Source organism: Labedella gwakjiensis (genome assembly GCF_003014675.1).
GTDB classification, from domain to species: domain Bacteria; phylum Actinomycetota; class Actinomycetes; order Actinomycetales; family Microbacteriaceae; genus Labedella; species Labedella gwakjiensis.
The window spans coordinates 3,692,117-3,749,787 of record NZ_PYAU01000001.1 but is presented as its reverse complement, the minus strand read 5'-3'; the positions used below and the strand labels follow the sequence as shown (position 1 = coordinate 3,749,787).

General features: G+C 68.4%; 51 protein-coding genes and 2 tRNA genes (2 of these 53 running past the window's edge). 35 read left to right on the top strand and 18 right to left on the bottom strand.

The window, feature by feature from the left end; genetic code table 11:
• On the bottom strand, positions 1–581 hold the start of the coding sequence (locus CLV49_RS17685) for a magnesium transporter MgtE N-terminal domain-containing protein (protein WP_106564713.1). Its footprint begins 703 nt before the window's first position; 581 of the gene's 1,284 nt are visible here — the first part of the coding sequence; it begins with the start codon at positions 579–581; its stop codon lies off the left edge, out of view.
• Positions 582–659: 78 nt separating this feature from the next.
• On the opposite strand from CLV49_RS17685, the gene CLV49_RS17680 reads away from it, so the two are divergent.
• The gene (locus tag CLV49_RS17680) at positions 660–1,178 is read left to right on the top strand and encodes a general stress protein (RefSeq protein ID WP_243696506.1); all 519 of its coding nucleotides are present in this window, start codon (positions 660–662) and stop codon (positions 1,176–1,178) included.
• A 50-nt stretch (positions 1,179–1,228) separates the two neighbouring features.
• On the opposite strand, the gene CLV49_RS17675 is transcribed toward CLV49_RS17680, so the two are convergent.
• Together CLV49_RS17675 and CLV49_RS17670 are read right to left on the bottom strand one after the other, a co-directional pair.
• Positions 1,229–2,713, bottom strand: a complete 1,485-nt coding sequence (locus tag CLV49_RS17675) for an aminopeptidase P family protein (RefSeq protein WP_106564712.1) — start codon at positions 2,711–2,713, stop codon at positions 1,229–1,231.
• Between the two features lie 47 nt (positions 2,714–2,760).
• The gene (locus CLV49_RS17670) at positions 2,761–3,801 is read right to left on the bottom strand and encodes an endonuclease/exonuclease/phosphatase family protein (RefSeq protein WP_106564711.1); all 1,041 of its coding nucleotides are present in this window, start codon (positions 3,799–3,801) and stop codon (positions 2,761–2,763) included.
• 74 nt (positions 3,802–3,875) lie between these two features.
• Between CLV49_RS17670 and CLV49_RS17665 the strand changes: the two genes are divergently transcribed.
• Positions 3,876–4,757 carry a PHP domain-containing protein gene (locus CLV49_RS17665; protein WP_106564710.1) on the top strand — a complete coding sequence of 294 codons (882 nt, stop codon included), beginning with the start codon at positions 3,876–3,878 and terminating at the stop codon, positions 4,755–4,757.
• Positions 4,758–4,853: 96 nt separating this feature from the next.
• On the opposite strand, the gene CLV49_RS17660 is transcribed toward CLV49_RS17665, so the two are convergent.
• Positions 4,854–6,278 carry a DEAD/DEAH box helicase gene (locus tag CLV49_RS17660; protein WP_208019826.1) on the bottom strand — a complete coding sequence of 475 codons (1,425 nt, stop codon included), beginning with the start codon at positions 6,276–6,278 and terminating at the stop codon, positions 4,854–4,856.
• Positions 6,279–6,588: 310 nt separating this feature from the next.
• Here CLV49_RS17660 and CLV49_RS17655 point away from each other — a divergent pair, with 310 nt between their 5' ends.
• Positions 6,589–7,224, top strand: coding sequence for a ferritin-like fold-containing protein (locus tag CLV49_RS17655; RefSeq protein ID WP_243696507.1), 636 nt, complete (start codon positions 6,589–6,591; stop codon positions 7,222–7,224).
• Positions 7,225–7,267: 43 nt separating this feature from the next.
• Here the strand turns inward: CLV49_RS17655 and CLV49_RS17650 are convergent, their stop codons facing one another.
• A complete protein-coding gene (locus CLV49_RS17650; RefSeq protein ID WP_106564707.1) occupies positions 7,268–7,555 on the bottom strand; it encodes a hypothetical protein in 288 nt (95 codons plus the stop codon).
• Between the two features lie 3 nt (positions 7,556–7,558).
• The gene (locus tag CLV49_RS17645) at positions 7,559–7,783 is read right to left on the bottom strand and encodes a DUF3107 domain-containing protein (RefSeq protein WP_106564706.1); all 225 of its coding nucleotides are present in this window, start codon (positions 7,781–7,783) and stop codon (positions 7,559–7,561) included.
• Between the two features lie 201 nt (positions 7,784–7,984).
• Between CLV49_RS17645 and CLV49_RS17640 the strand changes: the two genes are divergently transcribed.
• Both CLV49_RS17640 and CLV49_RS17635 read left to right on the top strand, forming a co-directional pair.
• A complete protein-coding gene (locus CLV49_RS17640) occupies positions 7,985–11,137 on the top strand; it encodes an ATP-dependent DNA helicase (RefSeq protein WP_158262002.1) in 3,153 nt (1,050 codons plus the stop codon).
• Positions 11,134–14,400: an ATP-dependent helicase gene (locus CLV49_RS17635; RefSeq protein WP_244906357.1), complete on the top strand. Its 3,267-nt coding sequence runs from the start codon at positions 11,134–11,136 to the stop codon at positions 14,398–14,400. The genes CLV49_RS17640 and CLV49_RS17635 overlap by 4 nt, the downstream gene beginning before the upstream one ends.
• Here the strand turns inward: CLV49_RS17635 and CLV49_RS17630 are convergent.
• Entirely contained in the window at positions 14,346–15,764 is a 1,419-nt protein-coding gene (locus CLV49_RS17630) for a phosphotransferase (RefSeq protein WP_106564703.1), read from the bottom strand. The two genes, CLV49_RS17635 and CLV49_RS17630, sit on opposite strands and share 55 nt — an antisense overlap.
• Before the next feature lie 212 nt (positions 15,765–15,976).
• On the opposite strand from CLV49_RS17630, the gene nudC reads away from it, so the two are divergent.
• Together nudC and CLV49_RS17620 are read left to right on the top strand one after the other, a co-directional pair.
• Entirely contained in the window at positions 15,977–16,768 is a 792-nt protein-coding gene (gene nudC, locus CLV49_RS17625) for an NAD(+) diphosphatase (RefSeq protein ID WP_243696675.1), read from the top strand.
• On the top strand, positions 16,765–18,507 hold the full coding sequence (locus tag CLV49_RS17620) for an ATP-dependent helicase (RefSeq protein ID WP_106564701.1): 1,743 nt from the start codon (positions 16,765–16,767) through the stop codon (positions 18,505–18,507). The genes nudC and CLV49_RS17620 overlap by 4 nt, the downstream gene beginning before the upstream one ends.
• A gap of 783 nt (positions 18,508–19,290) precedes the next feature.
• On the opposite strand, the gene CLV49_RS17615 is transcribed toward CLV49_RS17620, so the two are convergent.
• Positions 19,291–20,718: a zinc-dependent metalloprotease gene (locus tag CLV49_RS17615; RefSeq protein ID WP_106565205.1), complete on the bottom strand. Its 1,428-nt coding sequence runs from the start codon at positions 20,716–20,718 to the stop codon at positions 19,291–19,293.
• 124 nt (positions 20,719–20,842) lie between these two features.
• On the opposite strand from CLV49_RS17615, the gene CLV49_RS17610 reads away from it, so the two are divergent.
• From CLV49_RS17610 to CLV49_RS17595, 4 genes are all read left to right on the top strand, one after another.
• On the top strand, positions 20,843–21,994 hold the full coding sequence (locus tag CLV49_RS17610; RefSeq protein WP_106564700.1) for a YlbL family protein: 1,152 nt from the start codon (positions 20,843–20,845) through the stop codon (positions 21,992–21,994).
• 60 nt (positions 21,995–22,054) lie between these two features.
• Positions 22,055–24,973 (top strand): UPF0182 family membrane protein, encoded by a 2,919-nt coding sequence (locus CLV49_RS17605; protein ID WP_166426841.1) that lies wholly within the window; start codon positions 22,055–22,057, stop codon positions 24,971–24,973.
• Positions 24,974–25,053: 80 nt separating this feature from the next.
• Positions 25,054–25,127, top strand: a tRNA-Met gene (locus CLV49_RS17600).
• A 197-nt stretch (positions 25,128–25,324) separates the two neighbouring features.
• The gene (locus CLV49_RS17595) at positions 25,325–26,317 is read left to right on the top strand and encodes a DNA topoisomerase IB (protein WP_106564699.1); all 993 of its coding nucleotides are present in this window, start codon (positions 25,325–25,327) and stop codon (positions 26,315–26,317) included.
• Positions 26,318–26,327: 10 nt separating this feature from the next.
• On the opposite strand, the gene CLV49_RS17590 is transcribed toward CLV49_RS17595, so the two are convergent.
• Positions 26,328–27,527 carry an aminotransferase class I/II-fold pyridoxal phosphate-dependent enzyme gene (locus tag CLV49_RS17590; protein ID WP_106564698.1) on the bottom strand — a complete coding sequence of 400 codons (1,200 nt, stop codon included), beginning with the start codon at positions 27,525–27,527 and terminating at the stop codon, positions 26,328–26,330.
• A gap of 127 nt (positions 27,528–27,654) precedes the next feature.
• Here CLV49_RS17590 and CLV49_RS17585 point away from each other — a divergent pair, with 127 nt between their 5' ends.
• From CLV49_RS17585 to CLV49_RS17565, 5 genes are all read left to right on the top strand, one after another.
• Entirely contained in the window at positions 27,655–29,373 is a 1,719-nt protein-coding gene (locus tag CLV49_RS17585; RefSeq protein WP_106564697.1) for a S1C family serine protease, read from the top strand.
• A 121-nt stretch (positions 29,374–29,494) separates the two neighbouring features.
• Positions 29,495–30,589, top strand: a complete 1,095-nt coding sequence (locus CLV49_RS17580; protein ID WP_106564696.1) for a glycosyltransferase family 2 protein — start codon at positions 29,495–29,497, stop codon at positions 30,587–30,589.
• The gene (locus CLV49_RS17575) at positions 30,573–31,385 is read left to right on the top strand and encodes a CDP-alcohol phosphatidyltransferase family protein (protein WP_106564695.1); all 813 of its coding nucleotides are present in this window, start codon (positions 30,573–30,575) and stop codon (positions 31,383–31,385) included. Before CLV49_RS17580 ends, CLV49_RS17575 begins: the two co-directional genes overlap by 17 nt.
• Positions 31,378–32,262, top strand: coding sequence for a glycosyltransferase family 2 protein (locus CLV49_RS17570; RefSeq protein ID WP_106564694.1), 885 nt, complete (start codon positions 31,378–31,380; stop codon positions 32,260–32,262). The genes CLV49_RS17575 and CLV49_RS17570 overlap by 8 nt, the downstream gene beginning before the upstream one ends.
• Positions 32,263–32,293: 31 nt before the next feature.
• Positions 32,294–33,601 carry a hypothetical protein gene (locus CLV49_RS17565; RefSeq protein ID WP_106564693.1) on the top strand — a complete coding sequence of 436 codons (1,308 nt, stop codon included), beginning with the start codon at positions 32,294–32,296 and terminating at the stop codon, positions 33,599–33,601.
• A gap of 39 nt (positions 33,602–33,640) precedes the next feature.
• Here CLV49_RS17565 and CLV49_RS17560 read toward each other — a convergent pair whose 3' ends face one another.
• The 5 genes from CLV49_RS17560 to CLV49_RS17540 all read right to left on the bottom strand — a co-directional run bounded on the left by CLV49_RS17560 (position 33,641) and on the right by CLV49_RS17540 (position 37,425).
• A complete protein-coding gene (locus CLV49_RS17560) occupies positions 33,641–34,558 on the bottom strand; it encodes a hypothetical protein (protein WP_106564692.1) in 918 nt (305 codons plus the stop codon).
• A 76-nt stretch (positions 34,559–34,634) separates the two neighbouring features.
• Complete coding sequence (locus CLV49_RS17555) at positions 34,635–35,393, bottom strand: ABC transporter ATP-binding protein (RefSeq protein ID WP_106564691.1); 759 nt, start codon at positions 35,391–35,393, stop codon at positions 34,635–34,637.
• Complete coding sequence (locus CLV49_RS17550; RefSeq protein WP_243696509.1) at positions 35,393–36,199, bottom strand: ABC transporter permease; 807 nt, start codon at positions 36,197–36,199, stop codon at positions 35,393–35,395. The genes CLV49_RS17555 and CLV49_RS17550 overlap by 1 nt, the downstream gene beginning before the upstream one ends.
• Positions 36,200–36,267: 68 nt before the next feature.
• Positions 36,268–36,960, bottom strand: a complete 693-nt coding sequence (locus tag CLV49_RS17545) for a phosphocholine cytidylyltransferase family protein (protein ID WP_106564690.1) — start codon at positions 36,958–36,960, stop codon at positions 36,268–36,270.
• Positions 36,961–37,236: 276 nt separating this feature from the next.
• Positions 37,237–37,425, bottom strand: coding sequence for a hypothetical protein (locus CLV49_RS17540; RefSeq protein ID WP_146145364.1), 189 nt, complete (start codon positions 37,423–37,425; stop codon positions 37,237–37,239).
• Positions 37,426–37,831: 406 nt separating this feature from the next.
• On the opposite strand from CLV49_RS17540, the gene CLV49_RS17535 reads away from it, so the two are divergent.
• The 3 genes from CLV49_RS17535 to CLV49_RS17525 all read left to right on the top strand — a co-directional run bounded on the left by CLV49_RS17535 (position 37,832) and on the right by CLV49_RS17525 (position 41,254).
• A complete protein-coding gene (locus tag CLV49_RS17535; RefSeq protein ID WP_106565202.1) occupies positions 37,832–39,346 on the top strand; it encodes an ATP-binding cassette domain-containing protein in 1,515 nt (504 codons plus the stop codon).
• Positions 39,322–40,893 carry a hypothetical protein gene (locus CLV49_RS17530; RefSeq protein WP_127054213.1) on the top strand — a complete coding sequence of 524 codons (1,572 nt, stop codon included), beginning with the start codon at positions 39,322–39,324 and terminating at the stop codon, positions 40,891–40,893. The genes CLV49_RS17535 and CLV49_RS17530 overlap by 25 nt, the downstream gene beginning before the upstream one ends.
• A gap of 70 nt (positions 40,894–40,963) precedes the next feature.
• Positions 40,964–41,254, top strand: a complete 291-nt coding sequence (locus CLV49_RS17525; protein WP_424978031.1) for a DUF3039 domain-containing protein — start codon at positions 40,964–40,966, stop codon at positions 41,252–41,254.
• Between the two features lie 39 nt (positions 41,255–41,293).
• On the opposite strand, the gene CLV49_RS17520 is transcribed toward CLV49_RS17525, so the two are convergent.
• The gene (locus CLV49_RS17520; RefSeq protein ID WP_106564687.1) at positions 41,294–42,595 is read right to left on the bottom strand and encodes a nicotinate phosphoribosyltransferase; all 1,302 of its coding nucleotides are present in this window, start codon (positions 42,593–42,595) and stop codon (positions 41,294–41,296) included.
• Between the two features lie 52 nt (positions 42,596–42,647).
• Here CLV49_RS17520 and murI point away from each other — a divergent pair, with 52 nt between their 5' ends.
• From murI to CLV49_RS17500, 4 genes are all read left to right on the top strand, one after another.
• Complete coding sequence (gene murI / locus CLV49_RS17515; RefSeq protein ID WP_106565200.1) at positions 42,648–43,493, top strand: glutamate racemase; 846 nt, start codon at positions 42,648–42,650, stop codon at positions 43,491–43,493.
• Positions 43,490–44,236 carry a ribonuclease PH gene (gene rph / locus CLV49_RS17510; RefSeq protein ID WP_106564686.1) on the top strand — a complete coding sequence of 249 codons (747 nt, stop codon included), beginning with the start codon at positions 43,490–43,492 and terminating at the stop codon, positions 44,234–44,236. Before murI ends, rph begins: the two co-directional genes overlap by 4 nt.
• Positions 44,233–44,850 (top strand): RdgB/HAM1 family non-canonical purine NTP pyrophosphatase, encoded by a 618-nt coding sequence (gene rdgB, locus CLV49_RS17505; protein ID WP_106564685.1) that lies wholly within the window; start codon positions 44,233–44,235, stop codon positions 44,848–44,850. The genes rph and rdgB overlap by 4 nt, the downstream gene beginning before the upstream one ends.
• Positions 44,851–44,951: 101 nt before the next feature.
• On the top strand, positions 44,952–45,860 hold the full coding sequence (locus CLV49_RS17500) for a cation diffusion facilitator family transporter (protein ID WP_106564684.1): 909 nt from the start codon (positions 44,952–44,954) through the stop codon (positions 45,858–45,860).
• Positions 45,861–45,878: 18 nt separating this feature from the next.
• Here the strand turns inward: CLV49_RS17500 and CLV49_RS17495 are convergent, their stop codons facing one another.
• Complete coding sequence (locus tag CLV49_RS17495; protein WP_208019828.1) at positions 45,879–46,595, bottom strand: DedA family protein; 717 nt, start codon at positions 46,593–46,595, stop codon at positions 45,879–45,881.
• 202 nt (positions 46,596–46,797) lie between these two features.
• Positions 46,798–46,879 (bottom strand) — tRNA-Leu (locus CLV49_RS17490).
• Between the two features lie 89 nt (positions 46,880–46,968).
• Here CLV49_RS17490 and CLV49_RS17485 point away from each other — a divergent pair.
• The 7 genes from CLV49_RS17485 to CLV49_RS17455 all read left to right on the top strand — a co-directional run bounded on the left by CLV49_RS17485 (position 46,969) and on the right by CLV49_RS17455 (position 51,479).
• Positions 46,969–48,159 (top strand): TadA family conjugal transfer-associated ATPase, encoded by a 1,191-nt coding sequence (locus CLV49_RS17485; protein WP_106564682.1) that lies wholly within the window; start codon positions 46,969–46,971, stop codon positions 48,157–48,159.
• Positions 48,156–49,016 (top strand): type II secretion system F family protein, encoded by an 861-nt coding sequence (locus CLV49_RS17480; RefSeq protein WP_106564681.1) that lies wholly within the window; start codon positions 48,156–48,158, stop codon positions 49,014–49,016. Before CLV49_RS17485 ends, CLV49_RS17480 begins: the two co-directional genes overlap by 4 nt.
• Positions 49,013–49,951, top strand: a complete 939-nt coding sequence (locus CLV49_RS17475; RefSeq protein WP_106565199.1) for a type II secretion system F family protein — start codon at positions 49,013–49,015, stop codon at positions 49,949–49,951. Before CLV49_RS17480 ends, CLV49_RS17475 begins: the two co-directional genes overlap by 4 nt.
• A gap of 47 nt (positions 49,952–49,998) precedes the next feature.
• Complete coding sequence (locus CLV49_RS17470) at positions 49,999–50,184, top strand: hypothetical protein (protein ID WP_243696510.1); 186 nt, start codon at positions 49,999–50,001, stop codon at positions 50,182–50,184.
• Between the two features lie 65 nt (positions 50,185–50,249).
• Positions 50,250–50,609: a TadE/TadG family type IV pilus assembly protein gene (locus CLV49_RS17465; protein ID WP_243696511.1), complete on the top strand. Its 360-nt coding sequence runs from the start codon at positions 50,250–50,252 to the stop codon at positions 50,607–50,609.
• Complete coding sequence (locus CLV49_RS17460; protein ID WP_106564680.1) at positions 50,566–51,036, top strand: hypothetical protein; 471 nt, start codon at positions 50,566–50,568, stop codon at positions 51,034–51,036. Before CLV49_RS17465 ends, CLV49_RS17460 begins: the two co-directional genes overlap by 44 nt.
• Entirely contained in the window at positions 51,036–51,479 is a 444-nt protein-coding gene (locus CLV49_RS17455) for a pilus assembly protein TadG-related protein (protein WP_106564679.1), read from the top strand. The genes CLV49_RS17460 and CLV49_RS17455 overlap by 1 nt, the downstream gene beginning before the upstream one ends.
• A 28-nt stretch (positions 51,480–51,507) precedes the next feature.
• On the opposite strand, the gene CLV49_RS17450 is transcribed toward CLV49_RS17455, so the two are convergent.
• A complete protein-coding gene (locus CLV49_RS17450) occupies positions 51,508–52,773 on the bottom strand; it encodes an MFS transporter (RefSeq protein ID WP_341810388.1) in 1,266 nt (421 codons plus the stop codon).
• Between the two features lie 36 nt (positions 52,774–52,809).
• Between CLV49_RS17450 and prfB the strand changes: the two genes are divergently transcribed.
• The 5 genes from prfB to CLV49_RS17425 form a co-directional block, all read left to right on the top strand.
• Positions 52,810–53,922 carry a peptide chain release factor 2 gene (gene prfB / locus CLV49_RS17445; protein ID WP_106564677.1) on the top strand — a complete coding sequence of 371 codons (1,113 nt, stop codon included), beginning with the start codon at positions 52,810–52,812 and terminating at the stop codon, positions 53,920–53,922.
• A gap of 89 nt (positions 53,923–54,011) precedes the next feature.
• The gene (gene ftsE, locus CLV49_RS17440; RefSeq protein WP_106564676.1) at positions 54,012–55,220 is read left to right on the top strand and encodes a cell division ATP-binding protein FtsE; all 1,209 of its coding nucleotides are present in this window, start codon (positions 54,012–54,014) and stop codon (positions 55,218–55,220) included.
• A complete protein-coding gene (gene ftsX / locus CLV49_RS17435; protein ID WP_106564675.1) occupies positions 55,217–56,131 on the top strand; it encodes a permease-like cell division protein FtsX in 915 nt (304 codons plus the stop codon). Before ftsE ends, ftsX begins: the two co-directional genes overlap by 4 nt.
• Positions 56,132–56,365: 234 nt before the next feature.
• Positions 56,366–57,571: an efflux RND transporter periplasmic adaptor subunit gene (locus CLV49_RS17430; protein WP_106564674.1), complete on the top strand. Its 1,206-nt coding sequence runs from the start codon at positions 56,366–56,368 to the stop codon at positions 57,569–57,571.
• On the top strand, positions 57,564–57,671 hold the beginning of the coding sequence (locus CLV49_RS17425) for an ABC transporter ATP-binding protein (protein ID WP_106564673.1). 642 nt of this gene lie beyond the right edge of the window; 108 of the gene's 750 nt are visible here — the first part of the coding sequence; its start codon is at positions 57,564–57,566; the stop codon falls past the right edge of the window. The genes CLV49_RS17430 and CLV49_RS17425 overlap by 8 nt, the downstream gene beginning before the upstream one ends.

Sequence of the window (57,671 nt, the reverse complement as noted above, 5' to 3'; positions counted from 1 at the left end):
TCGAGCATGCGCTCCTCCGGCAGATCGAGGAGGGTGCTCGCGAGGTCGGCCGGCTTGAGGTCCGAGTAGGTGGCGATGAGCTGCTCGGCTGACTGGGCTTCCGTGCCTCCGGTCTTCTCGGCGACGTCGCGCCACGAGACGAACGAGGTGTGGCCCTTCGCGAACAGGGACGAGTTCGTCTTCGGCCGCCGGACGAAGTACTGGCTCACGGCCCACGTCCCGCCCGACTTCTGCTCGATAGCGACGTCTTCGATCGTGGCTTCGCCCGAGCCGTCGGCGAAGAGCACCTTGCGACCGAGGATCTCGGCGATGACGCGTTCCTCGCCGGCCCGCTGCTCGAACCGGCGCACGTTGATGAGGCCGGTCGTGATGATCTGGCCCGAGGCGATGCTCGTCACCCGGTTGATGGACACGAACACTCGCCTCTTGCCGGGGATCTCCACGAGGAGGCCGACGACGCGCGGGGGATCGGTGGGTCTCGAGACCACGAGGACGTCGCGCACCTTGCCGACCCGGTCACCCGCCGGATCGAACACCATGCACCCGGCCAACCGGGCGACGAAGACTCTTGTGGCACTCACCCTCCTAACTTAGACCGCCGCGCGAAGACGGGCGGTCTCGTCACGGGATGTTCAGCCGGCGGGTGGGACAATGGTGGGGTGAGCATTCCCCAGAACGGACAACGACGCGGACCCGTCATCGGCATCCCCTCGGGTGAGACGGTGGCCTCCTTCGACGATTACGCCGGCGCGCAGGCGGCCGTCGACAAGCTCGCGGCGGCGGATTTCCCCGTGCGCCGTGCGTCGATCGTGGGATCCGACCTCAAGAGCGTCGAGCGCATCACCGGGCGGATGAGCTACGGACGAGCCGCCGCGGCCGGCGCCTTGAGCGGCGCCTGGCTCGGACTCTTCTTCGGCCTGCTCCTCGTGATCGTCTCGCCGGAATCGGGTTTCGTGTTCGTCGGTGCCGCTGCCCTCATCGGTGCCGCGTTCGGCATGCTGTTCAACGTCGTGACCTACACGGCCAGACGTCGCCGGCGGGACTTCAGCTCGATCGCGCAGATCGTGGCCTCGTCCTACTCCGTCATCGTCGAGGTCGAGCTCGCGAACAAGGCGCGGAACATCCTCGGAGTGTCCGCCACATCGAGCGGCGAACAGGGTCCGAGCATGTACCTCTAGTCGCAGAGACCTCCGTGCTCCACGCTCCCGACAGCGGGAGTCGGCCGATGTCAGCGGCCGCTCAGCCAGGCCTCGACCTCGTCGGCCGTGCGGGGGATTCCGGCTGAGAGGTTCTCGGCCCCGTCCGCGGTCACGAGGATGTCGTCCTCGATCCGAACGCCGATGCCGCGGAACTCTTCAGGGACGGTGAGGTCGTCCGGCTGGAAGTACAGTCCGGGCTCGATCGTGAAGACCATGCCCTCCTCGACGGTCCCGTCGTGGTACATCTCACGCCGTGCCTGCGCGCAGTCGTGCACGTCGAGGCCGAGGTGATGGCTGGTCCCGTGCACCATGTAGCGGCGGTGGTACTGCGCGTCCGGTTCGAGCGACTCCTCGGCGCTGACCGGGAGGATGCCCCATTCGGCCGTGTACCGCGCGATGACCTTCATGGCCTCGGCATGGACGTCGCGGAAGACGATCCCGGGGCGGACGATCGCGAGGGCGGCGTCGGCCGCCTCGCGGACTGCCTCGTAGACGCGGCGCTGCACGGGGGAGAACGTGCCGTTCACGGGGAGGGTCCTGGTGATGTCGGCCGTGTAGAGGCTGTCGACCTCCACCCCGGCATCGACGAGGATCATGTCTCCCGTCGACACCGAACCGTCGTTCCGGGTCCAGTGCAGGATGCAGGCGTGCGGTCCCGATGCGGCGATCGTGTCGTAGCCCACGGCGTTCCCGTCGAGTCGTGCGCGGGTGTAGAACACGCCCTCGACGATGCGCTCTCCGCGGGTCTGGTCGGCGATCCGTGGGAGTTCCGCGACGATGTCGTCGAAACCACGCCGCGTCGCGTCGACCGCGGAACGGAGCTCGGCCACCTCGTAGGCGTCCTTCACGAGCCGGAGCTCGGAGACGAAACGGTCGAGCTCCTCATCGGAGCCGACCGTCCTGTCGCTCTCCGAGGCGACGAATTCGTCGATGTGGGCTGTGGCGACGCCGAGGTCCGCCGCGACCTGCGCGAGCGACGGCCGTGCGCCGATCCAGAACTCGCCGATCGCGGGGTTCGCGTAGAACTCGTTCGAGTCGCGACCAGCCCTCTCGCGGAAGTAGAGGGTCGCCGAGTGTCCTCCGTCGACGGGGTCGAGTGCGAGGACGGCGCCGGGCTCGCTGTCGCTCGCCCACCCGGTGAGGTGGGCGAACGCGGAATGCGGACGGAACGGGTAGTCCGTGTCGTTCGATCGCTGCTTGAGGTCGCCTGCCGGGACGACGACGCGCTGTCCTGCGAAGGCCTGCGACACGAGACGGCGGCGCTCGGCTGCGAAGCCCGAGGCCTCGCGCGCCGGCGGGAGTACGGCGGGCTGCTCCACCCACCCTGTCGAGATGTAGTCCTGGAACCGCGTGCTGTCCGGAGTCGTCGACCGGTTCGTGTTGCCGCCGGCGGGCGCTGACACGGGCGTCTCCGTCTCCGGTGCGACGTCGTCGAGCGCCGCCTCGCCCGTCGGAGCGTCGTCGATGCCGGATGCGTGGTCGGTCGTGGAGGTCGCGTCACTCGAGGTAGCCATGTCCTCCATTCTGGCACCGACGCCCGACGGCGGCCGCGCGGGACGGGTCAGTCCGTGCGGCGGAGCTGGACGAGGATGGGGCGGTGGTCGCTCGCGTCGAGGGAGTCGTCGTCGATGACCCGCATCCCGGTGGCCGACCAGTTGGACGTGGACATGACGTGGTCGATCGGCGTGCCCAGCAGAGGGGGTACGGCTGACGACCACGTGCCGACGGCGGCATTGCCCGTCCGGGCCCCCGCATCGATGCATCGGCCGAGGGTCGCTCCCGTCTCGGTCCCGAGGTCCGCCATGTGATCGATGGTGGCGTTGAAGTCCCCTGCCATGATCACGTTGTCCTCCGTGCACTGGGTCGCCAGCCACTCGAGGTCCGAGCGCCAGTTGTCCATCTGTCCGGGCACGGGTGCGACGGCATGCACGGCGACGATCGTGGGTCCCGACCCACCCGTCGGCTTGAGGACCACGGTGGGGAGCACGGAGGTGTTGCCCACCCGAGCGGCTTCCTCGGCCCGATCGCGGTTGGAGTCGTAGACGCTCTCGTAGTCGCCGAGGCGAGGACTCACGAGGATCGTGGTGGATCGGGCCTTCGCGATCTTGTCGAACCAGACCGTGTGGACCCACATCGGGTTGCCGCCCTCTTTCATGAGGAGGGCGACCTCGACGCCCGTCTCCTTCGTCGTCTCGGGGAGGCTCACGATGTCGGCGCCGCTCTCGAGCGCGACCCGTGCGATCGTCTCGGCTCCCGGGGCGTCGCCGAGAGTGTTCCAGCTCAGGACCTTGACGGAGTCGTCCGTCCAGTCCTCGAACGCGGTGTCCCCGAGACCGCGGGCACCCATGACGGCGGCGTTGCCGACGGCGGTCACGACGAAGACGATGGCGATCGTCGCGGCGAACGCGCGAAGCGGTCGAGCGAGCGACAGGAGGGCGAAGACGACGGCGGCGGCGAGGCAGCCCACCACCAGGGCGCCGCGGAGCGCGACGATCTGGGCGACGATCCAGAGGTTCTGAGCCCCGAACAGCTGTGGCCACGTGGCGACGAGGCACGCAAGCGCGATCGCGATCGTGATGAGGGCACCGAGGAGTCTGAGCATGGCGTTGTCACCCTACCGACGACGTGCTGGGAAGGGGCCGAGTCGCGCATGCACCGCGGCATAGGATGGGGGACATGGCGGGCGATCGGCGGTTCAGCGGCCCGAGCGACCTGCATACCCACTCCAGCGTGTCGGACGGCACGGAGACACCCGGTCGGCTCGTGCTCTCCGCCGCGGCCGCCGGACTCGGCACCGTGGCGATCACCGACCACGACTCCACCGCCGGCTGGTCCCAGGCGGCCGACGCCGCAATCGATGCGCGGATCACGCTCATCCCCGGCATGGAGTTCAGCACCCGGCTCGGCTACCGGAGCATCCACCTGCTGGCCTACCTGTTCGATCCTCATGACGCCGATCTCGTCGCGGAGATGACGCGCATCCGCGATGCCCGTCTCATCCGGGCCGAGCGCATCGTCCAGAACCTCTCGCGGGACTACGCCCTCACCTGGGCCGACGTCGTGGCGCAGACGAGCGACGGTGCGACGATCGGTCGCCCCCACATCGCCGATGCCCTCGTGGCCCGTGGTCACGTCCCGACGCGCAGCGAGGCCTTCGCAAGCATCCTGCATCCCTCACGCGGGTACTTCCTCCCGCACTACGCACCCGAACCGGCGGACGCCGTGCGCCTCGTCGTGGCGGCGGGCGGGGTGCCGGTGATCGCCCATCCGGCCACGCGCGGTCGCGGGCTGGTCGTCTCGGACGAGGACGTCGCGGAGCTCGTGCGTGTCGGTCTCGCGGGACTCGAGATCGACCACCGCGAGAACACGACGGCCGGCAAGGAGTCCATCGCCCGGCTCGCTCGTCGGCACGACCTCATCCTCACGGGATCGAGTGACTACCACGGCACGGGAAAGCCCAATCGGCTCGGCGAGAACACGACGTCCGATGCCGCGGTCGACGCCATCATCGAGCGCGGGACGGGATCGCAGCCCGTCTACGGTGCGTCGGGAGCCTGACGCACCGCGGGCCGGAGCAGACGCTGCCGATGCGGACGGCCCCGATCCTCGAGAGAGGATCGGGGCCGTCCGCATCGGTCTATGAACGTCGTGGTGTCAGACCGCCGGTGGCGTGCTGCGGCGGCGGGTGCGGCTCCGTCGACGGGGAGCGCTGTTCCCGTCGTGGTGCTGTCGTCCTCCACCGTCGTGCGTGCCGGCCGACTCGGAGGAGTCGCGGACGGCGTCCTTCGATCGGTTGTCATCCTGCCGCGGGGCGTTGTCTGCACCGGAGCCGTCACGCGTGCGGCGGCGGCGGGTGCCGTCGCGCGGCGGACGATCGCCGGATTCACCGCTTGTGCGGTTGCGCGGCGGAGCGGACGCTGCCGGGGGAGCACTCGCGAGGCGCCCCTTCGTCCCGGCCGGGATGTCGAGGTCGGTGAAGAGGTGCGGGGACGACGAATAGGTCTCGGTGGGCTCCGGCTGACCGAAGTCGAGGGCGCGGTTGATGAGCGCCCACTTGTGGAGGTCGTCCCAGTCCACGAAGGTGACGGCGATCCCGGTCTTCCCCGCGCGCCCGGTGCGACCGACACGGTGGAGGTACGTCTTCTCGTCCTCGGGGATCGTGTGGTTGATGACGTGGGTCACGTCGTCGACGTCGATCCCGCGGGCCGCGACGTCCGTGGCGATGAGCACGTCCTTCTTGCCGGCCTTGAACGCCGCCATCGCTCGTTCGCGCTGCTCCTGGCCGAGGTCGCCATGGACGGCCGCCGCGTTGAAGCCACGATCGTTCAGCTCTTCCACGAGCTTCGCCGCCGCTCGCTTCGTCCGCGTGAAGATGACGGTCTTGCCGCGACCCTCGGCCTGGAGGATCCGCGCGATGACCTCGTCCTTGTCGAGCGAGTGCGCACGGTAGATGAGGTGCTTGATGTTCGCCTGCGTCAGACCCTCGTCCGGGTCGGACGCCCGGATGTGGATCGGCTTGTTCATGAAGCGGCGCGCGAGCGCGACGATCGGCCCGGGCATCGTCGCCGAGAACAGCATCGTGTGGCGCTCCGGCGGCGTCTTGGAGAAGAGCTTCTCGATGTCCGAGAGGAATCCGAGGTCGAGCATCTTGTCGGCCTCGTCGAGCACCATCTCCTGGACCTTCGAGAAGTCGAGGAGGCGCTGGTTGTTGAGGTCGATGAGACGGCCGGGGGTGCCCACGACGAGCTGCGCGCCGGCCTTGATCTGCTCGATCTGCCCCTCGTACGCCTTGCCGCCGTAGATCGAGACGATCTTGGTTCCGCGATTGGCCGCGGCGACCTCGAGGTCCTCCGTCACCTGGACGCAGAGTTCACGCGTGGGCACGACGACGAGCGCCTTGACACCCGGCTCGGGGTTCGCCCCGAGCCGCTGCAGGATCGGCAGGCCGAACCCGAAGGTCTTGCCCGTACCCGTCTTCGCCTGGCCGATGATGTCCTGGCCGGCGAGACCGAGGGGGATCGTCTGCTCCTGAATGGGGAAGGGCGAGAGGATGTTCTTGGCTGCGAGGGCGTCGACCATGTCCTGGTCGACCCCGAGATCACGGAAGTCCACGTATGTATGTGCCTGTTCGGTGCGAATTTCGGTCTACGCCGATATCGTCACGTCCGCGGCGTAGGTCCCCGATCCGGTGCCGGGAATCTCCTCAGACTACCGGACGACGTCGAACGACGACGGGACGTCTCGTCTAGCGGGGTGGCGGGACGGTCATCCCGCGATCACGGAACGCCCCGCGTCTTCAGCTAAAGTGGCGCACGTGGCATCCTGGTTCGGCCGACGCGGTCCTCGAATGGAGATCCCGCGTCTGCGTGCGCGTGGGTCGGCGCGTTCGGTGACCCGAGTCGAGTTCACCGACCTGCATCCCGACCCGGAGAGCTACCTCGGTCGGGCCGCTCGGATCCAGCTCGGCCATGTCGAGACGCTCGGCTCTCTCATCGGCGACTTCGACCGCTTCGACGACAAGGAGCGACTCTCGGTCGCTGCCGGCTTCGCCCTCGCGAAGCATCAGGGTCTGGTGGCGGAGATCGAACGGCGCGACGGCGACGCCGCGCGCTCGATGGCCGAGGCATCGGCCCCGATCGATCACTTCCGTCGGATCACCAGAGGCGAGACGCCTCTCGAATCGCTCCTGTCGTTCCACGTGACGTCTGGACTCCTCGACGATCTCCTCATCGGCCTGACGGCGAGCCTGCCGTCCGATCTCGGGCCTCGTGTCGGAAGCCTTCTGGGGGCCGACGCGGGTACCTCCGGAATCGTAGACATCCTCGAGCGGGAGATCTCCGTGGACCGTCGGACGGGGTCATTCCTCGCGATGTGGGGTCGGCGGCTCGTCGGCGACACTCTCCTGCTCGCGCGCGATGTCGTCGACGTCCACGACGCGCGCGGAGGAGATGCGGTCGAGCCGGTCTTCACCGAGCTCATAGCCGCTCACACGCGGCGGATGGACGCGCTCGGCCTCACCGCCTGATCGCGACGCGACCGGCTGGCGACTCGACGAGCCACCGGAGCGGTCAGCCGCCGAGACTCACGAGTCGGCGCTCGTCGGAAGCCGCTCGGGCACGACCGATGGTGAGCGCCGCCATGACGGACAGTGCCGTCGCCGCGACGAGCGTGACCGCCCAGATCCACCCGCCGTCCCACGGCCACCCGAGCACGGTGAGACCGAGCCACACGATCGACGCGACGATCACTCCGACGGCGGGGACGAGGAGGACTCCGCGCTCACCCCGCCAGGGGAGCGCGTAGTGGGCTGCGAGCCCGACGATCGCTCCGCCGATGGCGATGAAGAGGAGCTCCATGGCTCAGGCGACGAAACCGACGCGACGCTGGTCCTCCGAACCGACCTCGACGTAAGCGAGACCGGCCGTGGGGATGATGAACAGGCTGCCCTTCGAATCCGTCAGGCTGAAGTACGAGCTCTTGTCGTCGAGAGCTGCCTGGATCGTCTTCTTGACGTCCGCGATGGACTCGGACGATTCGAAGCTCACTTCGCGGGGACTGTTCGCGATTCCGATGCGGATTTCCACGGGGGTGCCTTTCGATTGCCTGGATTACGACTCTACGACACGCCGCACCGGCCGACGCCCAGCGGAACCTCGCCGTGAGCGAACAGTGCTCGGCGACGAGCCGTCGCCACGACGGGCGATGTCGGAGGCCCGGGTTACCGTGAGACCGTGAATCCCGAACGCCACCCGAACCCAGCACGACCGCCGTCCGACGGATCCGTCGTGGGCACCATCGTGGGTACACGGCTCGTGCTCGACGGCGACCAGGAACGCGTCCTCTCGGTGCCCGACGGCAGCAACCTCGCGGTTCTCGGGGCGCCGGGAACGGGAAAGACCACCGTGCTCGTCGAGCTCATCGCCGACCGCGTCACGCACCGCGGGTACGAGACGGACGAGGTGCTCGTCATCGCCGCCGACCGTCGAGCGGCCACTCGACTCCGCGACGTTCTCGCCGCTCGGGTGGCCGTCCCCACGTCGGGTCCGCTGGCGCGAGCGCTCACCTCGTTCGCCTTCAGCATCGTCGTGTCGGGGAACGCGGCTGCGGGGCTCCCGGCGCCGCGACTCCTGACCGGAGGCGAGCAGGATGTGATCATCGCAGACCTCCTCTCGGGAGACGACGAGGACGGTCGCAGCGGCGATTGGCCGGCGCACCTCGACGCAGACGTTCGACGCCTTCCGGGGTTCCGCGGTGAGCTCAGGGAGCTCATGGCTCGCGCCGTCGAGTCTCACGTGTCACCGCAACTGCTCTCGGAGCTCGGCGATCGACGGATGCGACCGGCGTGGCGGGCGGCCGGCCGGTTCATCGAGGAGTACCACGAGGTGGTCGACAGCTTCCGCGACCAGTTCTACGACTCCACGGAGCTCATCCATCGGGCCACCGAGATCGTCGAGTCGGCGGGCGTCGACGGTACGGGGCTCGGGGCGTTCTCACGCTTGCGCCTGCTCGCGGTCGACGACGCCGAGGAACTCAGCGCTGCCGGGGCCGAGCTGTTGCGGGCGTTCTCGCGCCGCGGCGTCGCGATCGTCGTAGCGGGGGATCCGGATGTGGCCAGCGGTGGTTTCCGTGGAGCGAGTCCCGACGTCGTCGGGCGGCTGCCCCAGATCCTCGACGCTCCCGCCGGTTCGGTCGTCCTCGGAACCGGCTATCGGGGCACCCGGGAGCTGGCAGCCGTGTACGAGCGCATCGTGTCGAAGGTCGGCACGGCGGCGGCCGGTGCGCAGCGGCGGGTGGATCGTCCCGATCGGTCCGACGACGCGTCGGTGCTCGTCTCGACGCCGTCGTCGGTCGCAGAGCAGGTGTCGATCGTCGCCAGGGAGCTGCGGGAACGGCATGTCTTCGGGCGTGTCCCGTGGCACGACATGGCTGTGGTCGTGAGGAGCCGTTCGCAGATCGCCGCGATCGAGCGAGGACTCGCCGGGCTCGAGGTTCCCACGCGCGTGCTCGCCGGCGGCACGGCTCTGCGGGACGACCCGTCGGTGCGTGCCTTCGTCCTCGCGGGCAGGATCGCGTTGGGGGAGTGCGCACTCGACGCCACAGCCGCCGTCGATCTGCTCACGAGTGTTCTCGGCGGGTTCGATCGAGTCGAACTGAGGCGTCTGAGAGCCGCTCTGCGACAGCGGGAGGCCGATCTCGAGGGGAATCGCTCGGCCGACGAGCTCCTCGTCGACGCGATGCAGGTCCCGGGGTCGCTCACCGATCTCGACACACGCACAGGTCGCAAGGCGCAGTCGCTCGCAGACAATCTGCGTGCCGCCGCCGCGAGCGCAGTCGGAAGCGCCTCGGTCGAGGAGCTCCTCTGGGGCCTCTGGGAACGAAGCCGTCTGGAGCGGCCCCTCGTCGACGCATCGAAGGGGTCGGGACTCGCCGCCGAGGAAGCGGACCGCGTCCTCGATGCCATCGTCGCGCTCTTCGCGGCGGCCCGACGCGCTGTGGAGCGGTCTCCTGGCGATGCGCCCGCACGATTCCTGGACCACCTCATGGAGTCGGACCTCCCGGAGGACACCCTGGCGCCGCGGGCGGCCGCATCGGCCGTCGTCATCACGACACCCGCCGGCACCGTCGATCGTGACTTCGACACCGTGGTCGTGTGCGGGCTCCAGGAGAACGGGTGGCCGAACATGAGGCAGCGAGGGACGCTTCTTTCGAGCGGCGCTCTCGCTGACGCGGCCGCCGGCATCGACCCGACACCGGCGGACGCCCGTACCATCGTCCTCCACGACGAACTGCGACTTCTCGCCCGAACCGTGTCCCGAGCGCGCAACAAGCTCGTGGTGAGCGCCGTCTCGGGCGAGGACGCGTCGCCGAGTCCGTTCCTCCCGCTCTTCCCCCCGCCCACCGATGGCCTCGTCGAGCGGCACCCTCTGTCGTTGCGAGGACTCACCGCCCGGCTGCGTCGCGACCTGATCGTCGCCCTCGAGCGGAGCGAGCATGCCGCGGCGGAGCGCGCCGCCGTGTCGCTCGCTCGTCTGGTCCACGCCGGTGTCGACGGAGCGTCGCCCGACGACTGGTCCGGGCTGCTCGCGCCATCGACGGACGCCCCGCTCGTCGATGCCGACGAGATCGTCCGGGTCTCACCGTCGCGTGTGCAGGCCTTCAGAACGTGCGGCCTCCACTGGCTCATCGACGAGCTCGGTGGGTCGACCTCGACTGTCGCCTCGGGGCTCGGCACGCTGCTCCACGAGGTCGCCGAGACGACGGAGAGCTCCGACGCAGCAGACATCTGGGCCGCCATGGCGACACGATGGAAGGAACTGCCGTTCGAGGCCGACTGGCAGGCAGGAGTCGAGGAGCTGAAAGGGAAGGACCTCGCCAGGCGTCTGGCGGCCTACGTCACCGCCTTCGAAGCGCGCGGTGGCCGGGTCGTCGGCAAGGAAGTGGCCTTCGAGGTGCCGATCGCGTTGGACGAGGCGTCCGCGCAGACGGTGGCGGACGCGCGGGCTGACGCGAGGCCCGCGCTCGCGGTCCTGAGGGGATCGATCGATCGTGTGGAGATCCTGTCCGACGGCACCGTCGACATCGTCGACCTCAAGACGGGCAAGCACGAGGCGACCAGCGATGCCGGTGTCGTCGACAACCCGCAGCTCGGGGCGTACCAGCTCGCGTTCCATGACGGCGCCGTGCCCGACGTCGACGGTCGTGACGGTGCCGGCGCAAAGCTCGTCGTCCTGTCGGGGACAGCGAAGACGAAGCCGTTCTACGAGCCGCGTCAGGCGGCGTTCACCTCGGAGGAGGCCGACGCCTTCCGTCTCTCGATCGCGCGGACGGCCATCGAGATGTCCGGCGCCGAGTTCCTCGCCCACGTGTCGACCCACTGCCTCGACCCGTTCTCGTTCGGGCGCTGCCGCATCCATGTCATCCCGGAGGTGACGTCGTGACAGGGAGAGGGACGATGCGGTCGGCGGGTGAGATCGCTGCAGCCATCGGCCTGCCCGGGCCCACGGGCGAGCAGACGGCCGTCATCGAGTCCGGGCTCTCGCCGTCACTCGTCGTCGCGGGCGCGGGGAGCGGCAAGACCGAGACGATGGCGAACCGCGCGGTCTGGCTCGTGGCGAACGAGGCGGCAGCGCCCTCGCAGATCCTCGGGCTCACCTTCACACGCAAGGCCGCCGGCGAGCTCTCGGAGCGGGTCCAGCGCCGCCTCCGGGACGGCGCAGCCGCCGGAGCGCTCGACCTCGACGCCGACGACGTGTTCGAGCGACCCACGATCGCCACCTACAACTCGTTCGCCGACGGCCTCTTCCGCGAGAACGCCCTCCTCGTCGGGAGAGACCCCGAGTCCGCTCTCATCGGCGACGCGGCGGCGTGGCGACTGGCGCGCCGTATCGTCGTCGAGCACGGCGACGAGAGACTCATCGGCATCGGGAAGTCCATCGACCAGGTCACCGAGGCCGTCGTGCGACTGTCCCATGCTCTCGCCGACAACATCGCGTCGGCCGGCGATGTCAGGCGCCTGGTGGAGCAGTTCCTCCGACTACCCGATCTGCCATACGGGGGGTCGAAGCGCACGCCGTACGTCCGGGTGACGCAAGCCGTCGAAACGGTCTCGGCGCTCGCTCCGCTCACCGATCTCGCCGAGCGGTTCGCCGAGGAGAAACGGCGCAGGGGGCTCGTCGAGTTCTCCGATCAGGTGGCTCTCGCCCTCGCGGCGTGCCGTCGCGACCCATCGATCGTCGAGTCCTACCGGGAGCGATATCGGGTCGTCATCCTCGACGAGTACCAGGACACCTCGGTCGTGCAGACGCGCCTCCTTGCCCTCCTGTTCGCCGACCACCCGGTCATGGCCGTCGGCGATCCGCACCAATCGATCTACGGATGGAGGGGAGCGAGCGCGGACAATCTGTCGCGGTTCGGCCGGGATTTCTCCGGTTCTGTCCCGGCCGCCAGCTACACCCTCTCCACCAGCTGGCGGAACGACACGGTCATCCTCGATGCGGCGAACGCCCTCGTCGAGCCTCTCCGCCGGGACCAGCCGGTTCCCGTCCCGGCCCTCGGGGCGCGTCCAGGTGTCCAACCCGGAGTGCTCGACGTGTCGTTCGAGGAGACGATCGACGACGAGGCAGCGCGTGTCGCCGACTGGATGCACGCTGTCGTCCACGAGGGTGCGCTGCGTTCGGGTCCCGCTCGGTCCGATCCGCCCCCGACCGCGGCCATCCTGTTCCGCGTGCGCCGGCACATGGACCTCTTCGCCCGCGCCCTCGGAGACAGAGGCGTGCCCCACCGGATCCTCGGTCTCGGCGGACTCCTGTCGTCACCGGAGATCACCGACCTGGTGGCCGCACTCCGCGTCTGCCACGATCCCACGGCCGGGTCCTCGCTCATCCGGGTCCTCGCCGGGCCGCGATGGCGCATCGGAGTACGTGACCTCCGCGAGCTGAGGGCGCTCGCCTCCTGGCTCGAGCGTCGTGACGTCCGTTCATCCCGGCTGAGCGACGAGGTCATCGCCCGGATCCGAGCGTCGGTCGCGGCCGACGGGTCCGTCTCGATCGTCGACGCCCTCGACGCCCTCCGGGATATGCCGGACGGTCATGTGGCGCTCGAGGGGTTCAGCCAGCAGGGGCTCTCCCGGTTGAGGGACGCCGCACATCTCTTCCGGCTCTTCCGCAGCCGTGCCGGAGTACCCGTCCTCGACTTCATCACGCTCGTCACAACGGGTCTCCGCCTCGACCTCGAGGTCGTCGCCAACCCCTCGGCATCGTCGCTCCGTACGGCACATGCGCGCCTGCATGCCTTCACCGACGAGATCTCCTCCTTCCTCGCCAGCGAGGAGTCCCCGACCCTGGGGAGCGTCCTCGCCTGGATCGATCGGGCCGAACGTCAGGACATGATGGGTCCACGATCGGAGTCGGCGGAGCCCGGAGAGGTGCAGCTCCTCACGATGCACGGATCGAAGGGGCTCGAGTGGGATGCGGTCGCCGTGGTCCGCATGGTCGAACGAGAGTTCCCCGCTGCATCGAAAGACGGCAGAGGATGGCTGTCGTTCGGTGAGCTGCCCTACGACTTCAGGGGGGACTCCCTCGAGCTACCGGCGCTCGCGTGGCGCGCGGCGGAGACACAGCAGCAGGTCGACGCGGCCGTCGTCCGATTCTCGGAGGAGCTGGCGGAGCGTCATGCACTCGAGGAACGGCGACTGGCCTACGTCGCGCTCACGCGGGCGCGTTCCCGGCTTCTCGTGAGCGGATCGTTCTGGGCCGAGCAGAAGACGCCGAGACGACCGAGCGCGTTCCTCCGCGATCTCGAGCAGGAGGGGATCATCGAGGCGCTCCCGGACGGACCGCGTTCGGACGAGAATCCCCTCGCGGCTGACGAGGACCTCCTCGTCTGGCCGCGCGATCCGCTCGGCTCGCGGCGACGGTCGGTCGAACGTGCAGCGCACCTCGTCACGTCGGTGGCGAGCGACGGCCCCGCCCCCGAGGAGGAGGCCACCGGGGCGTATGCGGAGAGCATCGATCTGCTCCTCGCGGAGCGGGCCGCTCGCGAGATCCAGACGCGAGGCACGATCCCCTCGCGGATCGCCGCCTCACGATTCAAGGACTATCTGAGCGACGCCGACGCGGTGGTCGCCTCGATCGAGCGGCCCGTTCCCGAGAGGCCGTACCGTCAGACCCGGCTCGGTACCTTGTTCCACTCGTGGGTCGAGCAGAGGTTCGGGGCCACCGGTTCGCCTGAGACCATCGACGCTCTCCTCGAGGAGATGGATCTCGACGAGGACGACGGGTCGCTCGACACCTCCACTGGAGGGATCGAAGGCGATGACGACGGCTTCGCGGCGCTTCGCGCGACATTCGAGCGCTCAGAATGGGCGGATCTACGACCGATCGAGGTGGAGCGCGAGATCCACGCGATGATCGCTGGGCGCATCGTCGTATGCAAGCTCGATGCCGTCTACGATCGCGACGGGGTCCACCAGATCGTGGACTGGAAGACGGGGCGCCCCCCGAAGAACGACGCCGAGCTCGAGGAGCGTCAGATCCAGTTGGCGCTCTATCGCCTCGCCTACGCGGCGTGGGCCGGCATCGAGCCCGAAGCCGTGGACGCCGTCTTCTACTACGTCGGCGACGACGAGGTCATCCGCCCGAGACGCTTCTATTCGGAGGAGGAGCTGCGGTCGCGCTGGGAAGCCGCAGTGGGATCCGCCTGACCGTGGCCGTCACCTCCACCGACAGCCGTGATGTCGTCAGCATGAACGTCGCCGGTCGCCGTGCGGCGATCGCTCCAGGCCGCGGTGTCGAACTCCACCGTCTCCCGGGAGCTCGCTCGTGCCCGCCGCGCGCGCTCCTCGTCGGAGAGCGTCGACCGCAGCGACCCGTCGAGGATGTCGATCGGCCCCGTCTCGGCGTCAGGCGTCGACACGGCGTGTTCGGGCGCGTCGACGTCGTCGCGGCCGGGTCCGTCGGCATCGGCGCTGTCGTCATCCGCGTCGCTGCGCCCTCCGAGGACGTTCTCGATCTCCGAGCGGTCGTACGAATCCGTCTCCATGCCTGTTCCGCCGCTGGAGGAACTCGTGCGGGGCGTGCGCTGCAGCAGGGTCTCCACGTCGGCCACCGACAGAACGGGTCCCGTCTGCTGGGACAGCGGATTCATCACATCGCCGAGCACGTGTTCGACCAGCCCGTCCAGCATCGACACCGCATCGTCGACGATGGACTGGTCGTGGGCATCCTTGCCGTGCAGAAGCCAACGTGCGAGCTCGAGTTCGGCATACAGCATCGCCCGCACGCGGATGCGAGAGTCCGGTGTCCGACTCGACGCGGCGGCGTACGCGGCGAAGACGCTGTCAGCGGCCTCTCCGGCACCTGAGAGCCAGTGGAGGTCGTGGGCGGGATCCGAGAGGCGGAGTCCGCTCCACCCGATCATCCCGACGACGATCTGGCCCACCTCGTGATCGGCGATCACGAAGGACTCGGCGGATGCGGTCCCGTTCACGACCGTGGGGTTGAACTGCCACAAGGCATCGTCGCCGATCGCGTCGGTCCAGCGGGTGCCGACGGCGGCCGGCAGCAGGCGTGTCGCCATGGCGCGCTCCACGACGCTCGACGCCTCGGTGCGTGAGTCATCGGCCGATTGGACAGGGAGGCCGACATCGCCCACGAACGACCCGGGAACCGCGTGCAGGGCCGCGATGGCCCCACCGATCGACGTCGCCACGCCGTCTCCGCCAGGGAGCGTCTCGGCGTTCACCTGGAAGCCCGCGATGTATGAGGACACGACGGCGCGGGTATCGCCGGCCGGGGTCTGACCGAGGACGACGGGAACGCTGAAGGGAAGCCGACTGCGGATGCCGTCCGTGAGCGCCGAGAGAGCGATCAGTTCCCTGGCCTGTTCGGTCTCCGCGCGCTGTGAAGTGGGGACGCGGACGACGACCTCGTCTCCTGTCGCGGTTCGAAGCAGGGCCGAATCGAAGTCACCCGTCGCACCGAGCCCGAGCGGACCGCTGCCGACGACGGTCAGGCCGGGGACGGCCGAGGTCGCGAGCGCGGCTAGAGTGAGATGGGATCTGGCCATGCCTCCTAGGGTAGGTCGCCTGCCCGTGCCAGGAGCCCGCGCCACGCCTGTCCGATTGGGGTTCGATGATTCCGCCCGTGCGCCCACTGGGTGATTTTCCGCTCTCGAGGTCCGCCCTCGACCGTGATCAGCTCTCGCGGTCCGCCGACGGATTCGTCGCAGCGGCCCTCACCGATCCCCGATCGAGGATCGTACGTCTCGGTGCCGGCCGGATGCGGGTGCGGCAGAACGCTCTCGTCCTCGAGCAGGTCTCGGAGGCGGATGCCGCGGAGGCGGGCAGTGCGGTCTACCTCGGGCGGACGGTCGACGACGATGGAGACATCGATGCCGGCACGCCGATCCTGCTCCTCGCGTCGGCCGAGGCCGGCGACGACGACGAGCGAACCGGTGTCCAGTGGCTGAGCCCGAGGGACATGGCCCACCTCTTGTCCGATCGGGACGCGGGGATAGCCTCCGAAGCGGCGGCCGTCGCCGCGTGGCACCGCTCGTCGCGGTTCTGCTCCAATTGCGGAACGGAGACCGTCGTTCGAAACGCCGGTTGGATGCGAGCCTGCCCGAACTGCGGTGTCGACCACTTCCCCCGGACGGATCCCGCCGTGATCGTCCGAATCGTGCACGATGACCGCATCCTGCTCGGCTCGAGCGCGCTCTGGCCGGAAGGACGGTACTCGCTCCTCGCCGGATTCGTCGAGGCGGGGGAGTCCATCGAGGCCGCCGTCCTGCGGGAGGTCGAGGAGGAGTCCGGCATGCGCCTCGCCTCTCCGACATACCTCGGTTCCCAGCCATGGCCGTTCCCCCGCTCCCTCATGCTCGGCTACCATGCCGAGTTGGCACCGGACCAGGACCCGGACGCGATCTCCCGCGACGAGGAAGAGCTCGACGACGTGCGGTGGTTCTCGCGAGAGGAGCTCCTCGCATCCGATTCGCGCGTGACGCTCCCCGGTCCCACGTCGATCGCACGGGCGATCATCGACGACTGGTTGCGGGGCGACGAGAGACAGTGACGCCGGATCTCCTCGACGGACTGGACGAACAGCAGCGACGTGCAGCGGAGGCGCTGCGCGGTCCCGTCTGCATCCTCGCCGGCGCCGGCACGGGGAAGACGCGGGCGATCACGCACCGAATCGCTCACGGTGTGGCGACGGGCACCTACGCCCCGAACCGCGTCCTCGCCCTGACCTTCACGTCCCGGGCCGCTGCCGAGCTGCGTTCGCGCCTTCGCGCTCTCGGTGCCGGCGGGGTGTCGGCTCGGACGTTCCACGCCGCAGCCCTCAGCCAGCTCGGCTACTTCTGGCCGCAAGCGGTCGGCGGGACGCTTCCGCAGGTCGTGTCGAGCAAAGCGACGCTCCTCGCGCACGCGGCCGATCGCGCGCGTATCGCCGTCGACACGGCGACCCTGCGGGATGTGGCATCCGAGATCGAATGGCGGAAGGTCACCGGTCGCAGTCTGGACCAGTACGCGCTCGCCGGTCGACCGGTGCCGGGGTCCCTCACCCTGGACATGGTCGTCGACCTGCAGCGAGCCTACGAGGCGCTGAAGGACGAACGACGCCAGTTCGACTTCGAGGACGTCCTCCTCGCGTGCGCCGGGATGCTCGAGCAGGAGCCCCGTGTCGCTCTTCAGGTGCGCGAGCAGTACCGATTCTTCGTGGTGGACGAGTACCAGGACGTCTCGCCGGCGCAACAGCGACTTCTCGAGCTGTGGCTCGGAGACCGCCGCGACGTCTGCGTGGTCGGCGATGCGAGTCAGACGATCTACTCCTTCGCCGGAGCATCGTCGTCGTATCTCCTCGACTTCGAGCGCACCCACAAGGACGCCCTCGTCGTGCGTCTCGAGCACAACTACCGGTCGTCCCGATCCGTCGTGGACACGGCGAACCGACTCATGAGAGGTCGACCGGGCGCGCTCAGCCTCACGGCGTCGCCGGGCTCGGCCGACGACCTGCCCGGCGAGTTCGACGGCGGCCTGCCCGTCGTCACGGCCCACCGTGACGACGCCTCCGAGGCGTCCGCGACGGCGGACGCCATCGCGGCCCTCGTGCGATCGGGCACTCCGGCCTCGGACATCGCGGTGCTCTACAGGGTCAACGTCCAGGCGGCCGCGATCGAGCGCGCCCTCGCGGACCGGGGCATCGGCTCCCACGTGCGGGGTGCCACCCGCTTCTTCGATCTGCCGGAGGTGAAGCGGGCCATCATGGCCCTGCGCGGCGCATCGGTGGCGGTCACGGGCGAGCCCCTGTTCAAATCGGTTAGCGATGTCCTCCGGTCACTCGGGTGGACCCACGTCGCGCCCGAGCAGCGGGGCGCCGTTCGCGACAAGTGGGAATCGCTCAACGCCATCATGGGGCTGCTCGACGACGCGCCGGAGGGGACGACCCTGCGCCAGTTCACCGACGAGCTGCTCGAACGACAGTCGGCTCAGCACGAGCCGACCCTCGACGCGGTGACTCTCGCGACCCTCCATGCATCGAAGGGCCTCGAATGGGACACCGTCTTCCTCATAGGGCTCACCGAGGGCCTCGTCCCGATCAGCTACGCGAAGTCGTTCGAGGCGATCGACGAGGAACGCCGCCTGCTCTACGTCGGCGTCACGCGGGCACGTCGTCGACTGCGGGTCTCGTGGGCCGCGTACGGCGCACGATCGACGATGCCGCGTGAACCGTCGCGTTTCCTTGCGGAGATCGGCATCCGCACTCGGGATGAACGCGGTAGCGGCGGACGACGGGGAACGGGGCAGCGCTGATCTCCATCGCACGGTCGACGAGGGGATCGACGCTGCGTGTGTCGTGCGCGACCACGAGTCGGACGGCGAGGGCCGCGATCTCGGAGACGGTGGCGCCGGTCTCCCGCGGGGATGGGCGCCCGTCGAGTTGGCTCGCGATGACGGGCCAGGCTCCGTCGTCGTCTACCCTGGCGCGGTCCCGGCAGTAGAGGCACGGGCCTCGACCAGGCTGGACGAACGGGCCGACGACGGTCGAGTCGTCGCCGTGGACCACGGCGAGATGGTCGATGTCGCGCCCCAGCCACACGGCGTAGCGTGACGGCGCGATCGTGTACTGACCGACGATCACGGCAACGTCGGCGTCGTCCGGGTGCGCGACCACGGAGATCCCGTCGAGTGCGGCGAGTTCCGCGATCTTCTCGGCGGTCGCCCCGCGTCCGTCGATCGCCAGGCGGAGGGCACGCGATCGCGGCACGACGTGGGGAGGAACGAAAGCCGGTTCGAGCCGTCGGATGAGAGACGCCGCGTCGGTGGGCGTGCCACCGACCTGCGTCGCGACCACGGCGAGAGCTTCCCGTGTCGTGCCGACGAGCAGCGCGGAGACGAGCCGTTCGTCGAGCGCTGCGACGTTCTCAAGGACCACGGCCGAGGCGCCGAGTCCGATCTGGAGGGTCGTGGGTGTCCGCCAGACGAGGCTTCTGGTGGGGTCGATGCGCAGAATCATCCGCACATGGTGGCTCACGAGTCACGGACCCCGCTCGTGCTGTCCACAGTGTGACGGAACGGCGGGGTCCCGGCCCGGGCTCACACGCTCGGAGGCGGGTCCTCACGTCGTGGACCGCTGCCGGATGGGTCGTCTCCTGATGGGCCGTCACCCGATGGGCCGTCGACGGCCGGACCGTCTGTAGCGTCCGCTCCGCGGAGCAGTTCGTCGAGGGCGTCGTCCATCTCGTCCCGCTCCGGTTCCTCGCCGCGCGATCGGGCCTCGAGTGCGGCGATGAGGCCGGCCGGGTCGTCGACGTCGTCACCGGACGGCATGAGGTCGGGGTGCGACCACAGCGAGTCGCGGAGCTCGGGACCGACGGCTGCCGTGACGGCCGTCCACATCGCGGCGGCCTCGCGCAGCCGTCGCGGTCGCAGTTCGAGCCCGACGAGCGTGGCGAAGGCCGATTCGGCCGGTCCGCCGGTGGCGCGGCGCCGGCGGACCGTCTCGGCGACGGCGTCGGCATTGGGCAGGCGTCGCGTCGCCTCGTTCGTCACGACGTCGACCCAGCCTTCGACCAGGGCGAGCGTGGTCTCCAGTCGCCGGAGCGTCGCAAGCTGTGTCTCGCTCTTCGGGGGGATGAGGGAACCGTCGACCAGCGCGGCCCGCAACTCCTCGGGGTTCGACGGATCGAAGCTCTCGGCCAGTGACTCGAGACGGTCGGTGTCGACGCGGATGCCGCGCGCGAACTCCGTGATCGACGAGATGAGGTGGAGTCGTAGCCAGCGCGCGTGGCGGAACAGTCGGGCGTGGGCGAGCTCGCGCACCGCGAGGTAGAGCTGCACCTGGTCGTCGGCGAGCTCGAGACCGTCGCCGAAGGCCCGCACGTTCTGGGGCAGGATCGCCACGACGTTGTCGTCGAGCAGCGGGATGCCGACGTCCCCGCCGGAGACGACCTCCGTCGAGAGCTGGCCGACGACCTGGCCGAGCTGCATGGCGAACATCGTCCCGCCGAGGCCCCGGAGAAGCTTGCTGGCACCAGCGATCATGCCCTGCATCTCCTCGGGCGCCTGCTCCTCGAGGACACGAGTGAGTGCGTCGGAGATGCTCGTGGCGACCGGCTCGGCGAGCTCGGACCAGACGGGCATGCTCGCGCGCACCCACTCGGCGCGCGACATCAGTCGGGGTTCGGCCGTGAGTTCGGTGATGCTCGTGGCGTCGGCGAGCCACAGCGACGCGACGTGGAAAGCCTGCTCGAGCGCGGTTCTGTCGGCGGCCGAGGTCACGACGGTGCCTGTCGTCGCGATCTGTGTCGCCTGGTCGGTCGAGACCTTCCAGTCGATGCCGTCGCCCTGGTTGCGCATCGCCGCCTGGAACTGCGCCATCATGGCCGCGACGGCCGTCGGGTCCGAGGGGAGGCCTGCGGCTCCGGCAAGGCTCGACGCGTCCACTCCGCCCTGGCCGGACAGGAGGTTCTGCAGCATCTCGCGCAGTTGGTCCTCTGGGGACTTGTCGTCGTCTTCAGCCATCTCGGTCACCTTCCAGCGAGCACCGTGTCGGGCCATCTACGCTAGTCGCTGAACCTGACGGAATGTCGCGGTGCGGGCCAGGGGTCGTCCGCCCGCCGCGAACACCGCGGAAAGGACCCCTGACGTGTCTCTCTTCGACGACGATCTCGTCGTGCACCCGGCTCAAGCCGCTCCTCGTCGTGCGCGTCGTCGTGGACACACGGCCGGGTGGATCGCCCTCGCCGTCGCCTTCCTGCTCCTCGCGGTCCTCGCCCTCGCGCCCAGTCCATACGTGGTGCAGCAGCCGGGGCCGGTGTTCGACACCTTGGGTACGGTCCCGACCGGTGATGACGGCGACGAGGTGCCGATGATCGAGATCGAGGGAGCCGAAACGTACGAGACCGACGGCTCGCTCGACATGCTGACCGTCAGTGTGGTCGGAACGCCGGAGCAGCGGCCGACCTGGTTCGAGGTCGCGTCGGCGTGGTTCGACTCCAGCAAGGCCGTCCTGCCGATCGACTCGGTGTACCCGCCGGGAGTCACGAGCGAGCAGCGCGACGAGGAGAACCAGACCCTCATGACCGACTCCCAGCAGACGGCGGTAGCAGCCGCATTGCGCTCGCTCGGCTACGACATCGGTCAGCAGGTCACCGTCGGCGACCTCTCGGACGGAGCCCCGGCCGACGGCGTCCTGGAGGTCGGTGACGTGATCGAGAGCGCCAACGGCGAAGCCGTGACGGACGTCACCACGCTCCGCCGGATCATCGCCGACAACGGCGCGTCGAAGCCTGTCTCGTTCGAGGTCCTGCGCGATGGCGAGGAGCTCACGGTCGAAGTCACGCCGGCCGAGCAGACTCTCGACGACGGCAGCTCGAGCGTCGCCGTCGGCATCATCGCCGCGAGCACCTACGACTTCCCGTTCGACGTGTCGATCCAGCTCGAGAACGTGGGTGGTCCGAGTGCCGGCATGATGTTCGCGCTCGGCATCATCGACAAGCTCACGGAGGGGCCGCTGAACGACGGGCGCACGGTCGCGGGGACCGGCACGATCGATGACACCGGGGCCGTCGGTCCGATCGGCGGAATCCGCCAGAAGCTGTACGGCGCGAAGAACGCCGGCGCAGAGTTGTTCCTCGCTCCTGCGTCGAACTGCGACGAAGTCGTCGGTCACGTGCCCGACGGACTCGACGTGTACGCCGTCTCGACGCTCGACGACGCACTCGAGGTGCTCGAGACGACGGGGGAGGGGGGAGACACCTCCTCGCTCACCACGTGCGACGAGGTCGTCGCGGGCTGATGCTCAGCCAGCCGACGTAGGATTGGGTGCACCTCCCAAACCGATGAAGGCCAACACGCAATGACCTCTGCATCCACCGCCCGCTCAGAGTCACCCAGCAGGAGACGCCTCCCGCTCGCGATCACGCTCGTCGTGGTCGGAGCGCTCGTGGTCGCGTTCTTCCTGTTCTCGGGTCTCTACACCGACTACCTCTGGTTCGCCCAGCTGGGATACTCGTCGGTCCTCACAACCCAATGGGCGGCCGTGGCGGTGATGTTCGCCATCGGATTCGTCGCGATGGCCGTGCCGGTGTGGCTCAGTCTCACCCTCGCGTACCGCCTCCGACCGGTCTACGCGAAGCTCAACTCGCAGCTCGACCGGTATCAGGAGCTCGTCGAGCCCCTTCGCCGTCTCGCGATGTGGGCGATCCCCGCCGTCCTCGGACTCTTCGCCGGGCTCTCCGCCTCGAGCCGCTGGGAGACCACCCTCCTCTGGCTGAACCGCACCGTCACGGGCACCACCGACCCGCAGTTCGGGCTCGACCTCTCGTTCTACCTGTTCGAGCTCCCGTTCTACCGCGGTGTCGTCGCCTTCGCGTCGGCCGTCGTCCTCATCTCCGCCCTGCTCACCGCGGCCGTCGCCTACCTGTACGGCTCGGTCCGTGTCAACGGTCGCGAGCTGCGCATCTCGAAGTCGTCCCGCATCCAGCTCGCGATCCTGGCGGGTCTCTACCTGCTCCTGCAGGCCGTGAGCATCTGGCTCGACCAGTACGTCACGCTGACACAGACGGGCGACCTCATCACGGGTGCCGCATACACCGACGTGAACGCCACGATCCCCGCACGCCAGATCCTCGCGGGCATCGCCGTGCTCATCGCCGTGCTCTTCTTCGTCACGGCGTTCATCGGACGGTGGCGCTTCCCGCTCGTCGGCACCGCACTCCTGCTCGTCGCCAGCGTCGTCGTCGGATCGCTCTACCCGTGGGTGGTGCAGCGCTTCTCCGTCGACCCGAACGCACGTGTCCTCGAGCAGCCGTACATCCAACGGAACATCGACATGACACGCGATGCGTTCGACGTGGCCGACGTGGAGGAGGTCGCGTACTCGGCGACCACCGAGGCCTCTCAGGGGGCGCTCCGTTCGGACGCCGAGACCACAGCGTCGATCCGCATCATCGATCCCGCCATCGTCAGCCCGGCTGTGACCCAGCTCGAACGCTTCAAGACCTATTACGGGTTCAACAGCGAGCTCGACGTCGACCGGTACGACATCGACGGCGAGAGCCAGGACACCGTGATCGCGGTTCGCGAGCTGCGGCAGTCAGGTCTCGGCGATGGTTCGTCCTGGTACAACAACACCGTCGTCTACACGCACGGATACGGTGTCGTCGCGGCATACGGAAACCAGCGGTCGTCCGACGGTCAGCCCGTCTTCTTCGAGTCGGGCATCCCCACGAGCGGCGAGCTCGGCGACTACGAGCCGCGCATCTACTTCGGCGAGCAGTCGCCCCAGTACTCGATCGTCGGAGCACCGGAGGGATCCGACCCGAGAGAACTCGACTACCCGTCGGGCGAGGACGGCGCGACCGAGACCTACAACACGTTCGACGGCGACGCCGGGCCGAAGCTCGACACGGTGTTCAACCGCCTCGTGTACGCGCTCAAGTTCCAGTCGGAGCAGATCTTCCTGTCCGACGCGGTGAACAGCGAATCCCAGATCCTCTACGACCGCGACCCGGTGCAGCGCGTCCAGAAGGTCGCGCCGTATCTGACGCTCGACTCCGACCCGTACCCGAGCGTCGTCGACGGCGAGGTCGTGTGGATCGTCGACGGCTACACGACGTCAGACGCCTACCCGTACTCCCGCACGGTGAGCCTCTCGAACTCGATCGCCGACTCGGATTCCGAGGCCCAGCGCTACGCGATCGACGACATCAACTACATCCGCAACTCGGTGAAGGCGACGGTGAACGCGTACGACGGCACGGTCACGCTCTACGCGTGGGACGAGTCGGACCCCGTGCTGCAGACGTGGCAGAAGATCTTCCCGTCGACCGTGAAGTCGATCGACGAGATGTCGGGCGACCTCATGAGCCACGTCCGTTACCCGACCGACCTGTTCAAGGTGCAGCGTGCGATCCTCGGCCAGTACCACGTGACCGACGCCGGACGCTTCTACTCGAGGACGGACGCGTGGCAGACGCCTGCGGACCCGCAGGAGTCGGCTGACACGAACAGTCTGCAGCCGCCGTATTACCTGACGCTGCAGATGCCGGGGCAGGACGAGCCGTCCTTCTCGCTCTACTCGACGTTCATCCCGCGAGGCGCCTCGAGCGAGGACGCGTCGAACGTCCTCAAGGGCTACCTCGCTGTGGACGCGGACGCCGGGTCCGAAGACGGGGTGAAGGGCGACGGATACGGCAAGCTCCGGCTGCTGACGATGCCGGATGAATCGACCGTGCCGGGCCCCGGACAGATGCAGAACGACTTCAACTCGGATCAGACCGTGTCGTCCCTCATCAACATCCTGAGGCAGGGCCAGACCGACGTGCTCAACGGAAACCTGTTGACCCTCCCTGTCGGTGGGGGATTGCTCTACGTCCAGCCGGTCTACGTCCAGTCCACGGGTGAGACGAGCTACCCGGTCCTGCAGAAGGTGCTCGTGGGCTTCGGCGATCAGATCGCGTTCGAAGACACGCTCGATCAGGCGCTCGACTCCTTGTTCGGCGGCGACTCGGGTGCGAGCGCCGGTGACGGCGACGTTCCCACCGAGAACGAGGGCGGCGGTGAGGAGACACCCACGGACCCGGACACCGGTGGCGGCGCAGACACCCCCTCGACGGGGATCGACGCCGAACTCGCGGCCGCTCTGGCGGACGCGCAAGCCGCGATGGAGGAGAAGCAGGCGGCCCTCGAGGCCGGCGATCTCGCCGCCTTCGGCGAGGCCGACGACAAGCTCACGGCTGCCGTCGATCGCGCCCTCGAACTGCTCGGGGAATAGCCGATCGGGGCGGCCGGGAGGCCGCCCCATCGGCTCGATTCGACGCCGTGCAGATCCCGTGCTAGAGTAAATTCTTGTGCCGCGGGGTGGAGCAGTTCGGTAGCTCGCTGGGCTCATAACCCAGAGGTCGTAGGTTCAAATCCTGCCCCCGCAACAAAGACAGGCCCGGAATCATTGATTCCGGGCCTGTTCCTTTTAAGGTCAACTGCCGCGTATGGGACGCAGGGGGTCTGCCGTGGCCGAGGGTGTGGTCACCAGCGACCGGAGGCGGATGCGGGCGCACCGTAGCAGGGTGTGGGGGGCTCGCGCATCGGGCGGCGGTACGCGGTTCCGGCGACCTACAGTGACGGAATGGTCAGGCTGCGTCGGAGTGTCTCCTCAGGTCCCGGATGGACGCGACGGAAGTCCGGGAGGGGATTCCGCTACCTGGACGAGTCCGGGGCCACCATCACGGATCCGGAGGCGCGGGAACGTCTCGTCGACCTGGTCATCCCACCGGCCTGGGCCGACGTGTGGATCTCGCCGTACGCCAACGGGCACATCCAGGCCGTCGGAACCGACGAGGCCGGTCGCCGGCAGTACATCTACCACGAGGCGTGGCGCGAGAAGCAGGACATCGCGAAGTTCGAACGCTCCCTCGACCTCGCCGGCGCGCTACCGGGGGTGCGTCCGACCGTCACGCGGCATCTGCGGGGGGATCCGACGTCGAGGGATGCGGTGTTGGCCGCGATGTTCCGACTGCTCGACACGGCCGCCCCTCGCATCGGAGGAGCGCGCTACGCCGACGAGAACGGCTCGTACGGGCTGTCGACCCTGCTCGGAGAGCATCTGCTGATCTCCGGGGACGTCGTGACGCTCCACTTCCCCGGTAAGAGCTCGCAGCAGTGGCACTCGGAGATCACGGACGGCGACCTCGCCACCGTCCTCCGCTCGCTGCGGCGCCGTCGAGGGAAGGCCTCGCGCGTCTTCGCCTGGAAGAACGGCCGGCGCTGGCGGGTCCTCTCCGCGGAGGATGCGAACGACTACATCAGGGGGCTGGCAGGCGAGGCCTTCAGTGCGAAGGACTTCCGCACCCTTCATGGCTCATCGGTCGCCGCGCAGTCGCTTGCTCTCACGGGGCCGGAGGAGACCATGACGGCCCGCAAACGAGCCGTCGTGACGGCCGTGAAGGCCGCATCCGCGACGCTCGGCAACACACCGGCGATCGCCCGCTCGAGCTACATCGATCCGCGGGTCCTGACGCTCTACGAGAACGGCCGAACCGCGCGCCCCGCCCGCGGACACGCCGGCGAAGCCGCTCTCGTCGACCTGCTCCGACCCGGCGCCACCGAGGCGATCTCCTAGTCGGGCCGCCTCAGGGACGCAGCGCGGCGAGGCGCGCCGACGCGTCCTCGAGCACCGGGAGCCTCTTGCAGAACGCGAAACGCACGAGGGACCGGTAGGACGCGCGGGAGCCGGTCGAGACGAAAGCCGTGACCGGCACGCCGACGACACCGGCGAGGTCGGGGAGCCGGGCGCAGAGGGACTCGGCATCGTCGAAGCCCAGGGGAGCCGCGTCCACGACAGTGAAGTACGACCCGGCCGGGATGGAGACGTCGAATCCCGCGCTCCGGAGTCCGCTTGTCAGGAGATCCCGTTTGTCACGGAGGGACGAGGCGATGTCGTCGAACACCCGGTCGGACAGATCGAGCCCGCGGGCGATCGCCGGCTGGAACGGCGAACCGTTGACGTAGGTGAGGAACTGTTTCACGGTGAGCGCAGCGGTCACGAGGCGGGCGGGGCCGATCAGCCAGCCCACCTTCCATCCCGTCGTGTTGAACGTCTTGCCGGCGGAGGAGACGGTGATGGTGCGCTCCCAGGCGCCGGGCATCGTGCTGATCGGGACATGGGGGCGGTCGAACGTTAGGTGTTCGTAGACCTCGTCGGTGAGGATCACGGCATCGTGCCGGTGCGCGAGATCCACGATGAGCTCACGCGTCGTGGCGTCGAATGTCGCACCCGTCGGATTGTGGGGATCGTTGACGAGGATGATCCGGGTGCGATCCGTGACCGCGGAACGGAGCTCGTCCGGATCGGGAGAGAACGTCGGCCACCGGAGGGGCACCGTGACGAGGCGCGCCCCGGCGAGAGCGACGAGGCCGGCGTAGGCGTCGTAGTACGGCTCGAAGGTCACGACCTCGTCGCCCGGCCCGGCGAGCGCGAGGATCGACGCAGCGAGCGCCTCCGTCGCACCGGCTGTGACGAGGACCTCCGTGCCCGGGTCGACCTCGAGCCCGTAGAACCGCCTCTGGTGCCGCGCGATGGACTCCAGGAGGGCTGATACACCCCGGCCGGGCGGGTACTGGTTGGCGCCTGACGCGATCGCTTCTCTGGCCGCCTCGAGGACCTCGATCGGACCGTCCTCATCAGGGAAGCCCTGCCCGAGGTTGATGGCTCCGGTTCGCGTGGCCAGCGCGCTCATCTCGGCGAACACGGTCGCCGCGATCGTGCCGTCAGCTCGCAGCAGACCGGCTCCTTCGCCGACACGACGCCACGGCCCATTGTCGTTGGTCATTCCTCCAGGCTAGCGACCGAGACCCCCGGCGAGGATTCGGCTCGGCCAAAGCTCACTCACAGACACGGTCGATCAAACGTCCAGACTCCGGCGACATGCTTACCCCGGTTGGAAAAAGGAGAACACCATGACCGAGAACACCACCGGCTCGCACGAACCGGATTCCGAGAAGCACGCAGACGACGCCAACGTGTCGGGTGGAGTCCAGGATTCGTCGGACGCCGCGGCTGGAGCCTCGTCGACAGAGCACGCCGCCGGCCACGGTGTCGTCGGCGGAGCCGGTGCCCCGTCCACGAGCGAGAACGCCGCACACTCCCGTGAGTGGTCGTCCGACGTCCCTCCGCGACCGGCCAGCCCCTATGTGGCGCCGAACGTCTCATCGCCGATGCCGATGGTGCCTCCCGCCGCGCACGGTGTCTCGGCCCACCAGCACGGCCCGTCGGGCCCCGGTGCGGGCACGGCTGGTGCAGCGCCAGCCTTCGGTGCGCCGACGCAGCCCACCGGTTCCGCCGGGCGGCCGTCCGACCACCAGGCGTTCCACCCGTACGCGTCGACCGCACCGTCGGGCGACGCGCCCAGGGACACACGCGATGCTTTCGGCAACCCGATCTTCGGCGCGGTCCCGTCCGCCCCCGCACGCACCACGACCAAGCGTCGCGGATCCACGATGCTCGTCGCCGGTCTCGCGATCGGAGCACTCGTGGGAGGCGCATCGGGCGCCGGAGCGTTCGCCCTCATGAACGGGCTGCAGTCGCCGACGTCGGTCTCGTCCACCGCGACGGGAACGCAGAACGTCACGATAAATGACACCGAATCGGTCAACCGCACGACGGCTGTCGCGGCCAAGGCGTCGCCGAGCGTCGTCACCATCGCGGTCGCCGGTTCGGACGGTTCGGGCACCGGATCGGGGATCGTCCTGAGCGAGGACGGCTACATCCTCACCAACAACCACGTCGTGACCCTCGATGGCAGCGCATCCGATCCGACGATCCAGGTCACGGACAACAATGGGAAGATCTACTCTGCGACGATCGTGGGAACCGATCCTGTCTTCGATCTTGCGGTGATCAAGCTCGATGGAGCGAGCGGGATGACCAAGATGGAGTTCGCGGACTCCTCGAAGCTCAACGTGGGGGACAACGTCGTCGCGATCGGCGCACCCCTCGGCCTCTCCGGTACCGTCACCGACGGCATCATCAGCGCCCTCAACCGCAGCATCACCGTCGCATCGTCGGCCGTGCCCGACACCACGGACGGAGAGGACGGCAGCGACAGCGGCGACACCTGGGGCTTCGAGATCCCGGGTCAGGACAGCGGGGGTACGCAGGCGACGGCGTCGATCTCGCTGCCCGTCGTCCAGACGGATGCGGCGATCAACCCCGGCAACTCCGGCGGTGCCCTCGTGAACGACGACGGCGAACTCATCGGGGTGAACGTCGCGATCGCGAGTGCGGGCGGGAGCTCCTCGAGTGAGCAGTCCGGCAGCATCGGCGTCGGTTTCGCGATCCCGTCGAGCATCGCCGAGCGGATCGCGAACGAGATCATCAAGGATGGTTCGGCGACCCACGGACTGCTCGGTGCGACGGTCGGCGACTCGTCGTCCGTCGAAGGCAGCACCGTGGCCGGTGCCGTGATCAACGAGGTGTCGACAAACGGGGCGGCCGAGAAGGCCGGCATCCGATCGGGTGACGTCATCACCTCGTTCAACGGCGTGCCGATCACGGGGGCGACCGACCTCACGGCTCAGGTCCGTGCCCTCGCAGCCGGATCGACGGCCTCCGTCGTCTTCCAGAGGGATGGGAAGGAATACACCGTCGACGTCACGCTCGGCGAGCTCGTCCTCTGATCGTCGACCGGCCGAACGGCCGCGCGGACTCCTGGTCCGCGCGGCCGTTCGCACGTCCACTCCCAGGTCCGTCTGGCGCCCCCTGATAAGCTCGGGCGCACCCGAATTGCGAGTGGAGAACATGGAACGACCGCGGCCAGATGAGCCTGTCACGGCTCTGCCGGGAGTCTCCTACGTCATGCCAGTCCTCAACGACGTCACCCATGTGGGTGCGGCGGTCCAGAGCCTGCTCGATCAGGACTACCGGGGCGAGTTCGACGTCGTCATCGCCGTCGGACCGTCGATCGACGGCACGAACGAGCTCGTCGAGGAGATGGGCCGCGCGGACCCGCGCATCACCGTGGTCGACAATCTGGCGGGAACCACCCCGTCCGGTCTGAACATCGCGATCCGTGCGTCTCGGCACCCGATCGTGATCCGCGTGGACGCGCACTCGGTGCTTCCGACCTCCTACGCGCGTGTCGCGGTCGAGACGATCGAGCGCACGGGCGCGGACAACGTCGGTGGCATCATGGATGCGCGGGGGACCTCGGCCTTCGAGAAGGCGGTCGCTCGGGCTTACGGTTCGCGTATCGGCCTCGGAGGCACCCCGCACCATGTCGGCGGAGCGGAGGGCCCGGCCGACACGGTCTACCTCGGGGTCTTCCGGCGGAGTGCCCTGGAGCGCGTCGGGCTGTTCGACGAGCGGATCAAGCGCGGCCAGGACTGGGAGCTCAACGAGCGGATCCGTTCCACCGGAGGGACCGTCTGGTTCACGCCCGATCTCCGGGTCACGTATCGGCCCCGCTCGACACTCTCGCGGCTCGGACGTCAGTTCTTCTCGACCGGGCTGTGGCGGGGCGAGCTCACCCGCCTCATCGCCGGCTCGCGCAGGCTCCGGTATTTCGCGCCTCCTGTCCTCGTCCTCGGCGTCTCCCTCGGCGTGGTGCTCGGTCTTCTCGGCCTCGTGCTCGCCGTCGTCGGGAGTCCCGCCGGCCCCGTTCTCCTGCTGGGATGGAGTGCGCCCGTCGCCTATGCGCTCATCGTCGGTGCATCCGCGGTCGTGGTGGCACGCCCGGACGGCGTCCGCACCATGATGTGGTTTCTCGTAGTGTTGCCGTGTATCCACTTCTGCTGGGGCGTCGGCTTCGTGCTGGGGTACCTGTCGCTCGCGAGCAACATCGCCGCGCAGACGTACAAGAAAGGCGCGGCCAAGAGTGATGCACGAAAGAGCTGACGGGAACGCGAAACCCTCCAGTTTCGCTGAGCTCAGGGCCGTCGCGCAGCCGCCGGAGGTCCGCAGCCGCCGGAACGCCGAGCACTGGACGGCGTCGCTCTACCTCCGGGACATCTCCCCGTACCTCACGTGGGTCCTCCTGAAGACCTCGATCAGTGCCAACGGTGTGACGGGCCTCATGATCCTCACGGGCTGGTCGGTCGCCGCGGCCCTCCTCATCCCGGGGTTCGCCGGTCCTGCTCTCGCGCTCGTCCTCGGCCAGCTCCAGATGCTCGTGGACTGCAGCGACGGTGAGGTCGCGCGGTGGCGGAAGACCTCGTCACCGGCCGGGATGTTCCTCGACGCTGTCGGACATTACTCGACGGAGGCGCTGATTCCCCTCGCGCTCGCCATCCGCGCGGCCGGATATCCGGTCGACGCCCCGGAGGACTTCTTCTGGACCACGCTCGGGGCGCTCCTCGCCCTCGTGATCGTGCTCAACAAGGCGCTCAACGACATGGTTCGCGTCTCCCGCGCCAACTTCGGCGCCCCGAAGCTCACCTACACGGAGGGGGAGAGCGCACCGCGCGGCGGGCTTCTCGCCGTCGCCCGCCGTATCGCCAGATTCGTGCCCTTCCACCGCCTGTTCCACTCCGTCGAACTCTCGATGGTGATCTTCGTGGCCGCGGTCGTGGGTCTCGCGGTCGGGGACGTCGTCGCCATGCGCTGGACCCTCATCGGACTGCTCGCGCTCGGCGTCGTGACCCTCGTCGGCCACTTCGTGGCCATCATGGCGTCGAAGAGGGTCAGTGCCTGAGCTCGCTGCGACCACACCGCGAGTGGGCGTCGTGGTCCTCACGCAGGGGGACCGGCCGGTGGAGCTCGCCGAGGGGATCGCGAGCGTGCTCGCGCAAGACGGGGTCGACACCGACATCGTCGTCGTCGGCAACGGGTGGAATCCGACCGGGTTGCCGGACGGCGTGCACGGGCTGGGAATCGAGACGAACGTCGGTATCCCCGCCGGCCGCAATCGCGGAGCGGCCCGGGTCTCGGGCGAGTACGTCTTCTTCCTGGACGACGACGCGCGAATCCCGAGCCGGGGTTTCCTCCTCGACGCGATCGGTCTGATCGCCGCAGACCCCAGCATCGGCCTCATCCAACCCCGGCTTGAAGGTCGCGACGATGTGGAGCCACCGCTCCGCTGGATACCGCGGATGAGGAAGGGGGACCGGCACGACTCCAGCGCCGTTTTCTCCTGTCTCGAGGCCGCTGTCCTGCTCCCGCGCGACGTCTTCGATCGTGCTGGTGGCTGGGGGGACGAGTTCTTCTACGCGCACGAGGGGATCGAGCTCGCGTGGCGCGTCTGGAACCAGGGCAAACGGGCGTGGTACGCGGGTGACCTCGTCGCCGAGCACCCTGTCGTCCATCCCACGAGACACGCGGACTACTACCGACTGAACGCGCGCAACCGGGTGTGGCTCGCTCGCCGGAATCTGCCGCTCCCACTCATCCCGCTCTACGTCGGGTCGTGGACCGCCGTGACCGTTGTGCGGTGGTGGCGCATGCCGTCGGCGCTCTCGGCGTGGTTCGGCGGCTGGTCGGAAGGCTGGCGCTCGTCCCCGGGGGAGAGACGGCCGATGTCCTGGCGCACCGTCCTCCGCATGGCGCGTGCCGGGCGTCCTCCCGTTATCTGAACCGTTATCTTCCGCGGTTAGGGTGGAGGTCATGCCTCTCCTGTCCGATTCCCGCAAGGCCGTTCGGCTGCTGCGGAGGGCCTTCGCTTCGCGTTCGGCGTCGCGCGAGCTGTCGAGGACCCTCGCCTCTCGCCCGACGATCGAGCCGGGTCGGTTCAAGGTCGCGGTGTACTTCGCCGACGGCAGGGTCAACATGTATCAGATCCGTCAGTGGTACAAGCCTCTGGCCGTGCTCGCGGAGCGGTGGCCTGTTCTCATCCTCAGCAGGAGCTCGACGGCTGCAGCCGCTCTCCTCGAGGAGTCGCCTCTGCCGGTGGCGTATGTGAGGACGGTCGTCGCCCTCGAGGAGACCTTGGCGGAGCAGGACATCCGCATCGTCTTCTACGTCAACCAGAATGCGCGCAACTTCCAGATGTTCCGCTATGGCCGTCGCTGGCACGTCTTCATCAATCACGGTGAGAGCGACAAGATGTACATGACGACGAACCAGTTCAAGGCGTACGACTACAGTCTCGTGGCAGGGGATGCGGCACTCGCCCGGCTCGGTCGCGCACTGTGGGACTTCGACCTCGAGAAGAGGGCGATTCCGATCGGTCGGCCACAGGCCGACCACTTCTCCGGAGAGCTGCCGTACACGCCGGACGAGCGGATGGTCGTGCTCTACGCTCCGACCTGGGAGGGCGACAGGGCGTCGGCCGCGTACGGATCGATCGCCAGCCACGGGGTGACGCTCGTGCGCGAACTCCTCGCGACGGGTCGGCATCGCGTCATCTTCCGGCCGCATCCGCGATCGGGCGTCGTCGATGCCGAGTACGGCGCTGCCAAGAAGACGATCGTCTCGATGCTCGCCGAGGCCAATCGCGCCGACCCCGGCGCGCATCACATCTTCGACGATGGACCCGAGCTCGGATGGCAGCTCTCGGCCGCGGACGTCGCCGTCGTCGACATCTCCGCCATGGTCTACGACCGACTCGCCACGGGAAAGCCCCTGATGGTCACACGGCCGGTGGACCCGGCGGCGACCGTGGACTCCGAAGGGTACTTGACGGCGTGCGAGTGGCTGACCGTCGACGGGGCGTCGGGGATCGTCGGTGAGGTCGAGAGACTCTTGCACGATGAAGAGACCGTGTCGCGCATCGACTACTGGTCTCGTCACTACTTCGGCGACCCGACCCCGGGGGAGGCCACGAGACGCTTCCACGCGGCCGTCGACCACCTCATGGCCGAGTGGGAGCGGTCCGCAGCCCTCCACGCGGGTGACGGGGATACCGATCTCGCCCGCCGACGCGTCGGCGAGCACACAACGCACGTCGACGACCCGGACGACGACGGCGACTAGGGCGGTTCGTGCCGACGTCGACCGGTCGACTCGTCGACGTCAGCGGTCGCGTGATGCTCGCGTCTCGGCTTCGTCGTGATCGGAGGCTTCGTTCCGGCCGGGAGCGTGGTCGAAGCCGTCGGTGGATGACGTGTCGTCCGGGAGCGGATCGATCCCGTCGTCCGAGGCGGCCTCGATCTGGCGACGCTTGACGAACGGCAGGCGGATGGAACGTCCTCGCTCGGATCGCGAGCCGCGTTCGGATGGCTCCAGCTCAGCGGGAAGCACGAACGGTGCAGGGCCGAAGGCTGTCCGTGTCGCAGCGACGACCTGGCGTCCGGCGATGTTGTTGCCGACGCCTCCGATCGCGGCGCCGATACCGAAGGGCGCGGCCTTGCCGATGAGTGACGCTCCATGGTTCACCGCGAACTTGCGAAGGAATCGCTTCTTGAGCTCGTCGGCCACGGGACCCATCATGACCTGGGGGATGCTCGACGACACCATCTCGCCCCAGAACGCCTTGCGTGCGGGGGCCTGACCCATCGCCTGCCCCGTGAACTGCTTGACGAGGTCGGCGCCGGTCCGCCCGAGCATGAGGGACATGACGAGCGCACGGGCTCTCACGGGGTCTTCGATCGACAGGCCATGGACCTCGGCGACGGACTGGGCGAACAGGGCGGTGGTCTCGAGGAAGCCGGCCGTCTCGACCCCCGAGAGCGCGAGCGTGACGCCCGTGCCGATCGCCGGCACCATGGCTGTGGCTCCCACAGCGGCCCCGCCCGCCGTGATGGCGGTGAGGTAACGGCGCTCGAGCACCTTCACGAGCTGCTCGGGAGTGGCCCCGGGATAGCGGCGGCGAATGCCGCGCACGTACGCGACGACGGCTGGTCGCTGGACCGCGAGCACCCGGTCGACGCCCTTCACCCATGCGGGATGATCCGTCGAGCTCACCGTCTGGAAGTCCGCTTGCCGATTCACTCGTGAAGTCTATGCGGCCCATCCGACCGGCTGCTGAGTCTTGCAGCAGCGCGGGGGATGTGCGAGCGCTGTCGCATCACGCGCCGGCGGCGGGCCTGTTGTAGTCGTCGTTGTACCGATCGAGTACGTCCCCGATGGGACCGTCCAGGACGAGCGCTCCGCGGTCGAGGTAGAGCCCCCTCGAGCAGAACCGGCGCAGATCCGACTCGTTGTGCGAGACGAAGAAGAGGGTGCGCCCGCCCGCGAGCATCTCGTCGATGCGCTGATAGCACTTGGCTTTGAAGGCTCGGTCTCCCACGGCCAGGACCTCGTCGACGAGGAGGATCGGTTCGTCGAGCTGCGAGATGACGCTGAAGGCGATCCGCACCTTCATTCCGCTCGACAGATGCTTGTACGGTGTGTCGACGAAGTCCTCGATCTCCGCGAATCCGATGATGTCGTCGAATCGGGCATCGATCTGGGCCCTCGTCATGCCGTGGAGCCCGGCCGTCAGATACACGTTGTCGCGGACGGAGAGGTCGTTCACGAAGCCGCCGGTGATCTCGATGAGCGGGGCGACACCGTCCATGACCTCGACCGTTCCCTCGTCGGGGAGGACGACGCCGGCGACGAGCTTGAGCAGCGTCGACTTGCCCTGCCCGTTCCGGCCGACGACGCCGATGGACTCGCCGCGGGCCACCGAGAAGTCGACGTTCCGGAGAGCCCAGAACTCGTTCGGCCGCGAGCGGCGTTTGCGTCCGGCGAAGAGGTCCTTGAAGGTACGTCGCCCGCGTTTGTTGCGACGGAAGCGGATGCCGACACCCGAGACGGCGATAGCCGTACCTTTATCGGCCATCACAGCTCCTTCAACACGGCGCGCTCGCAGCGACGGAAGACGATAAGACCGACGGCGAGGAAGAGAAGGGACATCGCTGCTGAGACTCCGACGAGAAAGAGGTCGAGCTGGCCGGGGAAGAATGCGGCGCGATACAGGGAGAAGATGCCGCTCAGCGGATTGAACGCCGCCCAGAAGTGCAGCTGCTCCGGAAGATCGGAGGTGCCGTAGACGATGGGCGATGCGTAGAAGAGGAAGCGCAATGCGAGCTTGGTGGCACGCTCGAGGTCACGGAAGAAGACCACGAGGGGAGCGACGAGCATCCCGACCCCGATCGTGAGCGCGGCCTGTATGACCATCGCGAGCGGAAAGTAGAGCGCCTCGACGCCCACGCCGGCGTTGTTCACGATCGCGAAGACCGCGAGGACGGGAAGCGCCGCCGCGAACTCGATGCCTTTCGAAGCGACGATGCGATTGACCCAGATCGTGCGGGGGATCGAGGTGGAGCGCACGAGCTTCGCGTCCTTGAGGAATGCGCGAGTGCTGTCGGAGACCGCACCGGTGAACCACATCCACGGCAGGAGCGCGACGAGCAGGAAGACGATGTACGGCTGTTCGCCGATGCGACCGTCTCGATCGAACACCACGGAGAAGACGAACCAGTAGATGCCCGCCATCACGAGAGGGTCGAGGATGGACCACAGATAGCCGAGCGCGCTCGTCGAATAGCGGACACGCAGATCGCGGGCGGTGAGCAGGACGAGCGCGTGCCGGTATCGGGAGGCGGGCGACCGTTTCGCCGGGCTCACCGAGTCGGGTTCACTCACGTCACCAACTTATCCGGAAAAAGGGGCCGGCACGCGCAGGCGCGTGCCGGCCCCTCTCACACGGGGTTCTAGACGAACAGGTTCGCCCGGTCGAGGTCCTCGGCGAAGTCGACTTCGACGGCGTAGAGGTCGGAGATGTCGACGGGTTCGACGAGGATGCGGTTGTGCTCGATCGCGAGCTCGAGTCCGCGCTCGAAGTAATCCTGCGCATCGACACGCTGGAGGTGACGCACGAGGGTGGCTTTGTCTGCCGCGGAGATGTAGTTGATGCCCACGGCTTCGCCGAGACCGTTCTTGACGGTCTTCGACAGCTCCTTGATGTAGCCCTCGGCGCTCGTCGTGTACTTCACCTCTTCGTCGGAGACCTTCGACGTATTGACGGTGACGAATGACTGGTCGCGAGCAATCATCTCGGCCGCACGGTCGAGGACCTGCGGGTCGAAGACGACGTCGCCGTTCATCCACAGCACTCCACCCGGCTGCGAGGCCTTGAGGGCGCGCAGGAGGCTCTTGGAGGTGTTCGTCTGGTCGTACTGCTCGTTGTAGACGAATGCGGCCTCGGGGAACGCCTCGACGATGTGCTCGAGTTTGTAGCCCACCACGATCGTCACCTTGGCTCGCTTACCGAACGCGTGGCGGATGTTGTCGAACTGCTGCTGCATGATGGTGCGGCCGTCGCTCAGCTCGGTGAGCGGCTTCGGCAGGGACCGTCCAAGACGGCTTCCCATGCCCGCGGCCAGAATCACAACCTGTGTCGTCACGAATGACTCCTTTGTTGGATGTCGGAGAACGTCGTGCGTGCGCCGGCAGGGGCGTTCACTCTTCGTTCATCCGAAAGTCGATGAAATGACACCCCGTTATGCCCTCCTACACGATAGCGGGCCATCCGCTCACCGCACAGAAGCACGCGGACGGTCGTTGTGCATTCGTGATCCGCCGCTCGGTGTTCTCTCAGGTTGCGACGCACAGGAGATGACGTCGCCTTCGGCGGGTCGTCGTAGCCCTTGGTAGGTTTAAGCGGTGACTTCCGAACCCACTCAGAACGACGACGGCGAGGCTCCGTCGATCCCTTCCGAGCAGTCCGCGGCGAACGCGCCGCGGGAGGGTGCCCCGTCGGGGAGGCCGGCGTCCGCTCCACACGGGTCCGCCGCGCGGAAGCCCGCGTCCACGCCGAAGACCACGGCGAAGAAGACGCCCAGCCGATCGACGAGTGCTGCACGATCCACATCGTCCTCCTCCGCATCTCGTTCGTCCACCCCCTCGACGAACCGTCGGAAGACCGCCGCCGCATCGTCGGACGCTGCAGAATCGATCGCCGAGCCGACGACGGGACGACCCGCTGCGGCGAAGCGCCCCGCGGCGAAGAAGCCTCAGGGGGCCGGACCGAAGCGAACCCCCGATCCCGTCCGTTCCGCGGCTGCGAAGGCGGCGGCCGCGCGACGGAAGGCGGCGAAGGAGGCCGCGGAGAGGGAAGCAGCTGAGGCTGCGGCGGCTCGCGACGAGATGATCGACGAGCGGCCGGTCGACGGCCAGGCCGGCGTGGCGGCAGAGGCGAGCGACCGGCCCGCCGTGTCCGCTCTTCCACCACTTCCGCCTCTCCCATCCGTCCCGCCCGTGCCGCCACTGCCGCCCATGTCCGCGGAGGAAGCAGTTGCGGCCTTCGCGCGGGCGGATGCCGCGACCGGCGACCCCGCGGAGGAGACGTCGCGATCGGAGGTGGGCCTGCCCGAGCTCACCTCTCCCGGCGACATTGCTGCCGAGCGGACGACCGCCGAGGCCGACGACCCCGTTTCGGCCGGATCGGATGAGCAGGGCGTCCCGCTCGACGGTGCTGGAGTCGACGATGCCGAAGTCGACGATGCCGAAGTCGACGATGCTGAGCCCGAGAGTGCTGAACCCGAGAAGGCTGAACCCGAGAGTGCTGAACTCGACGGTGCTCACGTCGGCGGTGCTGAACTCCACGGCGATGAATCGACGTCGGCTGTGTCGAACGGCGCGGAGCCGGCCGCGGTTGCGCCGGGCGAGTCGGATTCCCCGGCGAACGATGGTGCCGGCGATGAGCCGACCCGTCCCGTCGGTTTCGTCGATCGGCTGCGTCGTGCGTTCGCTGCTCGACCTCCCCGGGACGCCGAGCCCGCCGGTGCCGTGTCGGGCGAGGACGAGACCGTCGGCGACGGGCCCGCTCTCGGTGAACGTGCTCCCGATGACGTCGTGGCTGACGGCATCGCTCCCGACGTCAGCGTTCCCGACGTCAGCGTTCCCGACGTCAGCGTTCCCGACGTCAGCGCGTGCGACGAGGGCGACGAGGTCGAGACGGTCGTTGCGATCGACGAGGCGACGGAATCCGCATCGGTCGAGGAGACCCAGACGGTGTCCGCCGTCGGCGCGGACGACGTTCTCTCCGTTCGCGGGCTCACCAAGAGTTTCGGCGACACCCACGCGGTCGACTCCCTCGATCTCGACGTGCACGCCGGTTCGTTCTACGGGATCGTGGGACCGAACGGCGCGGGCAAGACGACGACGCTCTCGATGATGACGGGTCTGCTCCGACCGGATGCCGGTTCGGTGACCGTCAACGGCATCGACGTCTGGGCCGATCCCGCGGCGGCCAAGCGCACGATAGGCGTGCTGCCCGATCGGCTTCGCGTGTTCGACCGGCTCACGGGGGCGCAGCTCCTGTACTACGCCGGCACCCTGAGGGGGCTGAAAGGTGACGTGGTCAGGGGACGGGTCGAGGACCTGGCTCGCGCCTTCGGGCTCGAGGACGCCATGGGACGCCTCGTGTCCGACTACTCCGCCGGGATGGTGAAGAAGGTCTCCCTCGCCGCCGCGATGATCCACTCGCCGCGCTTGCTGATCCTGGACGAGCCGTTCGAGTCCGTCGACCCGGTGTCCGCTGCCAAGATCGTCGAGATCCTCCGCGTGTACGTGGACAACGGCGGCACGGTGGTGCTGTCGAGCCACAGTATGGACTTCATTCAGCGCGTCTGCGACCACGTCGCGATCATCGTCGAGGGACAGGTGCTCGCCGCCGGTCCCGTCGAGGACGTACGCGGACCCGTGTCGCTCGAGGAGCGCTTCCTCGAGCTGGCCGGCGGACGTAAGGCTGCGGAGGGGATGGAATGGTTGCACAGCTTCTCCGGCTAAGGCTCCAGTCGACCCTGAGCGCGCTGAGGCGGACACCGCGTCAGATGATCGGACTCCTCCTCGGAGTCGGACTCGGGATCGCCGTGGTGTGGGTCCTCGGGCTCGGACTCTTCGGCCTGCGGTTCGCCGAGACGGGAAACGTCCGGGATCTCCTCGTCGTCGTCGGGTCGTTCGTCGTTCTCGGATTCGCAGCCGTGCCGCTCCTGTTCCGGCTCGAGGACCCGATGGACCCTCGGTCGTTCGCCCTGTTCGGGATGGATCCACGTCGGCTCGCCGTGGGACTCGCCCTCGCCGGACTCATCAGTGTGCCGTCCATCGTCGTCGCCGTGCTGAGCCTCGCGACGGTCGTCACCTGGTCGCGGGGCGTCCTTCCCGCGCTCGTCGCGGCCGTGTGTGCGCTGCTCGCGGTGGCGACGTGCGTCCTCGTCAGCCGCGTCGTGATCGCCGTCGGCTCGGTGTTCCTGTCTCACCGACGGACACGGGAATTCACCGGGATGCTCTGGCTCCTCGTCATCATCCTCGTCCTGCCGGCCGTCGCCCTGCTCGCGAGCATGGACTGGGGGAACTCCGGTCTGACCGTCTTCGGTCGTGCCGCCTCCATCGTCAGCTGGGCTCCGATCGGCGCGGTCTGGTCGGCTCCGGGCGATGCAGCCGCCGGGGACGTCGGCGCGGCCTTCCTCAAGCTGGGCATCGCTTGCGTCACCGTCGCCCTCCTCTGGCTGGCCTGGGAGCGGCTAGTCGCCAAGCTCGTCGTCTCACCGGTGCGCGAGGCCCCGACCAAGAGCTTCGGAGGTCTCGGCTGGTTCGACGCGCTCCCGGCCGGGGCTGTCGGCGTGATCGCTGCCCGGAGTCTGACGTACTGGTCGCGGGACTCCCGCTACCTCGCGCCCCTCCTGATCATCCCGGTCGTGCCGTTCCTCATGATCGCTCCGCTGCTCGTGGCCGGTGTGCCGGCTCAGCCGCTCGCGCTCCTCCCTCTGCCGGTCATGTGTCTCTTCCTCGGCTGGTCTCTCCACAACGAGCTCGCGCACGACTCGAGCGCCGTCTGGCTCCACGTGACCTCGGGCGTCAAGGGATGGGCTGACCGCCTCGGCCGAACCGTGCCGATCCTCCTGATCGGGTCAGTTCTCATCGTGGGCGGCTCCGCCCTCACTGCGATGGTGTTCGGCGACTGGAGGGTGTTCCCTTCCGTCGTCGGAATCGGAGCGTGTCTGCTCCTCGTCGGCGTCGGGTTGTCCTCCATCGTCTCCGCCCGGCTCCCGTATGCCGCTGTGCTCCCCGGCGACAGCCCGTTCCAGCAGCCGCAGACGAGCGGTGGCCCAGCAGTGATGTCGCAGTCGATCAGCCTGGCCGGCACGCTCCTCCTCTCGATGCCGACCATCTGGCTCGCGTGGCGCGCGATCGTCGAATCGCCGTCCTGGCATCTCGCGGCTCTCGCCTGCGGGCTCGGGACCGGTGTGGTCGTGCTCGCCGCCGGTGTGCTCGTCGGAGGGAGGATCTTCGACAGGCGGGGCCCGGAGATCATCGGCTTCGCCACGAGCGTCTGACCGTCCCGGCGGGTTCGACGGTGCACCACCCGCTCCCTCTCCAGCCGATCATCGGTCGTAGACTGGGTGCATGCAGACGGTCACACTGAGCACCATGGATCCGACGGGTACGCCCGACGGCGGATCGACGTCGGTCCTCGATCGCGAGCTCGAGAAGCTCCTGTCCGACGAGGCCGTCGAACCAGGGGATCACGAGCGCTTCTCGCACTATGTGCGCAAGGAGAAGATCCTCGAGTCAGCCCTTTCCGGCAAGCCGGTCAGGGCCCTGTGCGGCAAGAAGTGGACTCCCGGTCGCGACCCCGAGAAGTTTCCGGTGTGCCCGGCCTGCAAAGAGGTCTACGAGAAGCTCAAGAAGGACTGAGCCTCCCGAGCGAGATGCCTCGACCGCGATCGGCGGGTTTCACTCATAGACGGTGGGGAGTGCCGGTTCTCCGCGGGTGAGGCGGAAGGCGTCGAGCGGCAGTTCGGCTGTCGAGCGCTCCCGGTGAGAGCGCGCGGCGGACACTCCCTCAGGCCCCATCACGCCCTCGACGGGCTCACCGCCGATGAGCAGTGGTGACAGCAGTTCGCGCTCATCGTCTCGTGCGGCAGCGACCGCAGAGGTTCGGACGACCTCGGCCGTGGCGTGTCCGTGAGAACCGAACCGACGGTACGCGCGCTTCCGGCCGCCGAGAGACACCTTGTCGACCGACGCCTTCGCGACCGAGACCCAGTCCCCGTCGTCGTTCCGGTGCGCGACGAGTTTGTAGACCATTCCAGCGGCCGGTGCCCCGGAGCCCGTGACGAGTGAGGTCCCGACCCCGTACGAGTCGACGGGGGAGCCCGAGAGGCCCGCTATCGCGTACTCGTCGAGATCGTTCGTCACCGTGATCCGGGTGCCGTGCGCGCCGAGACGGTCGAGCTGCTCCCGCACCTCGACGACCAGCGTCGGCAGGTCGCCGGAGTCGAGTCGCACGGCGCCGAGCTCGGGACCCGCCACCCGGACGGCCGTCTCGATGGCTGTCGGAATGTCGTAGGTGTCCACGAGGAGGGTGGTGCCGGCACCGAGCGTCGCGACCTGGGCTCGGAAGGCGTCTTCCTCCGAGTCATGGAGCAGCGTGAACGCATGCGCCGCCGTACCCATCGTGGGGATGCCCCACGTTCGCCCGGCCTCGAGATTGCTCGTCGCGCCGAAGCCTGCGATGTACGCGGCTCGAGCGGCCGCGACGGCGGCGCCCTCGTGCGCACGCCGGGAGCCCATCTCCGCGAGCGGTCGGCCACCGGCGGCCGTCACCATGCGTGTGGCGGCATTCGCAACGGCGGAGTCGTAGTTGAGCACGCTGAGGGCGAGGGTCTCGAGGACGACGCCTTCGGCGAAACTCGACTCGACGACCAGGACGGGGGAGCCGGGGAAGTAGACCTCGCCTTCCCGGTAGCCCCACACCGAGCCGGAGAACCTGTAGTCGGCGAGCCAGTCGATGGTCGCCGGGCGAACCACACCGGCGTCGGCCAACCACGACAGCTCCTCGTCGCGGAACCGAAAGCGTGTGATCGACTCGACGAGCCGCCCGGTGCCTGCCACGATGCCGTAGCGCCGAGCGCCGGGGAGCCGGCGCGCGAACGTCTCGAACACGGCGTCGCGGTAGGCCGTACCGTCCTCGATGGCCGCGTCGACCATGGTCAGTTCGTAGCGGTCGGTGTGCAGCGCCGTGGAGTCGTTCACCTCGCCAGCCTACGACGCCGAGTGGTCGACGACGCGGCTAGGCTGGGTTCTCGTGACGGACGCGCCGATCGGGATCTTCGACTCTGGGGTCGGTGGGCTGACCGTTGCGCGAGCGATCCACGATCAGCTGCCGCGCGAATCCATTCTGTACATCGGCGACACGGCGAGGTCGCCCTACGGCCCGAAGCCCATCGCCGACGTGCGGCGCTACGCGCTCGAGGTCCTCGATGATCTCGTGGCCCAGGGCGTGAAGATGATCGTGATCGCCTGCAACACGGCCTCCGCCGCGATGCTTCGAGACGCGCGCGAACGATACGACGTCCCCGTGGTCGAGGTGATCCAGCCGGCCGTTCGCACGGCCGTGGCGGCCACGAGGAATCGGCGGGTCGGTGTCATCGGCACCGTCGGCACGATCAACTCGCGCGCGTACGAGGACGCCTTCGCCGCGGCGCCGCAGCTCGAGCTCTTCACTCAGGCGTGCCCGCGGTTCGTCGAGTTCGTCGAGAGCGGCGTGACCACGGGATCCGAGGTGCTCGAGGTGGCTGAGCAGTACCTCGCCCCCTTACGCCACGCCGGCATCGACACCCTCGTGCTCGGCTGCACGCACTATCCCTTCCTCAAGGGCGCCATCTCCTACGTGATGGGACCGGACGTCACCCTCGTGTCGAGCGACTCCGAGACGGCCAACAACGTCTACCGCGAACTCGTGTCGAGGCGCCTCGAACGCGTCTCGACCGAGCCGCCGACCCGACGCTACGAGGCGACGGGCAACAGCGCGGACGACTTCCGCGACCTCGCCAACCGGCTGCTCGGGCAGGAGATCGACCGTGTCGACCTCGTCCAGACCGGTGCGATCGACCTCTCCACCCTTCCACCAGCACCGAGGAGCAACTCGTGACCGACATCATCCGCGCCGACGGGCGCACCCCCGACCAGCTCCGCCCCGTGACGATCGAACGTGGCTGGAGCGAGCAGGCCGAGGGTTCCGCACTCATCTCCTTCGGCCGCACGAAGGTGCTCTGCACGGCCTCGTTCACGAACGGCGTCCCGCGCTGGCTGCAGGGCAAGGGCAAGGGATGGGTGACGGCGGAGTACGCCATGCTCCCGCGCTCGACGAACGACCGCATGGACCGTGAGTCCGTGAAGGGACGGATCGGGGGCCGGACGCACGAGATCTCGCGTCTGATCGGTCGGAGCCTTCGCGCCGTGATCGACACCAAGGCCCTCGGAGAGAACACCGTCGTCATCGACTGCGACGTCCTCCAGGCCGATGGGGGCACCCGCACGGCCGCGATCACCGGCGCATACGTCGCCCTCGCCGACGCCGTGTCATGGGCGCGCGAGCAGAAGTTTATCGGCCGCAATGCCGTGCCACTCACCGACAGCGTCGCCGCCGTGTCGGTGGGCATCATCGACGGCACCCCGATGCTCGACCTCCCGTATGTCGAGGACGTGCGCGCCGAGACCGACATGAACGTCGTCGTGACGGGCCGCGGCCAGTTCGTGGAGGTCCAGGGCACGGCGGAGGGTGCGCCGTTCGACCGTGCGGAACTCGACTCGCTGCTCGACCTCGCGGTCGCCGGAGCCGGAGAGCTCGCGGCCATCCAGCGGTCCGTGCTGCAGGCACAGGCGTCGGCGTGACGGAGATCGTCCTCGCGACCCACAACGCCCACAAGGTCGCGGAATTCCAGCGCATCGTCGAGGCGGCGCTGCCCGGGGTGACGGTGCTTCCGTATGACGGGCCCGAACCCGTCGAAGACGGTCTGAGCTTCACGGACAACGCGCTCATCAAGGCTCGCGCCGCTGCAGCGTTCACGGGCCGCATCGCTCTGGCCGACGACAGCGGCATCTGCGTCGACGTGTTGGGAGGCGCCCCGGGGATCTTCTCCGCTCGCTGGTCCGGTCCCGGCCGCGGCGATGTCGAGAACCGCGACCTGCTGCTCGCGCAGCTGCGAGACATCGCGCCGTCTGCGCGGGGCGCGCGCTTCGAGTGCCACATCGCGATCGTCGCACCGGGGGTGGACGGAGCTCCGGAGCAGGAGTCGGTCGCCGTCGGAGTCTGGCCGGGCTCGCTCGCGACCGAAGCCGGGGGTGACGGCGGCTTCGGATACGACCCCGTCTTCATCCCCGAGGGCGAGGAGCGCACCGCCGCGGAGATGAGCGCCGACGAGAAGAACGCCGTCTCCCACCGGGCCCGAGCCTTCGCGGAGGCGATCCCCGCCGTGAGCGCTCTCCTCGACGCTCGCGCGAGCTGAAAGACGCACAGCGGTCGCGCCGATCCGATAATGGGAACGACGATCATTTCTTTTAGCTGACCGGGCGTTCTCTTCGCTCTCGGCTCGTCTAGGCTGAAGGCATGGCGCACGATCACTCCCACCGGTCATCGAGTCGCGCGCGCCTGCTGATCGTCATCCCGATCGTGGCGGCCGTGCTCGTCGCCCAGGTGATCGGTGGTCTCCTCACCGGTTCACTCGCGCTCCTCGCCGACGCCGGTCATCTCTTCTCCGACCTCACGGGTCTCGTCATCGCCGTCGTCGCGATCGGGATAGCATCCCGGCCCGCGACGGATCGCCACACCTTCGGCTATCAGCGCACCGAGATCCTCGCGGCGCTCGCCAATGGGCTCATCCTCTCGGTCGTGGCGGTGAGTGTGGGTATCGAGGGGATCCGACGGCTCGTCGAGCCGTCGACGGCGGAGGTCTCGGCGCTCCCGATGCTCGTGGTCGCGGCCGTGGGCCTCGTGGCGAACGTGGTGTCGCTCCTCATCCTGCGCGGATCGGCCAAGGACTCGCTCAACATGAGGGGCGCCTACCTCGAGGTGCTCGGCGATACCCTCGGCTCGATCGGGGTGATCGTCGCGGCCGTCGTGATAGCCCTCACGGGCTTCGTGCAGGCTGACGCGATCGCGTCGCTCCTCATCGCCGCCGGCATCCTTCCGCGCGCGGCGCTCCTCATCCGTGACGTGTGGCGCGTGCTCAACGAGTCAGTGCCGCTGGGTACGGACGTCGAGGTGATCCGTCGCCACATCCGCGAGACGCCTGGCGTAGTCGACGTCCACGACGTGCACGTGTGGGCGATCACGTCCGGAGCCCACGTGTTCTCGGCCCATGTGGTGGTCGACACCGCCGTGTTCTCGGACGGCGCGACGGGTCGGATGCTCGACGAGCTGGGGGAGTGCCTCACCGAGCACTTCGACGTGGAGCACTCGACGTTCCAGCTCGAGCCGGCGACACACGCGGCCCACGAGGACCAGCACCACCGCTGAATGATGCGGGCAAGGGGGTCAGGCCCCGCGCGTGCCCTCCGGCTTGTCGTTGTCCTTGTCCTGGTCGAACATCGTGCGGTCGAGCACGAGCTCCTCGGCTTCCGACTCGTCCGTCACGACGTCCTGACCAGCGGCTGCCTTGCGCTTGGCCTTCCGGCTGGACTGCACGTAGTGGTAGATCGTGGGAGCGAGCGTGAGGACGACGGCGGCGAGCAGGATGATGTCGATGTAGTTGCGCACGAAGTCGGCGACGGGCGGGATGTAGCCGAGCAGGTAGCCGGCGAACGTCAACCCCGCCCCCCAGATCACGGCGCCGATGAGGTTGTAGAGCGTGTACTTCCGGTAGTCCATGTGGCCGACGCCCGCCGCGACGGGGGCGAACGTGCGGACGATCGGCACGAAGCGGGCGACGATGACGGCGAGACCGCCGAAGCGCGTGAAGAATGCGTTCGTGCGCTCGACGTTCTCGATGCTGAAGAGACCCGACTCTTTCCGCTCGAAGATCTTCGGTCCGGCCTTGTGGCCGATGAGATACCCGACCTCGCCACCCAGGAACGCAGCCAGGCCGATGGCGAGGGCCACGACGTACGGCGGGAACCCGAGCCCGGGGTGGAACGCGAAGAGCCCCGTGATGATGAGGAGCGTGTCGCCCGGCAGGAGGAATCCGACGAGGAGGCCGGTCTCCGCGAAGACGATGAGGCAGACGACGAGCAGGGCCCACGGGCCGGCCGTCATGATGATGTTCTCCGGGTCGAGCCAGGGGATGAGTGCGGAGTGATGCACGGGGGTCTCCAGTCGTCGGCTGCTTCCGAGCCAGTCGGCGCACGGTCGTGACTCGAAGTCTATCCGCGGTGCTGTCCGGGACTTGGGTGAACGCTATGAATATCCGCCCGGAGGATGAGAACCCGACTCATCTCCGGACTGATGGTCCCGTGGGTGCGGAAGGGGGGAATCGAACCCCCACGCCCGAAGGCACAGGAACCTAAATCCTGCGCGTCTGCCGATTTCGCCACTTCCGCGTGTGGTGCAGGTCGATTCTAGGGCGGGTGGGCATCTGGCTGTGGAGAGGGCGAACGAATGCCGCACGATGTGAGGAATCATGCTTGTCATGGGGCAGTCGGGGGACAGCATCGCGGAGCGCGTGCGCACGCGGGTGAGGCGTGAAGGGGTCGATCTCCACGGGGATCACGTCGCAGCGGAGCGGCTGGTGCGGGAGGAACTCCGCGTCCACGCGGAGCGGTCGGTACGCCACGGTCAACCCCGCGTGGCCGACGAGGACGAGGCGGCGCGCGAGGCGCTCGCCGCGCTCACGGGCTTCGGGGCCATTCAGCCGTATCTCGACGATCCCGACGTGGAAGAGATCTGGCTGAACGGGCCCTCCCGCGTCTTCATCGCCAAGAACGGCGTGAGCGAGCTCACCAACACGGTTCTCACAGAGGACTCGGTACGGGACCTCATCGAGCGGCTCCTCGGCAGCACGGGGCGCCGAGTCGATCACAGCTCGCCGTTCGTCGACGCCTCTCTTCCGGACGGGTCGCGGCTCCACATCGCCATTCCCGATGTCACACGCCGGCATCCGGCCATCAACATCCGTAAGTTCTCGAGGCGCGTCCGAACGCTCGGGCACCTGGTGAACCTCGGTTCGCTGACGCCGGATGCGGCCGACTTCCTCCGAGCGGCGGTCCGCTCCGGCAGCAGCTTCGTCGTCTCGGGCGGCACGCAATCCGGTAAGACGACGATGCTGTCCGCGCTTCTGGGAGCGGCTCGACCAGACGAACGCATCGTCACGGTGGAGGAGACCTTCGAGCTCGATCTGCCCGGACAGGACGTGGTGGGGTTGCAGGGCCGTCAACCGAGCCTCGAAGGAACCGGCGAGATCACCCTCCGGCGGCTCGTGAAGGAGGCACTGCGCATGCGCCCGGACCGCATCGTCGTCGGCGAGGTGCGCGAGGCGGAAGCGCTCGATCTGCTCATCGCCATGAACTCAGGGCTTCCCGGCGCGTCGTCGGTGCACGCGAACTCGGCGCGGGACGCGCTCGTCAAACTCAGCACCCTTCCTCTCTTGGCCGGACGCAATATCGACTCGCAGTTCGTGCGGCCCGCCGTCGCGTCGAGTATCGATCTGGTGGTGCACTGCGTCCTCGACGCCGATGGGAGGCGCCGCGTGGATGAGATCCTCGCTCCAACAGGAGGCGGCCGAGACGGTGGGATCGAGGCGAGCACCGTCTTCGAGACGCGAGGCGGAGCCCTCGTTTCCACCGGTTGGCATCCCGTCGAAGTGCGTGGACAGAGCCGATGACCTGGGTCCTCGGAGCGATGCTGGGAGCCGGGCTCGTGCTCTCGATCTCGCCGCGCCTATGGCCGGCGCGAAGGAGGGAGCGGAGCGGCCGTGATCGCTGGGCACCCGTCCGCGCCCGTCTTGCGCTCGCGGGACTCGGGCGCGTCCCGATCCCTGCGTTCGTCCTGGTGAGTCTGATCGTCGGGCTCCTACTCGCCGGTGCCGCCCTGCTCGTCACCTCCGTGCCGCTCGTGGGCGTCCTCACCGGCGTGGTCGGCACGGCCCTTCCGTGGATCCTCGTGTCCGTGCGCGCTGCGGGTCGCCGGAGGGAACGTTCCGCTCTCTGGCCCGATGTCGTCGATCACCTCGTGGCCGCAGCGCGCTCGGGGCTGGCGGTTCCGGATGCGGTCGGTAGCCTCGGGCGTCAGGGTCCGGAGGACCTCCGTCCCGAGTTCCGTGCCTTCGCCCGCGATTATGCGTCATCGGCGTCGTGGGGCGGGGCGCTCGACCGCCTCAAGGCGACCCTCGACGACCCCGTGGCGGACCGCGTGCTCGAGACGCTCCGCATGGCACGCGAGGTGGGAGGCGCCGACCTCACGGCCATCCTCCGCCAATTGTCCGCCGCGCTTCGGGACGACGCGGCCACCCGAGCAGAGCTCGATGCGCGTCAGTCCTGGGTGAGGAACGCCGCGAAACTGGGAGTGGCCGCTCCATGGCTGATCCTGTTCCTGCTGTCGACCAGGCCGGAGGCTGCCGCCGCCTATGCAGCCCCTGAGGGGACGGCCCTGATCTTGGCGGGCGCGGCTGTGTCGGTGTTCGCCTACAGACTCATGCTCATGGTGGGTCGACTGCCGGCTGAGCGCAGGTGGTTCCGGTGATCGCGTCGGCCCCGTGGGCGCTCCTTCTCGGCGCTGCACTCGGGCTGGGGCTCTGGACGCTCGTGAGCATCACGCCGCGCATCGGCAGCCCCAGGCTGACCGACCGCGTCGCGCCCTACGTCGTCGATGTCTCCGAAGAAGCCAGGGCACTCATGGACCGTCCGACGGGCGACCCCGTCGCCGTCGTCTGGGGGCTGTTGTCGCCGGTGTTCGGAAGATTCGCGGGCACGCTGTCGGTCGTGCTCGCAAGCAACGACACGATCGCACTCCGGCTCTCCCAGCGTGGATCGCACCTCGACGTCCCCGCCTTCCGTCGGCGACAGCTGCTCGGCGCCGTCCTCGGCCTCGCGATCGGAGCGCTCCCCGTGCTCGCCGCGCTCCTGGCCGGAGTCCTCCCACCGATCGTCCTGGGCGCCCTTCCTCTGATCGGAGCCTTCGGTGGCGCACTCACGTGCGAGTGGGAGCTGGCTCGAGCAGCGAAACGTCGCATCGACCGCCTCGAGCAGGAACTCCCGACGGTGCTCGGGTTCCTCAGCCTCAGCCTGTCGGCGGGAGAAGGGATCCTCGATGCGATGCGCCGCGTGGCGACGGTGAGTTCCGGCGAGTTCGCCGCCGAGTTCCGGCGCGTCGTCGCGGATGTGGGTTCCGGCACTCCTCTCTCACGAGCTCTCATAGAGCTCTCCGACCGGATTCGCGTCCCGTCGCTCACCCGCACCGTCGAGCAACTCACCGGCGCGCTCGAACGGGGTAGCCCGCTCGCCGAGACGCTCCGGGCGCAGGCATCCGACGCGCGGGTGGAGGGCAAGCGGCGTCTCCTCGAATCGGCCGGCAAGAAGGAGGTGGCGATGCTCGTCCCTCTCGTCTTCCTGATCCTTCCGCTCTCCGTTGCGTTCGCCGTCCTGCCCGGGTTGCTCGTGCTCCGCACGGGGTTCTGATCCTCGACTCCACCATCACACCTCGACCATAGAGAGGCACTACACCCATGACCATGAACACATTCGTCCTCGACCGACTCGTCAGCCGGCTGCGCAGCGACAGGGGTGACGTACCCGGCTGGGTCCTCGTCACGCTGATGACGGCGGGGCTGGTCATCCTGATCTGGGGACTCGCGGGACCAGCTCTTGCCGGACTGTTCGAGCAGGCGATGTCGCGAGTCTCCGGGTTGTGATCGCTCGACGCCGGTTGCCGAGGCACCATATCCGGCACCTCGTCGAGGATGATCGGGGCTCGGCCGTGGTGGAGAACCTCCTCGTCACGGTACTGCTGACGGCCCTTGCGCTCGCCGTGGTCCAACTGGCGCTCGCCCTGCATGTGCGGACGACGGTCGCCGATGCGGCGTCGGAGGGAGCACGATTCGGTGCTCTCGCGGGCAACGGTCCCGGCGACGCCGTTGACCGCACGCGCGAGCTCATCGGCTCGGCCATCGGCGACGGCTATGCCACGGACATCCATGCCGCATACGGCGACTACCGGGGCCACCGATCGATCGCCGTGATCGTCGAGGGCACCCTCCCCGTGATCGGACTTCTCGGCGTGGGGGAGGGGTTGCATGCTGTCGGACGTTCCGCTGTCGAGACGCTCGACGAAGGATGAAGGAAGCGCGTCGCTCGAATTCATCGTGGCGGGGCTCGTCCTCCTCGTGCCGATCGTCTACCTGGTGGTCGTGCTCTTCCAGATCCAGGCGGCGGTGCTCGCGACTGAGGGCGGTGCACGACAGGCGGCACGCTTGTTCGTCGAAGCGCCGAACGTCGACACAGCGACCGAGCGCGCATCCACAGCGGTGGAGTTCGCGCTTGCCGATCAGGGGATCGACGACTCCGCAGCGACGGTGGATATCTCGTGTGCCGACGGGGGACCGCAGGAGTGCTTGGATCCGCGTGACCTCGTCACGGTCGTCGTCCGGGTGACGATCGATCTTCCGCTCGCGCCGCCCGTTCTCGGTCTCGACGAGATCGCTGTCGTTCCGATCGAGGCGAGCGCCGTGAATGCGGTGTCGGACTTCCACGTGGTGGAGCCGTGATGCGGCGACACGCCGTCGACGAGACGGGGTCGACGCTCGTCCTCACGATAGGTTTCGCTGCCTTCGCCCTCGTGGTCACGCTCGTGGTCGCGGCGGCGACGTCGCTCTACATCGAGCGGAAGCGGTTGTTGAGCCTGGCGGACTCCGCCGCGCTCGTCGGAGCAGAGGCCTTCGACCTCGCCGACGTCCGCGTCTCCGAGGACGCCAAGGCGGTGACGGTGACGCTGGACCCGGAGACGGTTGCGGCCACGGTCGCCGATCACATCGATCGGGTCGGGCCCACCCAGTTCGATGGGCTCCGGATCGAGGAGGCGACGACACCCGACGGTCGCAGCGCCGAGGTGTCGCTGTCGTCCGCGTGGAAGCCGCCGGTGCTCACGCTGTTCCTGCCCGAGGGACTCCGCATCGAGGCGACATCGTCAGCACGAGCGGTGCTGCGGTGAGGAGAAGGCTGCGCAGGGCTGAACGAGCTCAGTCGCGGAGGCGCGGCACCCTCGGCACATAGCGGGGCAGGTACCGCGCGAACAGCAGCGAGCCGACGAGGCCGAGGACGCCGAGGGAGAGGCTCGCGGCGGCGAGGGACGCGACGACGGTGATGCCCGAGATGAGCAAGGGAGCGGTCGCCTCGCCGGCGTGGGTCGTGAAGCGCCACGCGGCGAGGAATCGTGCCGGGTCCTCGCGAGGGGCGAGGTCGGCGCCCACCGTCATGAGGATGCCGCTGCCGATACCGTTCGCGAGGGCCATCGTGATGGCGATGGCGATGAACAGACCCTCGGTACTGGTGAACGCCAGCACGATGTGGCTGAGCCCCAGACCCGTGAGCGCGGGGATCGCCGACCAGAGGCGACCGAAGCGATCCATGATCTGACCCGACGTATAGAAGAGGGCGAAGTCGACGGCACCGGCGATGCCGATGACGACGGCCGTCTGCGCGTCCGCCATACCGATCGCGACGGCCCAGAGCGGCAGGATCACGGTGCGCGACGAGCGCAGAGCCGACATGATGGCGGCCGCCGCTCCCATCCGACCGAGCACGGCCCGGTTGTCACGAATGGTCGTGAAGACGTTGACCGGCGCCCGCTCGGTCTTCTCCAGCTTCTCCGCCGCCGCGCGTCCGAGACGCCGGGAAGCCACGGCCGACGGATCCGGCACGACGAGCAGGATCCCGATCACGAGAACACACGCGACCACGTGCACCCAGAACACGGCGCTCGTCTGCCCGGTCGCGTGGATGAGGGCTGCGGCGATGAACGGCCCGATCGCCCAGCCCCCGCGGAACGTGCCACCGAGAGTGGAGAGCGCGCGGGCACGGAACTGCAGGGGCACGTAGGTGGTCATGAACGCGTGCCGGGCGAGAGCGAAGACCGACGTGGACAGTCCGCTCAGCACGATGCCGACCGCCAGACCGACCGTGGTGGGGAAAACGAGGCACACGGCGAGGCCGGCGAGGCAGACGATCGCCGCACCGATCATCGCGACGCGCTCGCCGAAGCGCGCGACGAGCGAGCCCGCCGGCACGTCGCCGAGCAGCTCACCGAGCATGAACAGGCCACCGAGGAACCCGGCGAACGCGAGGTTGGCGCCGAAGCTCGAGGCGATGACGGGGATCATCGGGATGATCGCGCCCTGCCCGATCGAGAACACGAACGTGGGCAGAAGAGCCGAGAGGGCCACGGAGCGGAAGGAGAACGCAGGACCGGGAGCCGTCATCAGGGTGTCCACGATACCCACAGCCACGCCCGGAGCCGCGCGCCACGGTAAGCTTGCACGGTTATGTTTCCTCTGGATCTGAGCTCCGACATCCACGCGCTGCGCGCCACCTTCGCCGACATCAAGACGGTGGTCGACATCGACCGCATCACCGCCGACATCGAGGTGCTCAGCGAGCAGGCCGGTGCGCCCGACCTGTGGGACGACACCGACAACGCGCAGAAGGTGACAAGCGCGCTGAGCCACCGCCAGTCCGAGCTCGCCCGCATCACGGGAATCGAGCGTCGCCTCGACGAGGTCGAGATGCTCGTCGAACTCGCCAACGCGGAGGAGGACGAGGACACCGCCAACGAGGCGCGCTCCGAGCTCGAGTCGGTGCGCTCCGCCATCGGCGAGCTCGAGGTGCAGACGCTCCTGAGCGGCGAGTACGACCCGAAGCCCGCCGTCGTGACGATCCGCGCGGGTGCGGGTGGCGTCGACGCCGCCGACTTCGCCGAGATGCTCCTGCGCATGTACCTGCGGTGGGCCGAGCAGCACAACTATCCCGCGAAGGTCCTCGACACGAGCTACGCGGAAGAGGCCGGCATCAAGTCGGCGACGTTCGAGGTGGACGCGCCCTACGCCTTCGGCACCATGAGCGTCGAGGCCGGCACGCACCGTCTCGTGCGCATGAGCCCCTTCAACTCTGCGGGCAAGCGTCAGACGAGCTTCGCCGCCGTCGAGGTGATTCCTCTCCTCGAGGAGGCGGTGGTCGTCGACATCCCCGAGAACGACATCCGGGTCGACGTGTTCCGTTCGTCCGGTCCCGGCGGCCAGTCGGTCAACACCACCGACTCGGCCGTCCGCCTCACGCACATCCCCACGGGCATCGTCGTCTCGATGCAGAACGAGAAGAGCCAGATCCAGAACCGCGCAGCCGCCATGCGCGTGCTGCAGTCCCGGCTCCTCATCCTCCAGCGCGAGCAGGAGGCCGCCACGAAGAAGGAGCTCGCCGGTACGATCACCGCGAGCTGGGGCGACCAGATGCGCAGCTACGTGCTCGCTCCGTACCAGATGGTGAAGGACCTGCGTACGAACTTCGAGTCGGGCAACCCGCAGAACGTCTTCGACGGCGACCTCGACGGCTTCATTGCCGCGGGTATCCGGTGGCGGTCCATGAAGGACATCGAAGAGTAGTTGGCTGTCGCGTGTCGAACGTGAACGGGCACGGCCTCGCGGCGCGTCCTGCGGGCATCCGCGATGACCGTGCTTAGGCTCGAACCGCCATGATTCGCTTCGACCAGGTCACCAAGAAATATGCGGGCACGACGAAGCCCGCTCTCAACGCCGTCGACTTCGAGGTGAAGCGCGGCGAGTTCGTCTTCCTCGTCGGCGCCTCGGGTTCCGGCAAGTCGAGTTGCCTCCGGCTGATCCTGAAGGAGGAGAAGCCGTCGAACGGCACGGTGCACGTGCTCGGGCACAACGTGTCGTCGATCTCGAACCGCAAGATTCCCTACTTCCGCCGCAACCTCGGCGTGGTCTTCCAGGACTTCCGGCTCCTTCCGAACAAGACGGTCTTCCAGAACGTCGCCTTCACCCTGCAGGTGATCGGGAAGTCGCGCGGTTTCGTGCAGGAGGCCGTGCCGGACGTGCTCAAGATGGTGGGCCTCGAGAACAAGGCCCAGCGCATGCCGCACGAGCTCTCCGGTGGGGAGCAGCAGCGCGTCGCGATCGCACGCGCCATCGTCAACAAGCCGCAGGTCCTCCTGGCCGACGAGCCGACGGGTAATCTCGATCCCGCCACGAGCGCCGGCATCATGCAGCTCCTCGAGCGCATCAACGCGAACGGCACCACCGTGGTGATGGCGACGCACGAGGCGGCCATCGTCGACAAGATGCAGCGCCGGGTGATCGAACTCGTCGAGGGCGGGATCGTACGCGACGAGACCCACGGCGGTTACGGCACGACCGCCGTCATCCCCGAACTCGGACCCCGCAAGGAGCGCGGCGTCGACGCCGAGAAGGCCAAGCGCGCCGTCGAAGAGGCCGCCCGCGAGACCCCGACCACCCAGTCGGTCGTGACGCCACGGCGCACCGCCACCGCGGAGACCGGCGCAGCTCCTCGACTCGTCGAATCGGCTGAGGCGGACGCACCGGTCGAGACCGCGGACGACGCGCCAGTGTCCGCCGATGCCACGACGCACGCCCAGCGTTCGTCGGCGACTGAGGACGTCGACTCCGCCCCGCCGTGGGTCACCTCGCGTGCGGTGGACGAATCGGACGCGGGCGCCGAGGAGACCGGGTCCGCTCCGGCCGCCGACGAGCCACCGGCTCAGCCGCTGACCCAGAGCCAACCGATCATCGGACTCCCGCTCGTCTCGGGTCCGCTGCCCGAGGACACGCAGGAGCACCTGTCGCTCGCGGAGAGACTCGGCCTCCGAGCGGCGAAACCGCGCGACGAGGACAAGGAACAGAACGTGGGGCCCACGCAGTGAGATTCGCACTCGTCTGGTCGGAGGCTCTCAACGGGCTTCGCCGCAACGTCTCCATGGTCATCTCCGTGGTGCTCGTGACCTTCATCTCCCTGACCTTCGTGGGCACCGCCGTGCTCATGCAGATGCAGGTCGCCCAGATGAAGAACTACTGGTACGACCGCGCCCAGGTGGCCGTCTACCTCTGCACGGACGACTCCGTCGGCGAGTCGTGCGCCGGCGGGGCGGTGACGGAGGAGCAGGTCGCCGCGATCGGGGAGCAGCTCGAGTCCGACACGCTCGCTCCCTACATCCAGAACTCCTACTTCGAGGACAGCGAACAGGCGTACGAGAACTTCCAGGAGCAGTTCTCGGGGAACGACCTCGCCGATCTCGTGACGCCGGACCAGCTGCCGCAGGCGTACTGGGTGAACCTCAAGGATCCGTCGCAGTCCGCTGTCATCAGCGAGGCGTTCTCGGGTGTCGCCGGCGTCGAGACCGTGACGGATCAGCGTCAGTATCTCGACCAGATCTTCTCGGTCCTGAACATCGCGAGCTACGCCGCCATCGGTATCGCCGGTCTCATGCTCATCGCGGCCGTGCTCCTCATCGCGACAACGATCCGCCTCTCCGCCTACTCGCGGCGGAAAGAGCTCGGGATCATGCGGCTCGTGGGTGCGTCGAACCGCTTCATCCAGACACCGTTCGTGCTCGAGGGCGTGTTCGCAGCGCTCATCGGCTCGATCCTCGCGGGTGGAGCGATCCTCGCCCTTGTGCACTTCGTCGTGACCGGTTACCTCGCCCCCCGCATGCTGTTCATCAGTTTCGTGGACATCGGCGACGCGATGGTGGTCGTCCCGATCCTGTTGGCTCTCGGCATGGTGCTCGCCGCACTCTCCGCGAACTTCGCGATCAAGAGATACCTCCGCATCTGATCGCGTCGCGTCGCGACCGGTGACGAGGCCCCGACCGTTCGCACGGTGGGGGCCTCTTCTCTTTCGCGTTCGATGTCTCGGCGGCCCTCTGCTAGCTCACTGATAGCAATTCGCTCGCTCCCCGAAAGGTGTGCTCCCTACCGTTGCTGACGGCCCCGCCGGGCCGATCATGACGGATGTTCGCAGGGAGACACAGTGAGGACCTTCACCGCAAGGCTGAGGAAGCGGACGTGGGTGATCATCTCCGCCGCTGTCGCCGCATTCATCATCGCAGCCGTGGTGATGTGGTTCGCCGTCGTGGTGCCATCGACCACGACGGCCGAGACGTCCGCACGCACGCAGACGATCGCGGCGAGCCTCGAGACGCTCGAGCAGACCGTGTCCGCGACGGGGACGATCACGCCGTCCGTGCAGGAGTCGCTCGGGTTCGAGGTCTCCGGCACCGTGACGGCCGTGAACGTGGCGGAGGGCGACACCGTCGCCGTGGGCGACGTCATCGCGACCGTCGATGACCTCGACGTGCAGGAGGCGCTGCTCTCAGCCAAGGCCGACCTCGCGAGCGCCGAGGCCCGCCTCTCCGAGAGCCAGGAGTCGAGCTCGGGCTCGGACGCCGATGTCGCGACGATCTCCGCCAACAGCGCGGCCGTCGACGTTGCCGCCGATGCGGTCTCGAAGGCGGAGGACGCTCTCGACGACGTCAATCTGAAAGCCACGGTCGCCGGCACGATCACCTCGATGGACCTCGCCGTCGGCGACGTCGTGGGATCGTCGACATCCGGCGGCAGCTCCACGGAGGCGAGCACGGGGACCACCCTGCCGGGCGCCACGACCACGGCCACGGAGGAGTCGTCGACGTCCCAGGTCACGATCGTCGCGACGGACAGCTGGACGTCCACCGTCTCGCTCTCGGCGAGCGACCTCGAGAACATCGCCGTCGACGACCAAGCCGAACTCACGGTCGACGGCGTGGACGACACGGTCTTCGGAACGGTCACCGAGATCGGCCGACTCCCGTCCACGGACTCGGGCGCCGCGCTGTTCCCGGTGACCATCACGACGACGGGCCAGGTCGACGGACTCTACGACGGGCTCTCCGCAACGGTCGACATCGTCTACGAGCGCCGAACCGATGTGCTCGCCGTGCCGTCGGCCGCCGTCACGACGACAGACGGCGTCTCGACCGTCACCCAGCTCGACGAGGACGGCGAGGAGGTGGAGGTCGAGGTCACCGTCGGTGAGACGGCCGGAACGTACACCGAGATCCTCAGCGGACTCGCGGAGGGTGACGAGGTCGTCGTCGCCATTCAGACTCCGACATCGGGCGGCGGCGACGGCGGGCAGACCGGCGAGTTCCCCGGTGGGGGCCAGCTCCCGGACGGTGTCGAACTGCCGGACGGATTCGAGCCACCGGCCGGATTCACGGGCGGTCAGAATGGCTGACGCGATCATCGACGCCCGGATGACGGAGACGGACCACGGTCTCGAGCCGGTCATCGCCCTGCGGGAGGCGCGCAAGACCTACTCGTCCGGCTCGGTCACG

Bases quoted from the DNA above. Each gene is read 5' to 3' on its own strand.
- CLV49_RS17675 (WP_106564712.1), bottom strand. From the start codon at position 2,713: ATGGCTACCTCGAGTGACGCGACCTCCACGACCGACCACGCATCCGGC.
- CLV49_RS17670 (WP_106564711.1), bottom strand. From the start codon at position 3,801: ATGCTCAGACTCCTCGGTGCCCTCATCACGATCGCGATCGCGCTTGCG.
- CLV49_RS17665 (WP_106564710.1), top strand. From the start codon at position 3,876: ATGGCGGGCGATCGGCGGTTCAGCGGCCCGAGCGACCTGCATACCCAC.
- CLV49_RS17660 (WP_208019826.1), bottom strand. From the start codon at position 6,278: ATGGTCGACGCCCTCGCAGCCAAGAACATCCTCTCGCCCTTCCCCATT.
- CLV49_RS17650 (WP_106564707.1), bottom strand. From the start codon at position 7,555: ATGGAGCTCCTCTTCATCGCCATCGGCGGAGCGATCGTCGGGCTCGCA.
- CLV49_RS17630 (WP_106564703.1), bottom strand. From the start codon at position 15,764: ATGGCCAGATCCCATCTCACTCTAGCCGCGCTCGCGACCTCGGCCGTC.
- nudC (WP_243696675.1), top strand. From the start codon at position 15,977: ATGCGGGTGCGGCAGAACGCTCTCGTCCTCGAGCAGGTCTCGGAGGCG.
- CLV49_RS17615 (WP_106565205.1), bottom strand. From the start codon at position 20,718: ATGGCTGAAGACGACGACAAGTCCCCAGAGGACCAACTGCGCGAGATG.
- CLV49_RS17605 (WP_166426841.1), top strand. From the start codon at position 22,055: ATGACCTCTGCATCCACCGCCCGCTCAGAGTCACCCAGCAGGAGACGC.
- CLV49_RS17595 (WP_106564699.1), top strand. From the start codon at position 25,325: ATGGTCAGGCTGCGTCGGAGTGTCTCCTCAGGTCCCGGATGGACGCGA.
- CLV49_RS17590 (WP_106564698.1), bottom strand. From the start codon at position 27,527: ATGACCAACGACAATGGGCCGTGGCGTCGTGTCGGCGAAGGAGCCGGT.
- CLV49_RS17585 (WP_106564697.1), top strand. From the start codon at position 27,655: ATGACCGAGAACACCACCGGCTCGCACGAACCGGATTCCGAGAAGCAC.
- CLV49_RS17580 (WP_106564696.1), top strand. From the start codon at position 29,495: ATGGAACGACCGCGGCCAGATGAGCCTGTCACGGCTCTGCCGGGAGTC.
- CLV49_RS17575 (WP_106564695.1), top strand. From the start codon at position 30,573: ATGCACGAAAGAGCTGACGGGAACGCGAAACCCTCCAGTTTCGCTGAG.
- CLV49_RS17565 (WP_106564693.1), top strand. From the start codon at position 32,294: ATGCCTCTCCTGTCCGATTCCCGCAAGGCCGTTCGGCTGCTGCGGAGG.
- CLV49_RS17555 (WP_106564691.1), bottom strand. From the start codon at position 35,393: ATGGCCGATAAAGGTACGGCTATCGCCGTCTCGGGTGTCGGCATCCGC.
- CLV49_RS17535 (WP_106565202.1), top strand. From the start codon at position 37,832: ATGTCCGCGGAGGAAGCAGTTGCGGCCTTCGCGCGGGCGGATGCCGCG.
- CLV49_RS17530 (WP_127054213.1), top strand. From the start codon at position 39,322: ATGGTTGCACAGCTTCTCCGGCTAAGGCTCCAGTCGACCCTGAGCGCG.
- CLV49_RS17525 (WP_424978031.1), top strand. From the start codon at position 40,964: ATGCAGACGGTCACACTGAGCACCATGGATCCGACGGGTACGCCCGAC.
- CLV49_RS17500 (WP_106564684.1), top strand. From the start codon at position 44,952: ATGGCGCACGATCACTCCCACCGGTCATCGAGTCGCGCGCGCCTGCTG.
- CLV49_RS17495 (WP_208019828.1), bottom strand. From the start codon at position 46,595: ATGACGGCCGGCCCGTGGGCCCTGCTCGTCGTCTGCCTCATCGTCTTC.
- CLV49_RS17485 (WP_106564682.1), top strand. From the start codon at position 46,969: ATGGGGCAGTCGGGGGACAGCATCGCGGAGCGCGTGCGCACGCGGGTG.
- CLV49_RS17480 (WP_106564681.1), top strand. From the start codon at position 48,156: ATGACCTGGGTCCTCGGAGCGATGCTGGGAGCCGGGCTCGTGCTCTCG.
- CLV49_RS17470 (WP_243696510.1), top strand. From the start codon at position 49,999: ATGACCATGAACACATTCGTCCTCGACCGACTCGTCAGCCGGCTGCGC.
- CLV49_RS17460 (WP_106564680.1), top strand. From the start codon at position 50,566: ATGCTGTCGGACGTTCCGCTGTCGAGACGCTCGACGAAGGATGAAGGA.
- CLV49_RS17455 (WP_106564679.1), top strand. From the start codon at position 51,036: ATGCGGCGACACGCCGTCGACGAGACGGGGTCGACGCTCGTCCTCACG.
- prfB (WP_106564677.1), top strand. From the start codon at position 52,810: ATGTTTCCTCTGGATCTGAGCTCCGACATCCACGCGCTGCGCGCCACC.
- ftsE (WP_106564676.1), top strand. From the start codon at position 54,012: ATGATTCGCTTCGACCAGGTCACCAAGAAATATGCGGGCACGACGAAG.